Source organism: Variovorax sp. 01T432 (assembly GCF_056398605.1).
In genome coordinates, this window is record NZ_JBFTPS010000038.1 from 1 (window position 1) to 54,596 (window position 54,596).

General features: G+C 66.3%; 55 protein-coding genes and 1 tRNA gene (1 of these 56 running past the window's edge). 15 read left to right on the forward strand and 41 right to left on the reverse strand.

Annotated elements, in window-relative coordinates:
• Positions 1-170 precede the first annotated feature (170 nt).
• The 22 genes from AC1DNF_RS24385 to serA all read right to left on the reverse strand — a co-directional run bounded on the left by AC1DNF_RS24385 (position 171) and on the right by serA (position 21,755).
• Complete coding sequence (locus AC1DNF_RS24385) at positions 171-656, reverse strand: BON domain-containing protein (RefSeq protein WP_478151224.1); 486 nt, start codon at positions 654-656, stop codon at positions 171-173.
• A 52-nt stretch (positions 657-708) separates the two neighbouring features.
• The gene (locus AC1DNF_RS24390; RefSeq protein ID WP_478151225.1) at positions 709-906 is read right to left on the reverse strand and encodes a CsbD family protein; all 198 of its coding nucleotides are present in this window, start codon (positions 904-906) and stop codon (positions 709-711) included.
• Positions 907-1,030: 124 nt separating this feature from the next.
• Positions 1,031-1,855, reverse strand: a complete 825-nt coding sequence (locus AC1DNF_RS24395; protein ID WP_478151284.1) for a DUF429 domain-containing protein — start codon at positions 1,853-1,855, stop codon at positions 1,031-1,033.
• A gap of 27 nt (positions 1,856-1,882) precedes the next feature.
• Positions 1,883-2,305, reverse strand: a complete 423-nt coding sequence (locus AC1DNF_RS24400; protein ID WP_478151226.1) for a BLUF domain-containing protein — start codon at positions 2,303-2,305, stop codon at positions 1,883-1,885.
• A 5-nt stretch (positions 2,306-2,310) separates the two neighbouring features.
• Positions 2,311-3,042, reverse strand: a complete 732-nt coding sequence (gene folE, locus AC1DNF_RS24405) for a GTP cyclohydrolase I (RefSeq protein WP_478151227.1) — start codon at positions 3,040-3,042, stop codon at positions 2,311-2,313.
• Positions 3,043-3,115: 73 nt separating this feature from the next.
• Positions 3,116-3,871, reverse strand: coding sequence for an endonuclease/exonuclease/phosphatase family protein (locus tag AC1DNF_RS24410; protein WP_478151228.1), 756 nt, complete (start codon positions 3,869-3,871; stop codon positions 3,116-3,118).
• The gene (gene nudB / locus AC1DNF_RS24415; RefSeq protein ID WP_478151229.1) at positions 3,868-4,335 is read right to left on the reverse strand and encodes a dihydroneopterin triphosphate diphosphatase; all 468 of its coding nucleotides are present in this window, start codon (positions 4,333-4,335) and stop codon (positions 3,868-3,870) included. Before nudB ends, AC1DNF_RS24410 begins: the two co-directional genes overlap by 4 nt.
• 20 nt (positions 4,336-4,355) lie before the next feature.
• Positions 4,356-6,161, reverse strand: coding sequence for an aspartate--tRNA ligase (aspS, locus tag AC1DNF_RS24420; protein ID WP_478151230.1), 1,806 nt, complete (start codon positions 6,159-6,161; stop codon positions 4,356-4,358).
• A gap of 34 nt (positions 6,162-6,195) precedes the next feature.
• Positions 6,196-6,816 carry a DUF502 domain-containing protein gene (locus tag AC1DNF_RS24425; protein ID WP_478151231.1) on the reverse strand — a complete coding sequence of 207 codons (621 nt, stop codon included), beginning with the start codon at positions 6,814-6,816 and terminating at the stop codon, positions 6,196-6,198.
• Between the two features lie 9 nt (positions 6,817-6,825).
• Entirely contained in the window at positions 6,826-7,191 is a 366-nt protein-coding gene (locus AC1DNF_RS24430; protein WP_478151232.1) for an FmdB family zinc ribbon protein, read from the reverse strand.
• Positions 7,192-7,244: 53 nt separating this feature from the next.
• Positions 7,245-8,096 carry an ABC transporter permease subunit gene (locus AC1DNF_RS24435; RefSeq protein ID WP_478151233.1) on the reverse strand — a complete coding sequence of 284 codons (852 nt, stop codon included), beginning with the start codon at positions 8,094-8,096 and terminating at the stop codon, positions 7,245-7,247.
• Positions 8,093-9,046 (reverse strand): ABC transporter permease, encoded by a 954-nt coding sequence (locus tag AC1DNF_RS24440; RefSeq protein ID WP_478151234.1) that lies wholly within the window; start codon positions 9,044-9,046, stop codon positions 8,093-8,095. Before AC1DNF_RS24440 ends, AC1DNF_RS24435 begins: the two co-directional genes overlap by 4 nt.
• A 10-nt stretch (positions 9,047-9,056) precedes the next feature.
• Positions 9,057-10,157, reverse strand: a complete 1,101-nt coding sequence (locus tag AC1DNF_RS24445) for an ABC transporter ATP-binding protein (RefSeq protein WP_478151235.1) — start codon at positions 10,155-10,157, stop codon at positions 9,057-9,059.
• A 10-nt stretch (positions 10,158-10,167) separates the two neighbouring features.
• Positions 10,168-11,295: a polyamine ABC transporter substrate-binding protein gene (locus tag AC1DNF_RS24450; RefSeq protein ID WP_478151236.1), complete on the reverse strand. Its 1,128-nt coding sequence runs from the start codon at positions 11,293-11,295 to the stop codon at positions 10,168-10,170.
• Positions 11,296-11,330: 35 nt separating this feature from the next.
• Positions 11,331-12,896, reverse strand: a complete 1,566-nt coding sequence (ubiB, locus tag AC1DNF_RS24455) for a ubiquinone biosynthesis regulatory protein kinase UbiB (protein ID WP_478151237.1) — start codon at positions 12,894-12,896, stop codon at positions 11,331-11,333.
• Positions 12,893-13,465 carry a hypothetical protein gene (locus tag AC1DNF_RS24460; protein WP_478151238.1) on the reverse strand — a complete coding sequence of 191 codons (573 nt, stop codon included), beginning with the start codon at positions 13,463-13,465 and terminating at the stop codon, positions 12,893-12,895. Before AC1DNF_RS24460 ends, ubiB begins: the two co-directional genes overlap by 4 nt.
• A 113-nt stretch (positions 13,466-13,578) precedes the next feature.
• Positions 13,579-14,637, reverse strand: coding sequence for a Tim44 domain-containing protein (locus AC1DNF_RS24465; RefSeq protein ID WP_478151239.1), 1,059 nt, complete (start codon positions 14,635-14,637; stop codon positions 13,579-13,581).
• Positions 14,638-14,665: 28 nt separating this feature from the next.
• Positions 14,666-15,397 carry a bifunctional demethylmenaquinone methyltransferase/2-methoxy-6-polyprenyl-1,4-benzoquinol methylase UbiE gene (gene ubiE / locus AC1DNF_RS24470; protein ID WP_478151240.1) on the reverse strand — a complete coding sequence of 244 codons (732 nt, stop codon included), beginning with the start codon at positions 15,395-15,397 and terminating at the stop codon, positions 14,666-14,668.
• A gap of 69 nt (positions 15,398-15,466) precedes the next feature.
• Complete coding sequence (locus tag AC1DNF_RS24475) at positions 15,467-15,889, reverse strand: gamma-butyrobetaine hydroxylase family protein (protein ID WP_478151241.1); 423 nt, start codon at positions 15,887-15,889, stop codon at positions 15,467-15,469.
• Complete coding sequence (locus AC1DNF_RS24480; protein WP_478151285.1) at positions 15,889-16,326, reverse strand: HIT family protein; 438 nt, start codon at positions 16,324-16,326, stop codon at positions 15,889-15,891. The genes AC1DNF_RS24475 and AC1DNF_RS24480 overlap by 1 nt, the downstream gene beginning before the upstream one ends.
• A 5-nt stretch (positions 16,327-16,331) precedes the next feature.
• Positions 16,332-20,219 (reverse strand): DUF3683 domain-containing protein, encoded by a 3,888-nt coding sequence (locus AC1DNF_RS24485; RefSeq protein ID WP_478151242.1) that lies wholly within the window; start codon positions 20,217-20,219, stop codon positions 16,332-16,334.
• A gap of 306 nt (positions 20,220-20,525) precedes the next feature.
• A complete protein-coding gene (gene serA / locus AC1DNF_RS24490; RefSeq protein ID WP_478151243.1) occupies positions 20,526-21,755 on the reverse strand; it encodes a phosphoglycerate dehydrogenase in 1,230 nt (409 codons plus the stop codon).
• Between the two features lie 160 nt (positions 21,756-21,915).
• Between serA and ugpB the strand changes: the two genes are divergently transcribed.
• The 6 genes from ugpB (at position 21,916) to AC1DNF_RS24520 (ending at position 29,539) form a co-directional block, all read left to right on the forward strand.
• The gene (gene ugpB / locus AC1DNF_RS24495; RefSeq protein ID WP_478151244.1) at positions 21,916-23,229 is read left to right on the forward strand and encodes a sn-glycerol-3-phosphate ABC transporter substrate-binding protein UgpB; all 1,314 of its coding nucleotides are present in this window, start codon (positions 21,916-21,918) and stop codon (positions 23,227-23,229) included.
• A gap of 87 nt (positions 23,230-23,316) precedes the next feature.
• Positions 23,317-24,198 (forward strand): sn-glycerol-3-phosphate ABC transporter permease UgpA, encoded by an 882-nt coding sequence (gene ugpA, locus AC1DNF_RS24500; protein WP_478151245.1) that lies wholly within the window; start codon positions 23,317-23,319, stop codon positions 24,196-24,198.
• Between the two features lie 48 nt (positions 24,199-24,246).
• On the forward strand, positions 24,247-25,095 hold the full coding sequence (gene ugpE / locus AC1DNF_RS24505; RefSeq protein WP_478151246.1) for a sn-glycerol-3-phosphate ABC transporter permease UgpE: 849 nt from the start codon (positions 24,247-24,249) through the stop codon (positions 25,093-25,095).
• Between the two features lie 120 nt (positions 25,096-25,215).
• On the forward strand, positions 25,216-26,226 hold the full coding sequence (gene ugpC / locus AC1DNF_RS24510; RefSeq protein ID WP_478151247.1) for a sn-glycerol-3-phosphate ABC transporter ATP-binding protein UgpC: 1,011 nt from the start codon (positions 25,216-25,218) through the stop codon (positions 26,224-26,226).
• A gap of 11 nt (positions 26,227-26,237) precedes the next feature.
• On the forward strand, positions 26,238-26,987 hold the full coding sequence (gene ugpQ / locus AC1DNF_RS24515; RefSeq protein WP_478151248.1) for a glycerophosphodiester phosphodiesterase: 750 nt from the start codon (positions 26,238-26,240) through the stop codon (positions 26,985-26,987).
• 65 nt (positions 26,988-27,052) lie between these two features.
• Complete coding sequence (locus tag AC1DNF_RS24520) at positions 27,053-29,539, forward strand: DUF3772 domain-containing protein (protein WP_478151249.1); 2,487 nt, start codon at positions 27,053-27,055, stop codon at positions 29,537-29,539.
• Here the strand turns inward: AC1DNF_RS24520 and AC1DNF_RS24525 are convergent.
• A complete protein-coding gene (locus AC1DNF_RS24525; RefSeq protein WP_478151250.1) occupies positions 29,536-29,814 on the reverse strand; it encodes a hypothetical protein in 279 nt (92 codons plus the stop codon). The genes AC1DNF_RS24520 and AC1DNF_RS24525 overlap by 4 nt on opposite strands.
• Positions 29,815-29,899: 85 nt before the next feature.
• Between AC1DNF_RS24525 and hemA the strand changes: the two genes are divergently transcribed.
• The 7 genes from hemA (at position 29,900) to paeA (ending at position 36,517) form a co-directional block, all read left to right on the forward strand.
• Complete coding sequence (gene hemA / locus AC1DNF_RS24530; protein WP_478151251.1) at positions 29,900-31,171, forward strand: glutamyl-tRNA reductase; 1,272 nt, start codon at positions 29,900-29,902, stop codon at positions 31,169-31,171.
• Positions 31,172-31,266: 95 nt separating this feature from the next.
• A complete protein-coding gene (prfA, locus tag AC1DNF_RS24535) occupies positions 31,267-32,355 on the forward strand; it encodes a peptide chain release factor 1 (RefSeq protein WP_478151252.1) in 1,089 nt (362 codons plus the stop codon).
• Entirely contained in the window at positions 32,355-33,206 is an 852-nt protein-coding gene (gene prmC, locus AC1DNF_RS24540) for a peptide chain release factor N(5)-glutamine methyltransferase (RefSeq protein WP_478151253.1), read from the forward strand. The genes prfA and prmC overlap by 1 nt, the downstream gene beginning before the upstream one ends.
• Positions 33,207-33,238: 32 nt before the next feature.
• On the forward strand, positions 33,239-33,565 hold the full coding sequence (grxD, locus tag AC1DNF_RS24545) for a Grx4 family monothiol glutaredoxin (RefSeq protein WP_478151254.1): 327 nt from the start codon (positions 33,239-33,241) through the stop codon (positions 33,563-33,565).
• Between the two features lie 10 nt (positions 33,566-33,575).
• Entirely contained in the window at positions 33,576-34,073 is a 498-nt protein-coding gene (locus AC1DNF_RS24550) for a cupin domain-containing protein (RefSeq protein ID WP_478151255.1), read from the forward strand.
• Positions 34,074-34,180: 107 nt separating this feature from the next.
• The gene (locus AC1DNF_RS24555; RefSeq protein WP_478151256.1) at positions 34,181-35,176 is read left to right on the forward strand and encodes an AAA family ATPase; all 996 of its coding nucleotides are present in this window, start codon (positions 34,181-34,183) and stop codon (positions 35,174-35,176) included.
• A 48-nt stretch (positions 35,177-35,224) separates the two neighbouring features.
• Positions 35,225-36,517: a polyamine export protein PaeA gene (gene paeA, locus AC1DNF_RS24560; RefSeq protein WP_478151257.1), complete on the forward strand. Its 1,293-nt coding sequence runs from the start codon at positions 35,225-35,227 to the stop codon at positions 36,515-36,517.
• Between the two features lie 16 nt (positions 36,518-36,533).
• Here the strand turns inward: paeA and AC1DNF_RS24565 are convergent, their stop codons facing one another.
• From AC1DNF_RS24565 to AC1DNF_RS24605, 9 genes are read right to left on the reverse strand one after another with little or no spacing between them, the layout of a single operon-like run.
• Positions 36,534-37,586 (reverse strand): acyl-CoA dehydrogenase family protein, encoded by a 1,053-nt coding sequence (locus AC1DNF_RS24565; RefSeq protein WP_478151258.1) that lies wholly within the window; start codon positions 37,584-37,586, stop codon positions 36,534-36,536.
• Positions 37,583-38,743, reverse strand: coding sequence for an acyl-CoA dehydrogenase family protein (locus AC1DNF_RS24570; RefSeq protein ID WP_478151259.1), 1,161 nt, complete (start codon positions 38,741-38,743; stop codon positions 37,583-37,585). The genes AC1DNF_RS24565 and AC1DNF_RS24570 overlap by 4 nt, the downstream gene beginning before the upstream one ends.
• Positions 38,743-40,287 carry a class I adenylate-forming enzyme family protein gene (locus AC1DNF_RS24575; RefSeq protein WP_478151260.1) on the reverse strand — a complete coding sequence of 515 codons (1,545 nt, stop codon included), beginning with the start codon at positions 40,285-40,287 and terminating at the stop codon, positions 38,743-38,745. Before AC1DNF_RS24575 ends, AC1DNF_RS24570 begins: the two co-directional genes overlap by 1 nt.
• A gap of 7 nt (positions 40,288-40,294) precedes the next feature.
• On the reverse strand, positions 40,295-40,717 hold the full coding sequence (locus AC1DNF_RS24580) for a Zn-ribbon domain-containing OB-fold protein (RefSeq protein WP_478151261.1): 423 nt from the start codon (positions 40,715-40,717) through the stop codon (positions 40,295-40,297).
• A gap of 5 nt (positions 40,718-40,722) precedes the next feature.
• On the reverse strand, positions 40,723-41,889 hold the full coding sequence (locus AC1DNF_RS24585) for a thiolase family protein (RefSeq protein WP_478151262.1): 1,167 nt from the start codon (positions 41,887-41,889) through the stop codon (positions 40,723-40,725).
• A 3-nt stretch (positions 41,890-41,892) separates the two neighbouring features.
• Positions 41,893-42,687, reverse strand: a complete 795-nt coding sequence (locus tag AC1DNF_RS24590) for an enoyl-CoA hydratase/isomerase family protein (RefSeq protein ID WP_478151263.1) — start codon at positions 42,685-42,687, stop codon at positions 41,893-41,895.
• A 19-nt stretch (positions 42,688-42,706) separates the two neighbouring features.
• Complete coding sequence (locus AC1DNF_RS24595; RefSeq protein ID WP_478151264.1) at positions 42,707-43,483, reverse strand: ABC transporter ATP-binding protein; 777 nt, start codon at positions 43,481-43,483, stop codon at positions 42,707-42,709.
• Positions 43,483-44,328, reverse strand: coding sequence for an ABC transporter permease (locus tag AC1DNF_RS24600; protein ID WP_478151265.1), 846 nt, complete (start codon positions 44,326-44,328; stop codon positions 43,483-43,485). Before AC1DNF_RS24600 ends, AC1DNF_RS24595 begins: the two co-directional genes overlap by 1 nt.
• Positions 44,325-45,326 carry an ABC transporter substrate-binding protein gene (locus AC1DNF_RS24605; protein WP_478151266.1) on the reverse strand — a complete coding sequence of 334 codons (1,002 nt, stop codon included), beginning with the start codon at positions 45,324-45,326 and terminating at the stop codon, positions 44,325-44,327. Before AC1DNF_RS24605 ends, AC1DNF_RS24600 begins: the two co-directional genes overlap by 4 nt.
• Before the next feature lie 215 nt (positions 45,327-45,541).
• Between AC1DNF_RS24605 and AC1DNF_RS24610 the strand changes: the two genes are divergently transcribed.
• Both AC1DNF_RS24610 and AC1DNF_RS24615 read left to right on the forward strand, forming a co-directional pair.
• Positions 45,542-46,459, forward strand: coding sequence for a LysR family transcriptional regulator (locus tag AC1DNF_RS24610; protein ID WP_478151267.1), 918 nt, complete (start codon positions 45,542-45,544; stop codon positions 46,457-46,459).
• A 26-nt stretch (positions 46,460-46,485) separates the two neighbouring features.
• Positions 46,486-47,046, forward strand: coding sequence for a TIGR02444 family protein (locus AC1DNF_RS24615; RefSeq protein WP_478151268.1), 561 nt, complete (start codon positions 46,486-46,488; stop codon positions 47,044-47,046).
• Positions 47,047-47,075: 29 nt separating this feature from the next.
• Here AC1DNF_RS24615 and AC1DNF_RS24620 read toward each other — a convergent pair whose 3' ends face one another.
• The 9 genes from AC1DNF_RS24620 to AC1DNF_RS24660 all read right to left on the reverse strand — a co-directional run.
• On the reverse strand, positions 47,076-47,225 hold the full coding sequence (locus AC1DNF_RS24620; protein ID WP_478151286.1) for an HHHH-motif protein: 150 nt from the start codon (positions 47,223-47,225) through the stop codon (positions 47,076-47,078).
• Between the two features lie 226 nt (positions 47,226-47,451).
• The gene (locus AC1DNF_RS24625; protein ID WP_478151269.1) at positions 47,452-48,963 is read right to left on the reverse strand and encodes an aryl-sulfate sulfotransferase; all 1,512 of its coding nucleotides are present in this window, start codon (positions 48,961-48,963) and stop codon (positions 47,452-47,454) included.
• 551 nt (positions 48,964-49,514) lie between these two features.
• Positions 49,515-49,602: transfer RNA gene (locus AC1DNF_RS24630), tRNA-Ser, on the reverse strand.
• Between the two features lie 42 nt (positions 49,603-49,644).
• A complete protein-coding gene (locus tag AC1DNF_RS24635; protein WP_478151270.1) occupies positions 49,645-50,325 on the reverse strand; it encodes a TetR/AcrR family transcriptional regulator in 681 nt (226 codons plus the stop codon).
• 11 nt (positions 50,326-50,336) lie between these two features.
• Entirely contained in the window at positions 50,337-51,512 is a 1,176-nt protein-coding gene (gene hemW / locus AC1DNF_RS24640; RefSeq protein ID WP_478151287.1) for a radical SAM family heme chaperone HemW, read from the reverse strand.
• 77 nt (positions 51,513-51,589) lie between these two features.
• Positions 51,590-52,189 carry an RdgB/HAM1 family non-canonical purine NTP pyrophosphatase gene (gene rdgB, locus AC1DNF_RS24645; RefSeq protein ID WP_478151271.1) on the reverse strand — a complete coding sequence of 200 codons (600 nt, stop codon included), beginning with the start codon at positions 52,187-52,189 and terminating at the stop codon, positions 51,590-51,592.
• A gap of 25 nt (positions 52,190-52,214) precedes the next feature.
• The gene (rph, locus tag AC1DNF_RS24650; protein ID WP_478151272.1) at positions 52,215-52,943 is read right to left on the reverse strand and encodes a ribonuclease PH; all 729 of its coding nucleotides are present in this window, start codon (positions 52,941-52,943) and stop codon (positions 52,215-52,217) included.
• A gap of 42 nt (positions 52,944-52,985) precedes the next feature.
• Positions 52,986-53,891 carry a PP2C family protein-serine/threonine phosphatase gene (locus AC1DNF_RS24655; protein WP_478151273.1) on the reverse strand — a complete coding sequence of 302 codons (906 nt, stop codon included), beginning with the start codon at positions 53,889-53,891 and terminating at the stop codon, positions 52,986-52,988.
• Positions 53,888-54,596: the 3' portion of a serine/threonine protein kinase gene (locus tag AC1DNF_RS24660; protein ID WP_478151274.1), read on the reverse strand. Its footprint extends 299 nt past the window's final position; the window shows 709 of its 1,008 coding nt (coding positions 300-1,008); its start codon lies beyond the right edge, outside the window; the stop codon is at positions 53,888-53,890. The genes AC1DNF_RS24655 and AC1DNF_RS24660 overlap by 4 nt, the downstream gene beginning before the upstream one ends.

Below are 54,596 nucleotides of genomic sequence, written 5' to 3' on the forward strand. Positions count from 1 at the left end.
GTCGATCAAGGCCAGCAACGCTATGAAGAGCAGCAGCGCGAGCGATCTATCGCCGCACTCAAGCGCCGCGCCGCCGCGCTTGGCTTCCAGATCACTCAGACGCCGGTTGTCGCATGAATGCCCGCGTCTTCAGTTTTGTTTCTTGAGAGAGGCCCGCAAACGGACCGGGCTTACATTGCCTTCACTTGGAGATGGTTCTGGACCGCGCTGACGCCGTCCACAGCCTTCGCGATTTCCTCCGCCCGCATCTTTGCCGCCGCCGTCGGGGCGGGTCCGTTCAGACTCACGATACCGCCCTTGGTGTCGACGTCGATCTTGATCGCGCTCAGGTCAGGATCCTTCGCCAAGCCCGCTGACACCTTGGCTGTGATGGCTGCATCATCGACCGCGCCGGCAACCTTCGCGCCCGCGTCCTTCACCGATTCCTTGGCATCCGAAGACTCGACCTTGGCCTTGGCATCGCTTGCCATCTGTTCGGTTTTCGCCTTCGCATCAGACCCGGCCTTTTCGGTCTTCTGGATCGCGGAATCCAACTTCTGCCCGGCGGTCTCGCTGTCCGACTTGCCGCTGCAGCCCGCCAGCGCCAGAGCGCCGCCAGCCACCAGCAGCGCAAGCCACTGACGCGTCGCCCCAGAGCCTTGAGTGAGATGAGTCATGTGAAATCTCCAGTACGTTCAAACGGCGGGCGTCGCGGAACGCCCTCGGGGATCACAGCTTGTCTGCGCCGCGCTTGATGGCGTCCTTGGCCTTTTCCTTGGCGTCGCCATAGGTGCTCTGCACCTTACCTGCGGCCTGGTCCACCACGCCCTCGGTTTCCAGCTTTTCGCTGCCGGTCAGCTTGCCGGTGGCTTCCTTGATCTTGCCTTTGGCCTGGTCGACGCGGCCTGTCACTTGATCCTTGTTCATATCGCTTCCTTCGCACGTTGCATGGATGAATAGGTGGTCCGGTCGAACCACTCAAGTCAATCTAACGGGGGGAGCCATCCCCGCAACACGAAGTCGCCTTGACCTGTTGTAGGACGTCGGGAAGTCAGGCGCTGACGATCCAGCCTTCCAAGTCGTCGACTTGCGCGGGAAGGCCATAGCCCGGGCCGGCACTCGATCGACGCTCCATCCCCCAGGCGGCTTGCATGAGACAGAGGGCCGCGTCGATCCTGTCGCCCTTGGCATCGGCGAGCAACTGATCGCGCTCCGCATTCCCGAGCGCGAGCCGCAGACCCAGGCGGGCGGAACCGCGTTCAAGCGCGGCGAGAAGATCGGCGCGCGCGACCCATCGCTGCGTCGTCTGGGAGGCGGGGTCGTCGCTCTTGTAGCTGCGCCGGCCGATCTGCTCGCGGGCGAGGAGGCCCGGATAGGCCTCCAGCGCGACGCGGGCCGTGCCGTGTGCTGGCGTGTGGAGACCGGGCAGCGCCGCGCCAGCCGCGAGGAGACCTTGCACGCCGGCGTGCAGCATGAAGGCGACCGGAGGGTTGACCCATTTCATCGAAGGGCTGGATCCCGCCGGCCCGTCCGTCGCCCTATGCGCGAACTTCCCGCCCGCAGGGCGCGCATCGCAGAAGGCAGCGAAGGTCTCGCGTATCTCGCTGCGCGAAAGGTTCGCATAGTGCCTCATGAGCGGCGCCCATTGCAGGGGCCAGCCCAGATGGGCGATCAGCTCGCGGGGCAGGCCGAACGGAAAGTCGAAGCCGCCCACCCACGCCGGTGCCGAACGCAGCCAGGTGCCCCACGCGTCGAGCGACGTGAAGCATTCGAGGCCGGAAAGTCGGACGCGCCCCTTCTGCAGCGTGCCGAGGGCGACCACGATGGGCTTTCGCGCCGTCGGCGCGCTCGAGAAATCACAGCCGAAAAGAAGCATCGGCACGCAAGGCGCGGCGCGCCCGCTTCAGTGACGGCCGACGATGGCCGCGGTGGCCATCAATTCTTCCAGCAGCGCGAGCGAAACCTTGCCCGACACCTTGTACGGATCGAGTTCCGGCTTTTCCGAATACTTGAGCAAGGTCGATACATGGAGCTTCGACAGATTGACCTGCCCCATCGTCCAGCCGCCGAAGCGGCGCTCGTTGATTTCTTCGTAGTGAAGCAGCACCACGTCCTTGTGGCGTGCATCGCGCTGGATGTGGCCATAGAGCTCGCTGATCGCTGTCCGACCGCCTTCGATGGCCTGCAGGAAGATTCCGCCGCCATAGCAAAGGATGCCAGTGACGCCGCAGGCCGTGTTATGCGAGCGCGACTGCGCGAGGATCGCGTCGATTGCGCCCTGGCTGGTGTCGACGGCGCGGCTTGCATAGAGAAGGCGTACGAGCATGGCGTTCAGTTCTTGCGGGGAAGAAGCGAAAGGAATTCGCGGCGCAGGTTGGAATCTTTCAAGAATACCCCTCGCATCACGGAATTGATCATCTTGCTGTCCATCTCCTTGACGCCCCGCCATTGCATGCAGAAGTGCTCGGCCTCGACCACGAGGGCCAGGCCGTCGGGCTGCGTGCGCTCCTGGATCAGATCGGCAAGCTGCACCACGGCTTCTTCCTGGATCTGCGGGCGGCTCATCACCCACTCGGCCAGCCGCGCATACTTCGACAGGCCGATCACATTGGTCTGCTCGTTGGGCATGACGCCGATCCACAGCTTGCCGATGATCGGGCAGAAGTGATGGGAGCAAGCGCTGCGCACCGTGATCGGGCCGACGATCATGAGTTCGTTCAGATGCTCGGCGTTCGGAAACTCGGTCAGCGAAGGCTGCGGCACATAGCGGCCCTTGAACACCTCCTGCAGGTACATCTTCGCAACGCGGCGAGCAGTGTTGCCGGTGTTGTGATCGTTGTCGAGATCGATGACCAGGCTCTCGAGCACGTGCTTCATCTTGCCCTCGACTTCATCGAGCAGGCGCTCGAGTTCACCGGGTTCGATGAACTCGGCGATGTTGTCGTTGGCGTTGAAGCGCTTGCGAGCGGCAAGGAGGCGCTCGCGGATCTTCACGGAGACGGGTGTGCCCTCGTCCTCCACCCCATCATCGGAGCGCGGTGCGGTATCGATTTTCCTTAGCATGCGGGCATCCTAACAGCGAACGGGATTCAGAGAATCACCTCCGGAAGGCTGACCCTGCTTGCGGGTCGAGCTACTATTTTGATAGCACAAAGTCTGTGACCAACGGCAGATGATCTGACATGCGGGCCCAGATCGGCCCACGTGGCACCGAGCACGCGACTGGCTCGGCCCAGCGTCCGTAGATGAAGTCGAGTTGCGCCACTGGCAGGCGTGAAGGGTAAGTCAGCGTGCGCGGCCCGCGCAGGTCGCTGCTGTCGCGCAAGCCCATCGCGTTCATCGCGTAGCGCATGCGCGCGCCCCAGTCGTTGAAGTCACCGGCCACGACCACGGCCTCGCCCGGCGGGATTTCGCGTTCGATGAACTCGCGCAGCATCGCTACCTGGCGCACGCGGCTGCCCTTGATCAAGCCAAGATGCACCACGATAGCGTGCAGCGGACGACCTTCGACGTCGATCGCGACGTGCAGCAGGCCGCGTTGTTCGAAGCGGTGGTCGGAGATGTCCTGGTGGGTCTTGCGCAGCACCGGCCAGCGCGTGAGCAGCGCGTTGCCGTGCTCTCCATGCCGGGTGACGGCATTGGTTTCGTAGACCGCCGTGTAGCCCTCGGGTGCGAGAAAGTCGGCCTGCGGTATCTCGGGCCAGCGCTGGAAGCGCGCGGCGGCCTGTCGATTCATCTTGCGCACTTCCTGCAGGCACACGATGTCGGCGTCGAGTTGCTCGATGGCATGGCCGAGGTTGTGGATCTCGAGCCGACGTGTCGGCCCGATCCCTTGCACACCCTTGTGGATGTTGTAGGTCGCCACCCGGAAGGTGTTCACCGGCGAAGTCATTGCGCAAATTGTGGCAGGAGCAGGATCGCTTCCGCATTCGAAGGGGAAAAACACGCGTCGGCCGCCTCGCGGTAGGGCAACCATTGCCAGGCCGTATGTTCGCGCGGATTCAATCGGGGCGTGAGGCGTTCCGGCACGCACAGGCCGAACAGGTGCTCGGTATTGTGGGTCACGCCCGGCGCGTAACGCCCGCGCCAGCGCGGGTAGATCTCGTAGACGTTCCGCAATCGCCAGTCGCGCAACTGCGGCGCGAGTGGGCTGCCCCCCCCGCAATCGATGCCGGTTTCCTCCGCGACTTCTCGCGCGGCGGTGAGTGCCAGCGGCTCGCTGTCCAGGTCCTTGCTCCCGGTCACCGACTGCCAGAAATCCACCGCGTCGGCGCGGCGGATCAAGAGCACATCGAGTGCCGGCGTGTGGATCACGACCAGCACCGACTCGGGAATCTTCCAGGGCCGCTCACTCATGCCGGCGACCCCCTGCCCTCTCAGACCGCCTGAGGCGTGTTGCGCAGCTTGATGTGCAGCTCGCGCAGTTGCTTCTCGTCGACCGGGCTGGGCGCCTGCGTCAGCAGATCCTGGGCGCGCTGGGTCTTGGGGAAAGCGATCACGTCGCGGATCGATTCCGCACCGGTGATGAGCATCACCAGCCGGTCAAGGCCGATGGCAATGCCGCCATGCGGGGGAGCACCGTACTGCAGCGCATCCAGCAGGAAGCCGAACTTGTTCTGCGCATCCTCGGCATTGATCTTCAGCGCGCGGAACACCTTGCTCTGCACTTCCTCACGATGGATCCGCACCGAGCCACCGCCCATCTCGATGCCGTTGAGCACCATGTCGTAGGCCTTGGCGATGCACTTCTCGGGCGCCGTGTCCATGAGGTCTTCATGCCCGTCCTTGGGGGCGGTGAACGGATGGTGCACCGCGGACCAACGCTGGCCTTCCTCGTCGAACTCGAACATCGGGAAGTCGACCACCCACAGCGGCGCCCAGCGGTCCTCGAACAGGCCGCTCTTGCGACCGAAGGCGCTGTGGCCGATCTTCACGCGCAGCGCTCCGATGGCGTCGTTGACGACTTTTTCCTTGTCGGCGCCGAAGAACAGGATGTCGCCATTCCGTGCGCCGGTGCGCGCGATGATTTCGGCCAGCGAGGCGTCGTTGAGATTCTTGACGATCGGGCTCTGAAGCCCTTCACGGCCCTGCGCCGCGTCATTGACCTTGATGTAGGCAAGGCCCTTGGCGCCGTAGATCTTGACGAACTCGGTATAGGCGTCGATATCGCCGCGCGACAATCCACCCTCCGCGCCGCCGCCCGGCACGCGCAGCGCCACGACGCGCCCGCCGGGCGTGCTGGCCGCCTGGGCGAAGACCTTGAACTCGACGTTGCGCATCACGTCCGTCAATTCGGTGAACTCGAGCTTCACACGCAAGTCGGGCTTGTCGGAGCCGTACTTGAACATCGCATCGCCATAGGTCATGACCGGGAATGGCGGCAGTTCGACCTCGGCCGCGGCGCGGAACACCTTGCGGATCATGCCTTCGAACATCTCGCGGATCTCTTCCTCGCCCATGAACGAGGTTTCGATGTCGATCTGGGTGAACTCCGGCTGGCGGTCGGCGCGCAGGTCTTCGTCGCGGAAGCACTTGACGATCTGGTAGTAGCGGTCATACCCGGCCACCATCAGCAACTGCTTGAAGAGTTGCGGCGACTGCGGCAGCGCGAAGAAGCTGCCGTCGTGCACGCGGCTCGGGACCAGGTAGTCGCGCGCGCCTTCGGGCGTGGACTTGCCCAGCATCGGGGTTTCGATGTCGATGAAGCCGTTGGCGTCGAGGAACTTGCGCGCCTCCATGGTCACCTTGTAGCGCAGCATCATGTTGCGCTGCATCGCCGGACGACGCAGATCCAGCACGCGGTGCGTGAGACGGGTGGTCTCAGACAGGTTGTCGTCGTCCAGCAGGAAGGGCGGCGTCACGGACGGGTTCAGAACCTTCATCTCGTGGCACAGCACCTCGATCTTGCCGCTCTTGAGGTTCTCGTTGATCGTGCCTTCAGGGCGTGCGCGCACCAGCCCTGTGACCTGCACGCAGAACTCGTTGCGCAGGACCTCGGCCGTCGCGAAGGTCGCCGCGCGATCGGGGTCGCACACCACCTGCACGTAGCCTTCGCGGTCGCGCAGGTCGATGAAGATCACCCCACCGTGATCGCGGCGGCGGTTGACCCAGCCGCACAGGGTAACGGTTTCGCCGAGGAGGGCTTCGGTCACGAGACCGCAGTAGTGAGAACGCATGGCCATAAGTGGATTCCGGGCGCCGGGTTGGCGCATTTTTCTATCTGTTCGCTATCGTTGCGGGGCCGCCAGGAACGACCACCCCCATCGAGACGATGTACTTGAGCGCGTCGTCCACGCTCATTTCAAGTTCGATGCAGTCGCTGCGCTTGAGCATCATGAAGTAACCGCCCGTTGGATTGGGCGTGGTGGGGACGTAGACACCGAGATACTCGCCGCCGCCCAGGTGCTCCACCATGTCGCTGCTGGGCGTGCCGGTAACGAAGGCAATGGTCCAGGCGCCTTCGCGCGGCCATTGGATCAGCACCGCGGTGCGGAATGCATTGCCGTTCTCGGAGAAGAGGGTGTCGGAAACCTGCTTGACGCTGGAGTAGATCGAGCGGACCACGGGAATGCGGCGCACCACCGCGTCGCCCCAGCCCAACAGGCGCTTGCCGACGAAGTTGCTGGCCACGGCGCCGACCACGAGCAGGATCGCCAGCGTGAGCAGCACGCCCAGGCCGCGCACCCGGTGGTCGTACAGCCATTTCTGCCACTCTTCAGGCAGCAGCCAGAGCGTCTGGTCGAGCGTGCCGATGATCCAGTTCAGCACGCCCAGCGTGATGACCAGCGGAACGATGACCAGCAAGCCGGACAGCAGCCATTTGCGCAGCGCGAGCATGGCCTGGCCTCAGTCGCTCTTCGTGGAGGTGGACGGCGCCGAGGCAGCGGCAGCGGTGGGGGCCGCGGCAGGGGCAGCAGAAGGAGAGGCAGCAGGCGTGGTCCCGCTGGCGCCATCGGCCGGCTTGGCCGACGCGCCGTCCGCGCTTTCGGCGCTCTTCTCGGCAGGCTTGTCGCCGCCCTTCTTGCCTCCGCCCTCGCGAAAATCCGTGACATACCAGCCGGATCCCTTGAGCTGGAAGCCGGCGGCGGTGAGCTGCTTGCTGAACGTGCTCTCGCCGCAAGCCGGACACACCGTGAGGGGAGCGTCGGACATTTTCTGCAGCGCGTCCTTGGCAAAGCCGCAGGCGCTGCACTTGTAGGCGTAGATGGGCATGGGGTCGAGGGGGGCGAAATGGAGCAGCCGGCGGCCGCTCGCAAAGCCCTCGATTATAAGCGCGGCGCCCCTCTGAGCGCGGCCTGCCCCTCCCTGTAGCGCCTCCGCTCCCGTGCAGCGATCATGTAGCTCGACACGATGACGAAGACCGTCACCATGCCGATCACGACCGTGGCCAGCGCATTGACGGTCGGATCCAGACCCAGCCGGGCGCGCGAGAAGATCACCAGCGGCAGCGTGGTCGAGCCCGGACCGGAAAGAAAGGCGGACATCACCACGTCGTCGAGCGACAGCGTGAAAGTCAGGAGCCATGCGGCGAGCAGGGACTCGGCAATCATCGGCAATGTCACGAGGAAGAAGACCTGCAAGGGCCGCGCGCCGAGATCCTGGGCCGCCTCCTCGAACTGCGGGTTGAGGTCGCGCAGCCGCGCGCCGATCACCACCGTGGCGTAAGCGAGGCCGACCAGCAGGTGGCCCAACCAGATCGTCACGAGGCCACGCTCCGGAAAGCCGAAGGCGCGCTGGACAGAAACCAGCATCAGGAGCAGCGAAAGCCCCACGATCACCTCCGGCATCACCAGCGGCGCGCTGACCATGCCGGAGAACATCGTGCGGCCCCGGAAGCGGGGAAAGCGCTCCAGCGCGAAGGCCGCGAGCGTACCCAGGACGATGGCGCCGGTCGCGGTGGCGGCGGCAATCCGCAGCGAGAGAAAGAGACCGTCCCGGATTTCCCCGTCCATCGCCAGCTTGCGGTACCAGCGCAAGCTGAAGCCGGCCCAGACGTTCGGCACCGGAGAGTCGGTGAAGCTGAAGACGATCAGCGCGAGGATGGGCAGGTAGAGAAACGCGAAACCCAGCGCCAGCCAGATCCGGCTGGTCCAGCGCCCCGCCGCCGTGACGATCATGGGCGCGCCGCCTTTGCCTGGTTGCGGTTGAAGATGGCGAGCGGCACGATGATGAGCAGCACCATCACCACCGCCACGCTGGAAGCCATGGGCCAGTCGTTGTTGGCGAAGAACTCGTCCCACAGCACGCGCCCGATCATCAGCGTTTCCGGGCCGCCCAGCAGCTCCGGAATCACATATTCACCCACGCAGGGAATGAAGACCAGCATGGCGCCGGCGATGATCCCGCTCCTCGACAGCGGCACGGTGATGCGCCAGAAAGCCTGCCAGGGGGTCGCGCCGAGATCCTGCGCGGCCTCGAGCAGCCGCAAGTCCATCTTGGACAGCGTGCCGTAGAGGGGCAGCACCATGAAGGGAAGATAGGTGTAGACCATGCCCAGCATGAGCGAGAAGGGCGTGTACATGAACTGTCCCGGCGCCGATATGAGGCCCAGCGGCAGCAGCAGCTGGTCGACGTGGATATGCGCCAGGAACCGGCCGACCCACCCGGTATCGGCGTCCAGCAGGCCCTTCCAGGCGTAGACGCGCAACAGGAAGCTGGTCCAGAAAGGCAGCATCACCCCCATCAGCAGCAGCGGCTGCAATCCGGCCGAAGCACGCGCCATGAAGTAGGCGAACGGGTAGCCGATCAGCAGGCAGATCCCGGCGGTGGCGCCCGCGTAGATCAGCGAATGCCCGTAGGTGACCCAGTACAAGTCGTCCTGGAAAAGAGTCACGTAGTTCTGGAGCTTCAGCGTCAATGCGACCTGCTGGTTCGCGAAGCTCAGGAGCTCGCTGAGCTTGGCGCCATCCATCTCGGCGAAGCTGATGCGCAGGACGATGAGGAAGGGCAGCAGAAAGAAGACCAGCAGCCACAAGGCGGGCGCGCCGATCACCAAGGCTCGACCCTTGGCGAGGGCAGTCCGGCCAGAAGCCCGCGGGGAACCGCCCGTGCGACGAAAAGAAGCCATGGCGAAGCTCCTATTGCGTCAACACGACCTGCGAGCTCGGCAACCAATGCGCCCAGACCGTATCGCCTTGCGCGGGAACGCCCGCGCGATCCCGCGTTTCGTTCTCGACATTGACCTTGAGCGTGGCGCCACTGATCAACTCGAGGTGATAGACGGTGTAGACGCCGAAATAGGACATGGCCCTGACGACGCCCATCGCCTTGTTGTGATCCTGGTCGGGCTCGTGGGCGCCCAGATGGATCTTCTCGGGGCGCACCGCGACCGTGACGGTCTGCCCCCTGTAACCGGTGATGCCGTGTCCGACCCGGTGCCGAACGTCCGCGCACTGGATATCGACATGGTCGGCCTCGTCGGTCTCGATGACGCCGTCCATCAGGTTGACGTTGCCGATGAAATCGGCAACGAAACGCGTGGCGGGCGTTTCATAGACGTCGACCGGGCTGCCGACCTGCAGGAAGCGCCCTTCGCTCATCACCGCCATGCGGGAGGCCATGGTCATTGCCTCCTCCTGGTCGTGCGTCACCATCACGCAGGTGACACCGACCTGCTGGATGATGTTGACCAGCTCGATCTGCGTGGCCTCGCGCAGCTTCTTGTCCAGGGCGCCCAGCGGTTCGTCGAGCAGCAGCAACTGCGGGCGCTTGGCCAGGCTGCGCGCCAGGGCCACGCGCTGCTGCTGGCCGCCCGACAGCTGGTGCGGCTTGCGGCCGGCGAACGCGCCGAGCTGCACCAGCCGCAGCATTTCCTCGACCCGCGACGCGATCTCGGACTTGGGCAGCTTGTCACGGCGCAGACCGAACGCGATGTTGTCCCAGACCGTCAGGTGCGGGAAGAGCGCATACGACTGGAACATCATGTTGACCGGGCGCTCATAGGGCGGCCGGTCCGCGAGATCGACGCCATCGAGAACGACGCGCCCGGCCGAAGGCGTCTCGAAGCCCGCCAGGATGCGCAGCAGCGTGCTCTTGCCGCATCCCGAAGACCCGAGCAGCGCGAAGATCTCCCCTCGCGCGACGTTCAAACTGACCTCGTCCACGGCACGAAAGTCCCCAAAGTCCTTGGTGACGCCTTCGATCCGCAGGAACGAGCTTTCCTCCTTGGGAGAATTCATGCGAAGCCTGTCAGCGATTGGCCTTGAAGTTGGTGAAAGTGCGGGTCACCAGGCGCAAGGTGGCCTGGTCCGGCGTGTCGGGGGGAATCATCGTGGCCAGCGCCGCCTCGTCGGGAAACACGGCCTTGTTCTTGGCCAGCGCGGGCGTGACGAACTTCATCGCCGCCTTGTTGGGGTTGGCGTAGAACACCTTGTTCGTCAGGGACGCGTGGACCTCGGGGCGCAGGATGTAGTTGATCCACTTGTATGCGTTCTCGGGGTGCTTGGCATCCTTGGGAATGGCCATCGTGTCGAAGAACAGCAGGCCGCCCATCTTGGGCAGCAGCACCTCGAGGTTCTGCGGCGTCTTGGCCTTCGCCGACTTGTCCTTGGCGATCATGATGTCGCCCGACCAGCCGATCACGGCGCACAGCTGGCCCTTGGCCATCTGGTCGATGTAATCGGAGCCCGAGCCCGAGAAGCGTGTCACGTAGGGCCGAACGGCCTTGAGCATGTCGCCCGCGGCCTTGTAGTCCGCGGGATCCTTGCTGCGTGGATCCTTGCCGAGGTACTTCAGGGCGATCGGCAGGATCTCCGAGGCCGTGTCCAGGAAGGACACGCCGCAGGCCTTCAGCTTGGAGGCATATTCGGGCTTGAACACCAGGTCCCAGGCGTTGTCGGGAAGCGGCGCCCCGCCCAGGGCCTTCCTGACCTTGTCGGCGTTGATGCCCACGGTCGTATAGCCCCAGAGCCAGTCGACGATGTAGTCGTTGCCCGGGTCCATCTTGGCCAGCTGAGCCTGGATCGCCGGATCGAGGTTGGCAAGGTTGGGGATCTTGGACTTGTCCAGCTTCTGCAGCAGGCCGGCCTGGATCTGCATCTTGGCGAAGTGGGACCCGGGCACGACGATGTCGTAGCCGCTCATGCCGGCGACCAGCTTGGCATGCAGCGCCTCGTTGCTGTCGAAGAGGTCGTAGCGGACCTTGATGCCCGTTTCCTTCTCGAAGTTCGCGACAGTGTCGTCGGCGATGTAGTCGCCCCAGTTATTGATGTTGAGGACCTTCTCTTCCTCGGCATGGACTGCCGGGGCGGTCAGCACGGCAACGGTCACCCCCAGAGCGCACAGGATCTGGGCGGGACGCATCAACATCGATTTCATGGATGGGACCTCCGGAAGAAAATGAGAGCAGTCATCTAGAACAAGCGCACGCGCAGCAGCAGCTGCATGGCGAGCAAACCCAATACAAAACCCATGCCACCGTAGATGATGATCTGCAGCAGGCGGTTAGTGCGCTTTTGAGCGGCCAGCAGCTCGATCAGTTCGCGACGGTGGTCGGCGGGCCGATTCTCGAGGAAATCGTGCAGCAGGCGCGGCAATTGCGGCAGCAGCTTGGCATAGCGCGGGGCCTCGGCCCGCAACTGCTCGAAGAGCTTGTGCGGCCCGATCTGGTCGGTCATCCACTTCTCGAGGAAGGGCTTCGCCGTGTGCCAGAGGTCGAGTTCGGGGTCGAGCTGCCGCCCCAGGCCTTCGATGTTCAGCAGCGTCTTCTGCAGCAGCACCAGTTGCGGCTGGATCTCCACGTGGAAGCGGCGCGAGGTCTGGAACAGGCGCATCAGCACCATGCCGAGCGAGATTTCCTTGAGCGGGCGGTCGAAGTAGGGCTCGCAGACAGTCCGGATGGCAGCCTCCAGTTCGTCGATGCGCGTGCCCTCCGGCACCCAGCCACTCTCGAGATGCAGCTCCGCCACGCGCTTGTAGTCGCGCCGGAAGAAGGCCACGAAGTTCTGCGCCAGGTATTCCTTGTCGGACTCGGTCAGCGTGCCGATGATGCCGAAGTCCAGCAGGATGTAGCGCCCGAAAGTCGCCGGCTCAAGGCTCACCTGGATGTTGCCCGGGTGCATGTCCGCGTGAAAGAAGCCGTCGCGGAACACCTGCGTGAAGAAGATGGTGACCCCGTCGCGCGCCAGCTTGGGAATGTCGGCGCCGGCCGCGCGAAGGCGGTCGAGCTGCGCGATGGGCACGCCCTTCATGCGCTCCATCACGATGACTTCCGGGTGGCAGAAGTCCCAGAACATCTCCGGGATCATCACGAGCTCGAGCTTGTCCATGTTGCGGCGCAACTGGGCGGCGTTGGCGGCCTCGCGCACCAGGTCGAGCTCGTCGTGCAGGTACTTGTCGAATTCGGCAATGACTTCGCGCGGCTTCAGGCGCTTGCCGTCGGCCGACAGCCCCTCCACCCAGCCGGCCATCATGGCCATGAGCGCGAGATCCTTTTCGATCACCTCGCGCATGCCCGGCCGCAGGACCTTCACCGCGGCCTCGCGCACGTGGCCCTTGCCGTCGCGAATGGTCGCGAAGTGCACCTGTGCGATCGAGGCGCTGGCGACGGGCGTCTCGTCGAACTGGACGAAGATGTCGGCCAGCGGCCGCCGAAAGGCGCGCTCGATCGTCGCGATCGCGATCTTGGAATCGAAGGGAGGCACCCGGTCCTGCAGCCAGGCGAGCTCGTCCGCCAGGTCCGGCGGCAGCAGGTCGCGCCGGGTCGACATCACCTGGCCGAATTTCACGAAAATCGGTCCCAGCCGCTCCAAGGCCTCGCGAAGGCGCTGCCCGCGCGGCGCATCGAGGTTGCGGCCGACCGAGACGATGCGGGCCACCACGCGCAGCCAAGGCTTCTGGAAGCTCGTAAGAACCAGCTCGTCGAGGCCGTAGCGCAGCGCGACCCAGACGATGAAGATGCCACGATAGAAGCGCCTCATTCGGCGTCCGCGGCCTTGCCTGCCCGGCCGCCCAGGCCGGACTTGCCGGTGCGTTCGCCGACGAACTGCCGCAGCGCCGTCACCATGCGCCGGGCGCCCGTGGCGATGGTGTGCGCGGGAACGTCACCGATGGCACGGGCGAGGTCGTCCTCCACATCCCACCGCACGTGGTCGACGAGCCAGTTGACCTCCGCGGCCAGTTGCACGTCTCCTTCGATGCGGACGGCGGGCTTTTCGCCTCGAAACGCGGCGAGCGCGAGGCCGACAGGCGAGTCTTCAGTGACTGCCAGTGTGAGCTCGGAGACCGCGCCATCGGGCGCCAGGTCGAGCAGGCCGGCCGGCGTGGCAACCAGCTTCATCGTCACGAAGCGCCATTCGAAGTGCACCACGCGGCCCTGAAGGCGCACCAGCCGCTGCTGGGCCTCGGGCTCCTGCTGCAGCACGTGGTTCAGAAAGAGCACTGCCCGGTGCTGGATCTCGTGGACCGCCCAGGGCGGCGGCTGAAGACGGCTGCCGACGCGATTGACGAGGTCGTCGAGAAAAGAAAATGGGGACGATGGTGTGACCATGTCCCCATTATTCCTGAGCCGGCGGCCGCCCGGCTTTTCGGCGCGCTCCGCCTCGTGCCATCCCACCCCCAGCGGCAAGCGCGACGCGCCTTCAGGCGCGCCTCCGAACCGCCTTATTGAAGCGCCTGGACACCAGCCACGAGCCACCCGCTCGAGCCGCTGGTCGGCTTGGTCATGTTCCAGACCTCACGGAATGGGCTCGGGCCCGAGGACACGTCTTCGCGGATCATCCCGGAGAACTCGACGCTCGCCATGTAGGCGTCCGGCAATTCCTCGATGCCCAGCAGCTTGGCGTCCAGCATCACGACCTCGGTCTTGTTGGTCTGGCCGCCGGTGTGGTTCTCGCGCTCGGCGAGCTGCTGGCGGATTTCGCCGAGCATGGCATCGGTCATCATCGAACGCAGGGTGCCCATGTCGGCACGGTCCCAGGCGTCCTGGAGCGTCACGAAGTTGCGCTTGGCGGCAGTGAGGAAGCCGTCGGCGTCGAATCCGGCGGGGATGCCCCACGCCTGCGACCCGGCCAGCGCGGAGCCGATCATGCTGCCGCCGGCAGCGGCGGCACCCGCCATCGACGAGCCCCCGTTGCGATCGGCGAGCAGTTCGGGCTGCCGCGGCTCCGGCGTGGCGTCGAAGACCGCGGCGTTGCGCTCCCACGGACGGGCCGAGGCGTCGTTGCCGACGTTGTTCGGGCTGTACTGTGCCGGCGCGACGGCGTTCGCGGGATTGCCCGCGCCCTGGAACGCGAGGCCGCCGTTGCTGGAAACGCCATTGGCGCGCGAACGCGCCGAGAAGATGCGCCACACCACGATCGCGCCCAATACGAGCAGACCGATTAGTAGCATGTTGCCCATGGCGGCCCCAAGGCCGAGCGAATGCGCAAGCCATGCGAGGCCCAGACCCGCGGCCAGACCGCCGAGCATGGCACCCCATGGGCGCTTGGGCGCCGCCGCGGGAGCGGGAGCGGGCGTCGCCGGCTTGGCGGCCGCGTTGTTCACGCTCTGCGCGGGAGTGCCCGGCGTGGCGGCGGGCGAGGCCGGCGGCGTCGCCTGACGCTGCGTGACATTGCTCGACTGCTTGCCGAACGACCGTCCGCCTCCCAAGCGTGCAGCGTCGGCGTTGATGCTCACAACGGCCAGCGCGGCAACCAGCAAAACGGACCAGATCTTCTTCATGACGTCTCCTCTACGGCAACAAACAACTTCAGCACTTGATTCCAACATGCAGGGCAACCACGCCGCCCGTCATGTTGTGATAGTCCACATGCCCGAAACCGCCCTCCTTCATGAGGGTCTTGAGTTCCTCCTGCGCGGGGTGCATCCGGATCGACTCGGCCAGGTAGCGGTAGCTCGCGTCGTCGCCCGCCACGACCTTGCCCAGGCGCGGCAGCACGCTGAACGAATACCAGTCGTAGACCTTCTGCAGCGGCTTGGCCACCTTGGAGAACTCCAGCACCAGCAGCTTGCCGCGCGGCTTGAGCACACGGTTCATCTCCTTGAGCGCGAGGTCCTTGTGCGTCATGTTGCGCAGGCCGAAGGCCACCGTGACGACATCGAAGTGATCGTCCGGGAAGGGAAGCTTCTCCGCGTCGCACACCACGGTCGGCAAGACGACGCCGGCATCCAGCAGCCGGTCGCGGCCGGTGCGAAGCATGGCCTCGTTGATATCGGTATGGACGACTTCGCCCGTCGCGCCCACCTTCTTTGCGAAGGCCAGCGCCAGATCGCCGGTGCCGCCCGCGATGTCCAGGACCTTCGAGCCCTCGCCCACGTTGGCCACCATGACGGTGTAGGCCTTCCATGCGCGATGCAGGCCCATCGACATGAGGTCATTCATGAGGTCGTAGCGGGTCGCGACCGAATCGAATACGCCGCGTACGCGCCGCGCCTTGTCGGCCTCTTCGACCGATTCAAAACCGAAATGGGTGGTGCTCATGCACCCGATGTTAGGCCGGAAGCGTTCACATCAAGCCGACGACCCCGCGATGGCACCGGGCATTGGCCCTCAATGGCTGCCGCAGGCGTGCCCGCCCTTGCCGCCTTTTTCCGGCATCGGCGCGTCGCGATCCGCGCCTGCCGCGGCCAGGCGCCGCTCGTATTCGGCCCACAGCTCCTGCTGCCGCGAGCCCAGCTCGTAGAGGAAGTCCCACGAGAAGATGCCGGTGTCGTGGCCGTCGCTGAAAGTCGGCTGCACGGCATAGTTGCCGACCGGCTGCAAGTCCAGCAGGCCGACCTCGCGCTTGCCGGTCTGCAATATCTCCTGGCCCGGTCCGTGCCCCTGCACCTCCGCCGAGGGCGAGTAGATGCGCATCAGCTCAAACGGGATGCGGAAGGTCACGCCATCGGAGAAGCCTACCTCCAGCACGCGCGACTGGCCGTGCACGGTGATCGATTGAGGCGTCGGTGCGCCAGCTTGCAAACCTGCCATCAGAAACTCCTTGTCGCCAATCGCTGGATCATCTCGCGTTCCAGCGCCGGCAGTTGGACTTCGACCGTCCTCTCGCGTTCCAGGTCGCGCTCGCGCCGGGCCGGGGCCCAGACAGACCCGGGGAAGCAGGTGTCCCAGTCGAAGCGCGCGATCACATGCCAGTGCAGGTGCGCGACCATGTTGCCGAGGGCGGCGAGGTTGATCTTGACCGGTGCCAGCGCGTCGCGCAGGCACTGCTCGACCACGGCCACGGCCTCCATGCAGAGCGCGCGGTCTTCAGGGGCCAGGTCGGACCACTCGGCCACGTGGTCCTTCCACACGACCCGATAGAAAGCCGGAAAGCCCGTCTCGGCCCCGTGGATCACGCGGAACTTCGCCGCCTCGAAGACCAGGCGCCCGCCCGCTTCGTCGCACAGCACACAGCCGGGCACGCGCACGGCCGTCACACCAGCACGCGTTCGATGCCGCCCTGATTGGCCGCGGCCACGTAGGCGGGCATCCAGTCCGCGCCGAGGATCCTGTTCGCCATCTCGACCACGATGTAGTCGGCTTCGAGCAGCCCGTTGTTCATGTCGTCGCCGTAGCGGCTCAGCCCCTGCAGGCAGCTCGGGCAGCTGGTAAGGATCTTGACGTTTTCCGTGGGCGCGAGCTTGCCGCCGTCGCGCAGTGCGGCCTCGCCCTTCCTGAGTTCCTCTTCCTTGCGAAAGCGGATCTGCGTCGAGATGTCCGGGCGGGTGACGCCCAGCGTGCCGGATTCGCCGCAGCACCGGTCATTCTTGAGCACGTTGTCGCCGACCAGCGCCTTGACGGTCTTCATCGGGTCCTGCAGCTTCATCGGCGAGTGGCAGGGGTCGTGGTAGAGGTAGCCGCCACCGCCGGCATCGCCCAGTGTGATGCCCTTCTCCAGCAGGTACTCGTGGATGTCGATGATTCGGCAGCCGGGGAAGATCTTGTCGAACTGGTAGCCCTGCAGCTGGTCGTAGCAGGTGCCACAGCTGACCACCACTGTCTTGATGTCGAGGTAGTTCAGCGTGTTGGCGACGCGGTGGAAGAGCACGCGGTTGTCGGTGATCATCTTCTCCGCCTTGTCGAACTGGCCGCTGCCGCGCTGCGGGTAGCCGCAGCAGAGGTAGCCGGGCGGCAGCACCGTCTGCACGCCGGCATGCCACAGCATCGCCTGGGTGGCGAGGCCCACTTGCGAGAACAGGCGCTCCGAGCCGCAGCCGGGGAAGTAGAACACCGCCTCGGTGTCCGAGGTGGTCGTCCTCGGGTCGCGGATGATCGGCACGTAGTCGGCATCCTCGATGTCGAGCAGCGCGCGCGCGGTCTTCTTGGGCAATCCACCGGGCATCTTCTTGTTGATGAAGTGGATCACCTGCTCCTTGACCGGCGCCGGCCCGAGCGTGGCCGGCGGTGCCGCGGTCTGCTTTCTTGCGAGCCCGCGCAGCAGGTCGTTGGCGAGGCGCTGGGCCTTGAAGCCGATGCCCACCATGCCGGCGCGCATCATCTTGATGGTGTTCGGATGGGTCGCGTTGAGGAAGAACATCGCCGCCGCATTGCCGGGGCGGAAGGACTTCTGCCCCATCTTGCGCAGCAGATTGCGCATGTTCATCGACACATCGCCGAAGTCGATGTTCACCGGGCATGGCGACAGGCATTTGTGGCAGACCGTGCAGTGGTCGGCCACGTCCTCGAATTCTTCCCAGTGCTTGATGCTGATGCCGCGCCGGGTCTGCTCCTCGTACAGGAAGGCCTCGACCAGCAGCGAAGTCGCGAGGATCTTGTTGCGCGGCGAATAGAGCAGGTTGGCCCGCGGCACGTGCGTTGCGCACACCGGCTTGCACTTGCCGCAGCGCAGGCAGTCCTTCACGCTGTCGGCGATGGCGCCGATGTCGCTCTGCTGCATGATGATCGACTCGTGCCCCATGAGGCCGAAGCTCGGCGTGTAGGCATTGGTCAGGTCGGCCTGCAGCGAGCGTCCGTCCTGCGCGGAATGCTCATGGCCGCGCAGCAGCTTGCCCTTGTTGAAGCGGCCCTCGGGGTCGACCCTCTTCTTGTAGTCGGTGAAGGGCTGCAACTCCGCGTCGGTCAGGAACTCGAGCTTGGTGATGCCGATGCCATGTTCGCCCGAGATCACGCCGTCCAGACCGCGCGCCAGCACCATGATGCGGGCGACCGCCGCATGCGCGGTCTGCAGCATGTCGTAGTTGTCGCTGTTGACGGGGATGTTGGTGTGGACATTGCCGTCGCCCGCATGCATGTGCAGCGCGATCCAGACCCGCCCCTTGAGGACCCGTTGATGGATCGCGGTGCACTCGGCCAGGATCGGCGCGAACTCGCCGCCGGTGAAGATCGCCTGCAGCGGCGCGCGGATCTGCGTCTTCCAGCTCGCGCGCAGGGTGTGGTCCTGCAATTGCGGGAACAGCGCGTCCACGTCGTCGAGCCAGCCCTGCCACAGCGCGCGCACCTCGCCCACCAGGGCGGCCGCCTGCGCGACGCGGTCTTCCAGCAGCTCGGCCGAGGGGATCTCGTTGGCGTCGTCGCTCTTGCCCAGGGGCAGGTTGCCGCGCGCGAAGAAGGTCGCGAGCTCGTCGGCCAGCGCGATCTTGTTCTGCAGCGACAACTCGATGTTGATGCGTTCGATGCCGTCGGTGTACTCGGCCATGCGCGGCAGCGGGATGACCACGTCCTCGTTGATCTTGAAGGCGTTGGTGTGCCGGCTGATCGCAGCCGTGCGCTTGCGGTCGAGCCAGAACTTCTTGCGCGCGTCGGGGCTGATGGCGACGAAGCCCTCGCCGCTGCGCGAGTTGGCGATGCGCACCACCTCGGAGGTCACGCGCGCCACGGCGTCGGCGTCGTCGCCGGCGATGTCGCCGAACAGCACCATCTTCGGCAGGCCGCCGTGCTTCTTGGACTTGGTGGCATAGCCGACGGCCTTGAGGTAGCGGTCGTCCAGGTGTTCCAGGCCCGCGAGCAGCACGCCGGAGCGCTTCTGCTCGGCGAACATGAAGTCCTTGATCTCGACGATGCTGGGCACCGCGTCCTTGGCGTTGCCGAAGAACTCGAGGCAGACGGTGCGCGTGTGCGCCGGCATGCGGTGCACGACCCAGCGCGCGCTGGTAATGAGGCCGTCGCAGCCTTCCTTCTGGATGCCGGGCAGGCCGGAGAGGAACTTGTCGGTCACGTCCTTGCCGAGGCCTTCCTTGCGGAAGGTCCTGCCCGGGATCTCCAGGCGTTCGTTGCGCAGCCTGGTCCGGCCGTCGGCGGCGAAGTATTGAAGCTCGAATACCGCGCTCTCGGCGTCGTGGATCTTGCCCAGGTTGTGGCCGATGCGGGTGACTTCGAGCCATTCGGCCTGCGGCGTGACCATGCGCCACGAGGCCAGGTTGTCGAGGGCGGTGCCCCAGAGCACGGCCTTCTTGCCGCCCGCGTTCATCGCGACGTTGCCGCCGATGCACGATGCTTCGGCGGAGGTGGGATCGACGGCGAAGACGAAGCCCGCGCGCTCGGCGGCGTCGGCCACGCGCTGGGTGACGACGCCGGCTTCGGTCCAGACGGTCGGCACGGGCGTGTCGAGCCCCGGCAGCGAGACCATCTCAACCTCGGTCATCGCCTCGAGCTTTTCGGTGTTGATGACGGCGCTGTTCCAGGTCAGCGGAATCGCGCCGCCGGTGTAGCCGGTGCCGCCGCCGCGCGGGATGATGGTCAGCCCGAGTTCGATGCAGCCCTTGACCAGCCCGGCCATCTCGGCCTCGGTGTCGGGCGTGAGCACGACGAAGGGATACTCGACGCGCCAGTCGGTGGCATCGGTCACGTGCGAGACGCGCGAGAGGCCGTCGAACTTGATGTTGTCCTTGGCCGTGAGCCGGCCCAGTGCGCGCGTGGTCTTGCGGCGCAGGGCGGCGACGTCGCGGAACATCGTGTCGAAGGCGAGCACGGCCTGCGCGACGAGGGCGGTCAGTTCGCCGACGAGGACGTCGCGCTGCCGGTCGCTGTCGGGCGTGCGGCGCTTCTGCACTTCGCCCAGGCGGTGGTTGAGGGCTTCGACCAGTTGGCCGCGCCGCCGAGGGTTGTCGAGCAGATCGTCGACAAGATAGGGATTGCGCTGCACGACCCAGATGTCGCCCAGCACCTCGTAGAGCATGCGCGCGGATCGGCCGGTGCGGCGTTCGGCGCGCAGCGTCTGCAGCAGCTCCCAGCCGCGTTCGCCCAGCAGGCGGATCACGATCTCTCGATCGGAGAAGCTGGTGTAGTTATAGGGAATCTCACGCAATCGCGCGGGCTCTGCGGCCTGCGACAACAACGCCGTCAACACGGTCGGGGCATTCATCGGGGATTGGGCCTCGGTAGGGCACTGCGCGCCCATGAACCAGGGGGGTGGATTTTAAGTCAGCACCGAGGGTCGTGTCGGCCATGGGCGCGTTGGGCGGCACGGCTGGCGTTGGGTACGGGGCATTTGGGCACGGGGCATTCGGGTACGGGGGCGCGGCGGGGGGCGGTGTGCCCTTGGCCGGACGCCTCGTTGTTGCGCGGCGGTTGATCCGTTGGAGGCGCCCTCGATGCTTGCACGCCCCTGAGCCCGCATCGCATGCCGGGCGGCTTCCATGGGGCAACGCGCGGCTCCAGGCGAAGCAAACTAGAACAGCACGCGACTGCGAATGGTCCCATGCACCTTCGCCAGCTTCTCCAGCGCCACATCGGACGAGGCCGCATCGATGTCCGTCACCACGTACCCCACCTTCTCGTTCGTCTGCAGGAATTGCGAGGCGATGTTGATGTGGTTGTCTGAAAAGATCCTGTTGATCTCGGACAGCACCCCCGGCACGTTGCGATGGATGTGCAGGATGCGGTGTTTGCCCGCATGCGCCGGCAGCGCGACCTCGGGGAAATTGACCGACGAGGTCGACGTTCCGTTGTCGCTGTACTTCACCAGCTTCTCGGCCACTTCGAGCCCGATGTTGGCCTGCGCCTCCATGGTCGAGCCGCCGATGTGCGGCGTGAGGATCACGTTGTCCAGCCCGCGCAGCGGCGACTGGAACTCGTCCTTGTTGCTGCGGGGTTCGACCGGAAACACATCGATCGCCGCACCGAGCAGCTTCTTCTGCTTCAAGGCCTCGGCCAGCGCCTCGATCACGACCACCGTTCCGCGCGAGGCGTTGATCAGGATCGCGCCGGGCTTCATGGCGGCGATCTCGGCGGCGCCGATCATCCATTGCGTGGCCTGCGTCTCGGGCACGTGCAGGGTCACGATGTCGCTTTGCGCCAGCAGCTCGGGCAGCAGCTTGACCTGGCGCGCATTGCCCAGCGGCAGCTTGGTGACCACGTCGAAGAAGGCCACTTGCATGCCCAGCGCCTCGGCCAGCACCGAAAGCTGCGCGCCAATGGAGCCATAGCCCACGATACCCAGCGTCTTGCCCCGGATCTCGAAGGCGCTCTCGGCCGACTTGAGCCAGCCGCCGCGGTGCGCGACCGCGCTCTTCTCGGGCACGCCGCGCAGCAGCAGAATGGCCTCGGCCAGCACCAGCTCGGCGACCGAGCGGGTATTGGAATAAGGCGCATTGAAGACGGCCACGCCGTGCTCGCGCGCCGCATCCAGGTCGACCTGGTTGGTACCGATGCAGAAACACCCCACCGCCACCAGCTTGTGCGCTACCGCGAACACCTCGGCCGTGAGCTGCGTGCGCGAGCGGATGCCCAGGAAGTGCACATCGGCGATGCGCGCCTTGAGCTCTTCGTCGCTCAGCGCACCGGACACCGACTCGATGTTGGTGTAGCCCGCGGCCTTCAATACTTCGAGCGCCGAAGGGTGGATGCCCTCGAGCAGGAGGAACTTGATCTTGCTTTTATCGAGGGAGGTCTTGCTCATAGGCCCGCATTGTGCAGCGCAACAGACAGCCCTGCAGCGCGGAGCCCAAAAAGGGTTTCCCCGCTTGGTACAGTGGCGGCCCTCGCGAAAATATGTGACGCTGCCGTGTCATATAGACCGCCTAGCATCCGCGCTTTTGTTTTCCCCCTCAGGAGTCTTCATGCGATTCAAGACCTTCGCCCTGGCTGCGGCCTCGGCACTGGCCGCCACTTTGACCATGCCGGTCCAGGCCCAAACCGAAATCCAATGGTGGCACTCGATGGATGGCGGCCTGAACGACTGGGTCAACGATCTGGCCAAGAACTTCAACGCGAGCCAGAAAGAGTACAAGGTCGTCCCCACGTACAAGGGCGAATACGACCAGTCGCTGGCCGCAGGCATCGCCGCCTTTCGCGCCGGCAACGCGCCCGACATCCTGCAGGTCTTCGAGGTCGGCACGGCCACGATGATGTACTCCAAGGGCGTGGTCAAGCCCGTGGCAGAGCTGATGAAGGAAGCCAATGTGCCCTTCGATCCGAAGGCCTACATCCCCGCGGTCGCGGGCTACTACACGGCACCGAACGGCCAGATGATGTCCTTCCCGTTCAACAGCTCGACGACCGTCTTCTATTACAACAAGGATGCGTTCAAGGCCGCGGGCCTGGACCCCGAGAAGGCGCCCGTCACCTGGCCCGACGTCGTCTCCTTCGCCGCCAAGCTCAAGGCTTCGGGCAACGCCTGCCCCTTCACCACTTCGTGGATGACCTGGGCGCAGCTGGAGAGCTTCTCGACCTGGCACAACGTCTCCTACGCCAGCAAGAACAACGGTTTCGACGGCCTGGACGCCCGGCTGGAATTCAACTCGCCGCTGCACGTGCGCCACTTCGAGAACCTGGCCAACATGTCCAAGCAGGGCCTGTTCGTCTACAAGGGCCGTTCCAGCAAGGCCACCTCGTCCTTCACCTCCGGTGAATGCGCGATGTTCATCGGCTCGTCGGGCAGCTACGCGTCGATCAAGAAGGACGCCAAGTTCCAGTTCGCGGAATCCACCCTGCCCTACTACCCGGACGTGCCCGGCGCGCCGCAGAACACCATCGTCGGCGGCGCCAGTCTGTGGGTGATGACGGGCAAGAACGCCGACCACTACAAGGGCGTGGCCAAGTTCTTCCAGTACCTGTCGGATCCCAAGGTCCAGTCCGAGAGCCACATGCGCACGGGCTACCTGCCCATCACGACCGCGGCCTACGAGTTGACGCAGAAGTCGGGCTTCTACCAGGAAAATCCTGGCACGGACGTCGCGGTGAACCAGATGATCCGCAAGACCACCGTCAAGTCGCGCGGCGTGCGCCTGGGCAACTTCCCGCAGATCCGCGCCATCCTCGACGAGGAGACGGAACAGATCTGGAGCGGCAAGAAGACGGCCAAGGAAGCCCTCGACAGCGGCGTGAAGCGCGGCAACGAATTGCTGGCGAAGTTCCAGGCCGCGAACAAGTAAGCTGTCAGCCCGACTGACCGATCAACGCGGATTTTTCGCCCCGCGGCGCCTGGCGCCGCGGGGCGTCTGCGCAACTCGAATCCCGCAATGGAAAAACGCGTCCTCTTCCGCTCGTCCTGGCTGCCCTGGGTCCTGATCGGCCCTCAGCTCATCATCGTCGGCGTCTTCTTCTTCTGGCCCGCCATCCAGGCGCTGATCCAGTCGGTGCAACAGCAGGACGCCTTCGGCTCCTCCATCACCTGGGTCGGCCTGGACAATTTCCGCACCCTGTTCGCGGACGAGACCTATATGGCCTCGTTCAAGACCACGCTGATCTTCTCCGTGCTGGTGGCGGCATTCGGCCTGGGCATCTCGCTGCTGCTGGCCATCTTCGCCGATCGGGTGATCGGCGGCGCCACCTTCTACAAGACCATCCTGATCCTGCCCTATGCGGTGGCGCCGGTGGTCACGGGTGTGCTGTTCACCTTCATGTTCTCCTCCTCGCTCGGGGTGATCGCCTACTGGCTGCGCCGGATGGGGATCGACTGGAACTACCTGCTCAATTCCAACGATGCGATGGCGCTCGTGGTGATGGCCGCCATCTGGAAGCAGATTTCCTACAACTTCCTCTTCTTCCTCGCGGGCCTGCAGTCGATTCCCAAGTCCCTGATCGAGGCGGCCGCAATCGACGGCGCGCGCCCGCTGCGCCGCTTCTGGACCATCCAGCTGCCGCTGCTGTCGCCCACCACCTTCTTCCTGTTCGTGATCAACATGGTGTATGCCTTCTTCGACACCTTCGCGATCATCGATGCCATCACCCAGGGCGGGCCGGGCAAGGACACCTCCACGCTGGTCTACCGCGTCTACTTCGACGGCTTCCGGGGCATGGACTTCGGCAGCGCGGCCGCGCAGTCCGTGGTGCTGATGGCGATCGTCATCTCGCTGACCATCGTGCAGTTCCGCTACGTCGAGAAGAAGGTCCACTACTGATGCAAGTCCTTCACGTGCAAACCCTTCTCGCGCAACGGGAGCTGCCGCGTGGTTGAACGTCGCCCACTCCTCAACCTGCTGGCGCACGCCGTGATGATCATCGGCGTGCTCCTGATCGCCTTCCCGATCTACCTCGCCTTCGTGGCCTCCACCCACACGGCGCAGGAAATCATCCAGGTGCCGATGCCGCTGCGGCCGGGCAGCAACTTCTGGGCGAGCTACCAGGCGGCGCTGACCGGCGGCGGCCGCACCAGCGGCGGCGGCTCGGTGTCGCGAATGATCTGGGTCAGCTTCGTCGTGACCTTCATCATCACCTTCGGCAAGATCTTCATCTCGCTGCTGTCGGCTTTCGCGATCGTGTATTTCAGGTTCCCGTTTCGCAACCTGTGCTTCTGGCTCATCTTCGTCACCCTGATGCTGCCGGTGGAGGTGCGCATCGGGCCGACCTACCAGGTCGTCGCCAGCCTCGGGATGATCAACACCTATGCCGGTCTCTCCATTCCGCTGATCGCCTCGGCCACGGCCACCTTCCTGTTCCGCCAGTTCTTCATGACGGTGCCCGATGAACTCGTCGAGGCGGCGCGCGTGGACGGCGCGGGGCCGATGCGCTTCTTCTTCGACATCCTGCTGCCGCTGTCGACCACCAGCATCGCGGCGCTGTTCGTGATCCAGTTCATCTACGGCTGGAACCAGTACCTCTGGCCCCTCATCGCCGCGACCAGCGAGGACATGTACCCCATCGTCGTCGGCCTCAAGCAGATGATCGGCAACGGCGAAGCGGCGGTCGACTGGAACGTGGTCATGGCGACGGCGATCATGGCCATGCTGCCTCCGGCCTTGGTCGTGGTGCTGATGCAGAAGTGGTTCGTCAAGGGCCTTGTCGACACCGAAAAATGAAGCATCCCCGAGGCTTGCCCACTTCGCGGGGCTGTCCGCCCCCTTCCGGGGGCAACACCGGCGAACCGGCCTGGCCGGTTGCGCGATGTTCCCGGACTCGATCCTCCTTTTGAGAAATCCATGGCTGCAATCTCTCTACGCAACGTCATCAAGCGCTACGGCAAGGGGCCGAAGGCGAACCAGGTCATTCACGGCGTCAGCGCCGAGGTCAACACCGGCGAATTCGTCGTCATCGTCGGGCCTTCGGGCTGCGGCAAGTCGACCTTGCTGCGCATGGTGGCCGGACTCGAGGAAATCAGCGCCGGTGAAATCCTCATCCGCGACCGCCTGGTCAACAACCTCGAGCCCTCCGAGCGGGACATCGCGATGGTGTTCCAGAACTACGCGCTCTACCCGCACATGACGGTGTTCGCCAACATGGCCTACGGCCTGAAGATCGCCAAGGTGCCCGTGGCCGAGATCAAGACGCGGGTCGACAAGGCCGCCAAGATCCTGGAGCTCGGCCACCTGCTCGAACGCAAGCCGCGCGAGCTCTCCGGCGGCCAGCGCCAGCGCGTGGCCATGGGCCGCGCGATCGTGCGGGAACCGCAGGTATTTCTGTTCGACGAGCCGCTGTCGAATCTCGACGCCAAGCTGCGCGCGCAAACCCGCATCGAGATCCAGAAGCTGCACCGCGAACTCGGCATCACCTCGCTGTTCGTCACGCACGACCAGGTCGAGGCGATGACGCTCGCGCAGCGCATCATCGTGATGAACGCCGGCGTGATGGACCAGTTCGCGCCACCGGAAGAGGTCTACTCGCGTCCGGCGACCACCTTTGTCGCGAGCTTCATCGGCTCGCCGCCCATGAACCTGCTCCGGCATGCGCCGGGCGTGCGGCCAGGGACCATCCTCGGCATCCGCCCCGAGCACCTGGTGCTCGACGCGAATGGCTGGTCGGTGCAGGTCGAGCACGTCGAACTGCTGGGTGCCGAGCGGCTGATCTACGGCCGCATCGGCGATGAGCAGCTGATCATGCGGGTCGACGAGGGCCTGACGCCACCGACCGCCGGGGACACCGTCAAGATCGCGGCGCGCCAGGACAAGCTGCATTGGTTCGACGCCGGCTCGGGCAAGCGCACCGAGCACTGAGGAGGCAAGCCATGGCATTCGCATCCGATTGGCCCTATCCCCGCTGGATCGCCCATCGCGGAGCAGGCAAGCTCGCGCCCGAGAACACCCTTGCGGCCTTCCGGCTGGGCGCCGAGTACGGCTATCGCATGTTCGAGTGCGACGCCAAGCTCAGTGCAGACGGCGTGCCCTTCCTGCTGCACGACAGCACACTGGAGCGCACCAGCAACGGCCGCGGCATCGCGGGCGATCGCCCATGGACGGATCTGGCCCGGCTCGATGCTGGCGGCTGGCATTCGCGCCGCTACGCGGGCGAACCCATCCCCACGCTCGAAGGGCTCGCCCGCTTCTGCATCGCCAACGGTTATTCGCTCAACATTGAGATCAAGCCCACACCGGGCGTCGAGCGCAAGACCGGCGAAGACGTGGCGCAACTCGCGGCGCGCCTGTGGGCCGATGCGTCCCTGCCGCCCCCCTTGCTGACCTCCTTCGCGCCTGAATCGCTCGAAGGCGCGCAGGCGGCAAGGCCCGAGCTGCCGCGCGGCCTGCTGCTCGACACGCTATGGGGCGGCTGGCTCGACACCGCGCGCCGGCTCGGATGCGTTGCGATCGTCTGCAACCATGCGCTGTGGGACGCCATGACCGTGGCGCAGGTGCACGGCGCGGGACTGCGCGCGTTGAGCTACACGGTCAACGACGAATGGGCGGTGCAGCGCCTGATCGATCTCGGCACCGACGGCATCATCACGGACCGCGTCGACAGGTTCAGTCCGGCCGCCTGATTCGCGCGGCGGGCGTGTCGGAGACATCCCGCGCGAGCCGGCCCGGCGGCCTTCTATGATGGGCCATGCGCCGGACCCTTCGACTCGCGGCCCTGTTGCTGGCCGCTGCACTCTGCGTTACCGCCTTCTCCGATACCCCACCCGCTCCCGCACCGGAGCCCACGGTGGCGGAGCTGCGGGCCAAGCTCGACAAGATTCCCGCCACCGTCGAAAGCAATGCGGACGTGCGCGACTTGCTCGCGCAGATCAATGCCATCGGCGCCGCGACAGACAAGTTCATCGCCTCGCGAACCAGTCAACTCAACGACCTCAATGCGCGCCTGGGCGAATTGGGCAACGCCCCGGCCGGCGGCGCCACCGCGGAATCCGCGGCCATTACACGGCAGCGGGCCGCGTTGACCAAGGAGCGCAATGCGCTCGACGCCGACATCCGGCTGGCGCGCCTGGTCACGGTCGACGCGCAGCAACGCGGCAACGATCTCCTCGACAAGCGCCGCGCACTGTTCGAAGCCCAATTGACCGAGCGCTCCCCCTCGCCGCTGGGGGCGGAGTTCTGGAGCGACATCCGCGAAGCCTGGCCTGACGACGCGGAGCGCCTGCGGGCGCTGGGGTCCGAACTGGAGCAGGGCGTGGCGACGGCCCGGCAACCGGAACATGTCGCGCCGGTGCTCATCAGCCTCATCGTGGCGCTTCTGCTCGCCTCGCTGGGCAACTGGGCTGCCGAGGGCGCCCTGGCGCGACTCGCCGCGCGGGTATTGCCGCCCGGGCGGCTGCGCCGCTCCTTGCTGGTGATCGCCATCGTGGCGACCAACGTGCTGCTGGTCGCGCTTGCGGCGCGGGGTCTGTTCGGAACCCTGGACGCCAACGAGGTCTGGGGGGCACAGAGCCGCAAGCTGGCGCAGGCGCTGGTGCAGTACAGCATCTTCATCGCCTTCGTGGTCGGTCTTGGCCGCGCGCTGCTGTCCAACAGGCGCCCCTCGTGGCGCTTGCCGCCGATCTCCGGCGCGATGGCCGAGCGCCTGGCGCCGTTCCCGTGGCTGACCGCTTTGGTGGCGACGGTGGTCTGGGCGCCCGCACAGGTGAACACCGTCGTGGAGGCCAGTTTCGCGGCGGTGGTCGCCGCTCATGTGGCCACCGCGCTGGCGCTGACGGCGCTGATCGGCGCGATGCTGTTGCGGCTGCGCGCGCCTCGCGCCAGCAAAAGCACCGACACCGCGCCCGCGGCGGCCGAGGTCGGGACCGCGGGGGACAAGAAGGAGGCTTCCACGGAGGCCCCGGGCACGGCTGGCCCGCAAGCGGTCGAACGGCCGCTCTGGGTCGGGCTGCTGGCGGGCGCGGTCGCGCTGCTGCTGGTCGTGATCTTGGTGCTGGTCGCCATCGGTTACCTCGCGATGGCCAGCTTCCTCGCCAGCCAGCTCACCTGGACGGGCATCGTTGCGGCGGCCTTCTACCTGCTGTTCAAGTTCGCCGACGACCTCTTCATGGCCGTGCTGTCCTCGCGCAGCAGCTTCGGCCAGCGGCTGCAGCAGAGCTTCGGCCTGGCGTCGAGCACACTGGACCAGGCGGCCGTGGTGCTCTCCGGCCTCACCCGCGTCGCCCTCTTCTTCTACATGCTGATCGCGCTGGCCACGCCCCTGGGAACGAGCCCGGGCGAAGTGTTCCAGCGCAGCGGCAAGTTGGGCACCGGATTGAAGATCGGCGAATTCGCGCTCGTGCCGGGGGCGATCTTCACCGCGGTTGCGGTCTTTGCGCTGGGCTTCGTCATCCTGCGTGTTCTCAAGCGCTGGCTGGAGATGCGCTACCTGCCGCAGACCTCGCTCGAGCCGGGCATGCAGAGCTCGCTGACGACGCTGCTCGGCTACGTTGGCGGCGTGCTGGTGGTCGCGATTGCGCTGTCGGCACTGGGCATCGGCATCGAGCGCATCGCGTGGGTGGCGAGCGCGCTGTCGGTGGGCATCGGCTTCGGGCTGCAGGCGATCGTGCAGAACTTCATCTCCGGCCTCATCCTGCTGGCGGAGCGGCCGGTCAAGGTCGGCGACTGGGTGGTGCTGGGCACGGCCGAGGGCGACGTGCGGCGCATCAACGTGCGTGCCACCGAAATCCAGCTGGGCGACCGCTCGACGCTGATCGTGCCCAATTCGGAGTTCATCACGAAGACCGTGCGCAACATGACGCTCTCCAACGCCGAGGGCCGCGTGCTGATCCGCCTGCCGATGCCGCTCACCACCGACGCGAAACGCGTGCGCGACCTGATGCTGACGGCCTGCACCGCTCACCCCAGCGTGCTGCCCGTGCCGGCGCCCTCGGTGACCCTGGACGGCATCGAGAACGCATTCCTGATCTTCCAGGCGATCGCCTACGTGTCCAGCCCGCGCCTGGCCGCCGGCGTCCGCAGCGATCTGCTTTTCACCATGCTGGAAGAGCTGCAGGCGGCGGATCTGCCGCTCGCCGCTTACGCGCCGGCGCCGATGCCCGGGCCGCTTTCACCGTCGACGACGACGCCCGCGGCGACCGAATCCAGCCTCGGCCCGGTCGTGCCGCGGCCAGCCTAGCGCCGCCAGCCGCCCGCCATCAGCCATTGGCTGGTGCCGCAGGCGAAGGCCAGCGCGGCATAGGTGGCCATCTTTCCGTCATGCCCGAAGATGAGCAGCCCGGCCATCAAGACCGCCACGCCGACTATGGAATTGATAGCAGCCTGGGCCCACCACGTCGGCGTCCTGGGGCTTCGACGCATCATGAGGCCGCCCAGCGCAGCGCACACGACACCCACCGCGAGTGCGGGCACGATGAAGTTGAGCAGGTGGTTGAAGAGAGCCAGGGGAGCCATGGAAAAAGGTCGCAATCGATGGGATAGAGACGGCTATCACCTTTGGCCGGACCCATTTCAGTTGCTGATTTTATAATCGCCCGTTATGTCAGTCTGGGCTCTTGGCTTGAACCACACGACCGCGCCGCTCGATCTGCGCGGTCGTTTTGCGTTCGCCATCGACCAGATCGCCCCGACACTGCACAGTCTGCAGCACTCCTTCGGCTCCAACCGGCACCCCGATGTCGAGGTCGCGATCATCTCGACCTGCAACCGCACCGAGATCTATTGCGCCGCCGATCAGCTCGCACTGGACCATACGGTCGAGTGGCTGGCCGGAAGCGGCGGCGTCGCCCCGGCGCTGCTGCGTTCGCATGCCTACACCCTGCACGATGACCAGGCCGCGCGCCACGCCTTTCGGGTGGCCAGCGGGCTCGATTCCATGGTGCTCGGTGAAGCCCAGATCCTCGGCCAGATGAAGGACGCCGTGCGCGCCGCCGAAACGGCGGGCGCACTGGGCAGCACGCTCAACCAGTTGTTCCAGCGCTCCTTTGCCGTCGCCAAGGAAGTGCGCACCGCCACCGAGATCGGCGCCCACTCCATCAGCATGGCCGCCGCCGCCGTCCGGCTCGCGGCACAGCTGTTCGAGGATCTCAAGGAGACGCGTGTGCTCTTCGTCGGCGCGGGCGAGATGATCGACCTCGCCGTCACCCACTTCGCGGCCAGGCAGCCGAAGTCGATCGTCATCGCCAACCGAACGCTCGAACGCGGCGAGAAGCTGGCCTCGCGCTTCGGCGGCGAGGCCATGCGGCTGGCCGAACTGCCGGGCCGCCTGGCCGAGTTCGACATCGTCGTGAGTTGCACGGCCAGCACCCTGCCGCTGATCGGCCTGGGCGCCGTCGAGCGCGCATTGAAGCTGCGCAAGCACCGCCCGATGTTCATGGTCGACCTCGCGGTGCCGCGCGACATCGAGCCGGAAGTCAAGGCGCTCGAAGACATCTATCTCTACACGGTCGACGACCTCGCCCAGGTTGTGCAGCAGGGGCATGCCAGCCGCCAGGCGGCCGTGGCGCAGGCCGAGGTCATCATCGACGCCGGCGTGCAGAGCTTCATGCACTGGCTGGACCAGCGCGGCACCGTGCCGCTGATCCGGCAGCTCAACGCGCAGACCGACGAATGGCGCGCCGCCGAACTCGCGCGCGCGCGCAAGATGCTCGCGAAAGGCGAGCCGGTGGAAGCGGTGCTGGAAGCCCTCTCGCGCGGGCTCACGCAGAAGATGCTGCACGGCGCCATGGCCGAACTGCACGCGGGCGATGCCAGCGCGCGCGCGCACACGGCACAGACCATCTCGCGGCTGTTCCTGCGCAAGGAACGTTAGCGACGCCCGTCGCAGCGGCTGCGTTTCGTCGCGGTCCACGTCCTTCGCCGTTCCTCCGCGCGGCCGAGACCCTCCTGTTTTACCTCCGCTCCCCCGTGAAACCCTTCCTGCGTCACCAACTCGAGCGCTACGCGCAACGCCTCGGCGAACTCGACTTCCTGCTTTCGAGGGAGGACATCATGTCGGACATGGCGCAATACCGCACGATCTCGCGCGAGCATGCCGAGATCACGCAGATCGCCGGCCGCTACACGCGCTATCTCCAGCGCGAGGCCGACCTGGCAGGTGCGCGCGAGATGCTGGACGAGCCCGAGATGGCCGAGATGGCGCGGGAGGAAATCGCCAGCGCCGAAGCGGAGCTGATTCAGCTCGAGGACGAACTGCAACGCCTGCTGCTTCCCAAGGACCCGGACGACAAGCGCAATGCATTTCTCGAAATTCGCGCCGGCACGGGAGGCGACGAATCCGCCCTGTTCGCCGGCGACCTGTTGCGCATGTACACCCGCTATGCCGAGCGCGCCGGCTGGCGCTGCGAATTCGTGAGCGAAAGCACGAGCGAACTCGGCGGCTACAAGGAAGTGGTGGTGCGCATCGTGGGCGACGAGGTCTTCGGCAAGCTGCGTTTTGAATCCGGGGGCCACCGCGTGCAGCGCGTACCCACCACCGAAACCCAGGGACGCATCCACACCAGCGCCTGCACGGTCGCGGTGCTGGCCGAGCCCGACGAGGCACAGGCCGTGCAGATCAACCCCGCCGACCTGCGCATCGACACCTACCGCGCGAGCGGCGCCGGCGGCCAGCACATCAACAAGACCGACTCGGCGGTCCGCATCACACACATTCCCACGGGCATCGTCGCCGAATGCCAGGACGACCGCAGCCAGCACCGGAACAAGGCCAAGGCCCTGCAGGTGCTGTCGGCGCGCATCCAGGAAAAGGACCGCAGCGAGCGCGCGGCCAAGGACGCCGCGCTGCGCAAGGGCCTGGTCGGCAGCGGCGACCGCAGCGACCGCATCCGCACCTACAACTTTCCGCAGGGCCGCCTCACGGATCACCGCATCAACCTGACCCTCTACAAGCTGCAGGCGATCATGGAAGGTGACCTGGGCGACGTGCTGGCCGCCTTGCAGTCCGCCCACGAGGCCGAGCAATTGGCCGAGCTGGAATCCAGCCTGCCCGCGTGATGCCGCAGGACGCCCCGACGCCTTCGACCGCGGCCCGGATGCTGGCCGCCGCCGCCGCGCTCGGCGTCGACAGGCTCGATGCCCAATTGCTGCTGCTGCACGCGCTGGCCCGCCCGGCCAGCGAGCGCGCGTGGTTGCTGGCGCACGATACCGACATCCTTCCCGACCGGACATGGCCCGCCTTCTCGGCGTCCTGCCGGCGTCGGCTGGCGGGCGAGCCGGTGGCCTACCTGGTCGGCGAGAAGGAATTCCGCGGGTTGCGCCTGCATGTCGATGCGCGCGTTCTCGTTCCCCGGCCGGACACTGAGACGCTGGTCGACTGGGCGCTGGAATGCCTGGACAACCGCGCGGCGCCCGTGGTGCTCGACCTCGGCACCGGCAGCGGCGCGATCGCGCTGGCCCTCCAGCATGCGCGCCCGGACGCCCGGGTCACGGCCGTCGACGCCAGCGCCGATGCCCTGCTCGTCGCGCGCGAGAACGCCGCGAGGCTGGGCCTGCCCGTGCGTTTTGCCCACGCTGACTGGCTGGACGGCGCGGCCGTCGGCCATGACCTGATCGTCTCGAACCCGCCCTACGTGGCCATCGGCGACGCCCATCTGGCCGCCCTCCGCCACGAGCCCCTGGGCGCGCTCGTCGCCGGTGCCGACGGTCTGGACGACATCCGCCGCATCGTGCAGGCCGCGCCCGGCCACCTCAAGGACGGCGGCTGGCTGCTGCTGGAACACGGCTACGACCAGAGCGAGGCCGTCCGGGGCCTGCTCGCCGCGCGAGGCTTCGCCGACGTCCAAAGCCGCAACGATCTGGCCGGCATCGCACGCTGCTCCGGCGGAAACTGGCGCACGGTGAAATAATCCGCCCAAAGTTCCATTTCAAGGAGTCCCCCATGTCCGACGCCCAGCAACGCATCGACGACCTCGTCAAGAGCAACGACCTCGTGCTCTTCATGAAGGGCAACGCCAGCTTTCCCATGTGCGGCTTCTCGGGCCGCGCCATCCAGATCCTCAAGGCCGTGGGCGTCGACACGCGCACGCTCAAGACCGTCAACGTGCTCGACGACGGCGAGATCCGCCAGGGCATCAAGGAATACAGCAACTGGCCGACCATCCCGCAGCTCTACGTGAAGGGCGAATTCGTCGGCGGCTCCGACATCCTTATGGAGATGTACGAGTCGGGCGAGCTGCAGCACATGCTCAACGGCAGCCCGGCCTGATCCCACGGCCATGAGCCACGATCACGCGCACCCGCACGGCGACGATGCCGCCGCCTGGAAGCACGACGGCGTGCGCGTGATCCCCGCCGGGCAGCTCGACACCCAAACGGCCCAGACGCCGGGCATGAACCGGGCTGCGGCCATCAACTTCGCCCGCGTGGGCGCCCAGAAGCTCTGGGCCGGCACCGTGACCATCCACGCCAATGCCAAGACCGGCGCCCATCATCACGGCCATCTCGAATCGGTGATCTATGTCGTGCGGGGCCACGCCCGCATGCGCTGGGGCGAACGCCTGGAGTTCACGGCCGAAGCCGGCCCCGGCGACTTCATCTATGTGCCGCCCTACGTCCCGCACCAGGAAATCAACGCCAGCCCGACCGAGACGCTCGAATGCGTGCTGTGCCGCAGCGACGGCCAGGCCGTGGCCATCAATCTGGATATCGAACCGGTCGAGAAGCCCGAGTCGGTGCTGTGGGTCGACCCCACCCATCCGCACGGCGGAGTGTGACGTCCTCGCGACAGATCGGCAAAACAGCGAAAACCGCGCAAAGCTGGACAGCAAGGACTTCGGGCACGGCTTATGCTGTATCCAGGTGTTCGAAGTTGGAGGTTTCCATGGATTCCCGCAGTCTCGTTCCAGCGACCCCGTCATTCCAGTTGCCGGTCGCCAATTTGCGCAGCGTCTTCCAGACGCAGGACGTCGAGCGGAAGCTTGCCAAGCTCCCGGACCGCGATCATGAACACCTGCGAACCACCTACGTGCGCATGCTCGAGCGCGGACCCGACCGCTTCCAGGTCAAGCCCAGCGGTGTCCCCGAGATGGCCGCGCTCTACGCCCAGCTCCCCAATTTCACCGAGGTGCTCGACGACGTGCGCCGCCATGTCGCGCTGGCACAGGACAGCCGCGACGGCCTCGAGGTCACGCCGATGCTGCTGCTCGGCGCACCCGGCATCGGCAAGACCCACTTCGCGAAGAAACTGGCCGAGCTGCTGGGCACCGGCATGTCTTTGGTGCCGATGAGTTCGATGACCGCGGGCTGGCTACTCTCGGGTTCGTCCTCGCAATGGAAGGGATCGAAGCCGGGCAAGGTCTTCGAGGCGCTGGTGGACGGCCAGTACGCCAACCCGGTGATGGTGGTCGACGAGATCGACAAGGCCGGCTCGGATGCGCAGTACGACCCGCTCGGCGCGCTCTACAGGCTGTTGGAGCATGACACCGCGCATGCCTTCGTCGACGAGTTCGCCGACGTGCCGATCGACGCCAGCCAGGTGATCTGGATCACGACGGCCAACGATGCGCGCGGCATTCCCGAGCCCATTCTCAACCGCATGAATGTGTTCGAGATCGAGTCGCCATCGCCCGAGGCCGCGCGACAGATCGCCTACCAGCTCTACACCTCCATCCGCAGCGAGCACGACTGGGGGCGCCTGCTGGCCGAGGAGCCGTCCAATGACGTGCTCGACCATCTCGCCACGCTCGCGCCGCGCGAGATGCGCCGCGCGCTGATGACCGGCTTCGGCAATGCGCGGCTGGCCGGCCGCGACGAAGTCCGCATCGACGACCTGCCGCGCCCCCATGCGGGCCGAAGCCGCATCGGGTTCGTGCAGTAGAGGACACGCGACGGGTCATGGCACCATGGGGGTCTTCTTTGACCGCCCATGACCCTGACCCAAAGCCTGCTCGTCATCGTCGTTCTCATCGCGACGAGCGCCTTCTTCTCCCTGGCCGAAATTTCGCTCGCGGCTTCGCGCCGACTGCGCCTGCGGCAGATGGCCGACGATGGCGACCCGCGCGCCGAGCGCGTGATGCGCATCCAGGAGCAGCCGGGTCACTACTTCACCGTGGTTCAGATCGGCCTCAATGCCGTCGCGATCCTCGGTGGTGTCGTCGGCGAGGGCTCGCTCAGCCCTTATTTCTCCGGCCTGTTCGAGATCTGGCTGAGTGTCGAGGCCGCGAAGACCGCCGCCTTTCTTGCCTCCTTCGTCACCATCATCGCGGTGTTCCTGGTCTTCGCCGACCTGTTCCCCAAGCGCCTGGGCATGAGCAATCCGGAGTTGCTCGCGGTGCGCATGGTGGGGCCGATGCAGGTGCTGATCACCACTTTCAAGCCGCTGGTGTGGCTGTTCTCCGTCAGCACCGACCTCCTGTTCAAGCTGTTGCGCATGCCGATGCAGCGCGACGACAAGATCACCTCGGCCGACATCCTTGCCATGACCGAGGCCGGGGCGCGCGCCGGCGTGCTCGCGGTGCGCGAGCAGCAGGTGATCGCCAACGTTTTCGAGCTCGACACGCGCCTGGTCAGCAGCGTGATGACCTCGCGCGACCGCATCGCCTGGTTCCTGCGCGACGACCCCGAGTCGGTGCTGCGCGCGCGCATCGTCGCCGAGCCCTTCTCGGCCTACCCCGTGTGCGACGGCGACATCGACCATGTGCTGGGCTACGTCGATGCGAAGGACATGTTTCAGCGCGTGCTGAGCGGACAGCCGCTTTCCTTCGACCACGGCCTGCCGCTGCACAAGGCGCTGGTGGTCTTCGACCGGCTCTCGCTCACCGAGGTGCTGGAGCAGTTCCAGCAGGCGCACGAGGACTTCGCGATCATCGTCAACGAGTACAGCCTGGTCGTCGGGGTGATCACGCTCAACGACGTCATGAGCACGGTCATGGGCGACCTGGTCGGCGCGCAGGACGAAGAGCAGCAGATCGTCAAGCGCGACGAGAACTCCTGGCTGATCGACGGCGTGACGCCGATCCAGGACGTGCAGCGCGCGCTGGACATCGACGCGCTGCCGCATGCCGAGGAATACGAGACGCTCTCGGGCTTCCTGATGGTGATGCTGCGCCGCGTGCCCAGGCGCACCGATTCGGTGAGTTGGGGCGGCTACACCTTCGAGGTGATGGACGTGGACAACAACCGGGTGGACCAGGTGCTGGCGAGCCGGCCGGCGGCTTGACGGCTGGCCTGCGCGATCAATCCTGGCTCGCCCTCGACTGCAGCGCCGCAAGCGCATCCGGCCCGTGGCGGGCGCCCACCGTCATCGCGCGGCGCAGGCAGAGGCCCGCGTCATGCTCATCGGCAAAGCCGATCGCACCATGGAACTGGACCACTTCCTTCGTCAGGCGAAGCACCGCCGCGGCGGCGCGGTGGACGGCGGCGGCAGCCGCCCAGGCCTCGCGCTCACCGCCGAAGGCGCGCGCCGCCTCGTGCACCAGCGCGCGCGTGGCGGTCGCGTCCACGTGGCAAGTAGTGGCGCGGTGCTGCAGGGCCTGGAAGCTGCCGATGGGCACGCCGAATTGGCGACGCAGACGCAGGTAGTCGAGGGCCAGCCGCAACGCCGCGTCCATCAGGCCGCAGAGGTAGGCCGCATCGCCGAGCCACAGCAGGTGGGTGCCACGCTGCCAGGCCGCGCAACCCGCGGCGCCGGACAGCACGCGAGGCGCGTCGCTCCACGCGGCGCGCTCGATGACGACGTCGACCAGCCGGCTGCCATCCACCGCCGCACGGCCGGCGCGCGTGATGCCGGGACGCTCGAAGTCCACCAGGCGTGCATCGAAGCGTTCGCCATCGCCGATCGCGGCAACCAGCTGACGCGCCGCATCGCCGTCGGGCACCAGCCGCGCCGAGACCACTCCGCCCGGCGCCGCCGCGGCCATCGCCATCGCGACGTGACGCTCGCCCACCATCAGCGCGCGCAATGCTTCCTCAGCCGCCGTGACGCCCTGCCCCGCGGCAAGCAGCCCAGCCACGGCCATGGCCATCGTCAGCGGCGGCGTCATCAACGCACGGCCGGCTTCTTCCGCGACCACGCAGACCGCCGAGGCGCCGAGCGCCAGTCCGCCGGCCGCCTCGGGGACCGCGATCCCCAGCCAGCCGAGTCCGGCAATGTCCTTCCACGATGCGACCTCCCACACGGGAGCGCCCTCGTGCACCCGGCGCGCGCGCGCGGCGCCGCCGTGCGCGGCCGCGAAATCCGCGGCGCTCTCGCCGATCATGCGCAATTGCGCTGCCTGCTCGATGCTCATGCCTTGCTCCCCGCGACGGGCAAGCCAAGCACGCGCGTCGCGATGATGTTGCGCTGCACCTCGCTGCTGCCGCCGTAGATGCCGAGCCGCCGGGCCTGCAGAAACATCTCGGTGTAGTCCAGCATGTCTTCGCCTTGCCGGGTGGCATCGCGCAATGCGGCCTCCCTGCCGGCGACGCGCCCGACCAGGTCGAGCAGCAAGTGCACGGTGTCGGTGGCCAGCAGCTTGAGGTAGGAGCTGTCTGCCGCGACGCCCTGCTGCGCCGCCTCGGCCGCCTCCAGATAGGCGGCAACCAGTGTCTCGACTTCGACCTCCGCCAACGCCACGGCTTCCCGCACGCTCGCGCCGACGCTGCCCTCGGGTGCCGCGCGAAGCATCATCCGCAGGCGCTCCAGGGCACGCAGGGCCTGCGCCGGAGAACCGATGCGCAGCCGCTCTTCGCCGAGCACGGCGGTGGCGACCTGCCAGCCCTCGTCGATCTCGCCGACGACGTTCCCGATCGGCACCACCACATCGTCGAAGAAGACCTCGGCGAACTCCTCGTCGCCGGCGATGGTGCGGATGGGGCGGCGCCGGATGCCGGGCGTCGCCATGTCGATCAGCACGAAGCTGATGCCGTGCTGCGGCTTGCCCGCGCTCGAAGTGCGTACCAGCGCGAACATCCAATCGGCGTGATGGCCCCAGGTGGTCCAGATCTTGTGGCCATTGACGACCAGCGCGTCACCGCGCCGCTCGGCACGGGTGCGCAGGCTGGCGAGGTCGGAACCGGAGCCCGGCTCCGAATAGCCCTGGCACCAGATCGCGTCGCCCGAGAGGATCGGCGGCAGGTGGCGCCGCTGCTGCGCCGCGGTACCCCGCGCGATCAGCAGAGGGCCGATGTGGTTGAGGCCCTGCGTGGGAAAGTCGGGCGTGCCGGCGCGCGCCATCTCCTCCATGAGGATCACCTGATGCACGGGGCTGGCATCCATGCCGCCGTGTTCGCGCGGCCAGTGCGGCGCGATCCAGCCGCGCGCGGACAAGGCCCTGTACCACGGCATGCCCTGCGCGGGCGGCGGCCGGAAGGTCTTGTGGCGCAGCGCGTCGGGCACGTTGGCGGCCAACCAGGCTCGCACCTCGGCACGGAAGGCCGCGTCGGCCGCCGATTCGGGTCTCAGCATCACGAAACCGGCAGGGCCAGTCGCGCCAGCGCCATCTCGCGCAACTCGGCCTTCAGCACCTTGCCCACGCCATTGCGCGGCAGCGCGTCGACGAAGAACACGTGCTTGGGCTTCTTGTAGCTGGCGATGCGCGAGCGGGTGTGTTCCTGGATCGACTCGGCGCTCGGCCGGCGGCCGGGACGCGCCTCGATGAAGGCGGCCACGGCCTCGCCGAATATCTCGTCCGGCACGCCCACGACGGCGGCGTCGGCCACGCCCTCGTGCTCAACCAGCACCTGCTCGACTTCCTTCGTGTAGATGTTGAAGCCGCCGCTGAGCACCATGTCCTTCTTGCGGTCGACGATGTAGAGGTAGCCGTCGGTGTCGAAGCGCCCCATGTCCCCGGTATGCACCCAGCCGTCGATGATGGTCGCCGCGGTGGCCTTGGGGCGGTCGAAGTAGCCCTTCATGGTGGTGAAGCGGCCGGCCTCGCCCGAGCGCACCAGGATCTCGCCGACGTCGTCGACCGAGACCTGCTGGCCCTTGTCATCGACGAGCTTGACCTGCACGCCCGGCGTCACGCGCCCCACGGAAGCGGGATGCGTGAACTGCTCCTCGTGGTCGAGCACGGTCACCGAGCCGACCTCGGTCATCGCGAAGAAGGAATGCAGCCGCGCCTGCGGCAGGTGCTCGATCATCCGGCGCTTGAGTTCGACCGGGAAGGCCTCGCCGGTGACGATGATGTGGCGCAGGCTCGCGCAGCGCGCGGCATGGTGTTCGAGCACCGGCATCAACATGCGCGCCACGGTGGGCACCATGCCGAGGGCGCTGACCTGCTCGCGCTCGATGGTGTCGACCGCGGCCATGGCGTCGAAGCGCTCCATCACGACCAGCTTGGAGCCCAGGCACATGGCGTTCATGAGCCGCGCCAGGCCGGTGCGGTGGGCCAGCGGCGTGGTCACCAGGAAGACGTCGTTGGCGGTGACGCCCCACTCCACCGCATTGACGAAGGCGTTGCCGATGACGAAGTTCGCATGGGTGAGCACCGCGCCCTTGGGCTTGCCGGTGGTGCCGGAGGTGTAGAGGATCATGGCGTCGTCCGGGGACAACGCCACCTCCGGCAAGCACTCGTCCGAGCGCGTGAGCAATGCCGCGAAGGATTCGGCGCCGGCCACCTCGCCGCCCACGGCCACGCGCCGGATGCCCTTGAGCTCCGAAGAAAGCTCGTCGATCGCCGCGGCGCTCTCGGCATGAAACACCAGCAGGCGCGCCCGGCTGTCCCGCGCGAAGTAGAGCAGTTCGCGCGGCGTATTGCGCGTGTTGACCGGGATGACAATCGCGCCGACCGAGAAGGCCGCATACATCAGCTGCACGAACTCGACGCAGTTGGGCAGGTACACGACGATGCGGTCGCCCTGCGCCACGCCCGCGCGCCGCAAGCCGGCGCCCAGCGAACGCGAGCTCGACATCAGGTCGCCATAGCTCAGCACCCGGTCGCCGACGACCACGGCCGGCTTGGCCGGTGTGCGCAGCGCATGCGCCGCCATGAAGTGTTCGAGACGCATGAGGCTCCTAGGCGAGTTCGAAGGCCGGGTAGGGATGCTCGGGCGCCAGTGTGTCGACGGCGAACTTCACGCGCCGGCCGATCGCCATGTCGCCGGGCGCGCAGCGCAGCAGGTTGGCGATGATGCGCACGCCCTCGTCAAGCTCGACCGTGACCACGCACAGCGGGATGCGCCCTTCCACGCCCGGGCCCGCGATGCGCACCACGGTACAGGCGTAGATCGTGCCGTTGCCGGAGACCTCGCGCCACTCCAGCGTACGGCGGCCGGTGAAGCCGCTGACGGGCTTCGGATAGTGCTGGAAGCGCCTGGCCTCGGTGCAATACTGCAGCAAGAGCTTGCCTTCGGCGAGGCCGTCCCAGAAGGGGCGGGTATCGACGTAGACGCCTTGGCGCGGAATGGGACGCGCCGGGAGAGTGGGGGTTTCGCTCATTGTGTTCATGCCTCCAGAACCATGGCCGAACTGGTTCCCCAGTTGCGGCCGTACGGGATGACGCCGATGCCGGTCACCAGCGCGTTGCGGGGATCCTTCACCTGGCGGCTGCCGCCTTCGCCAAACATCTGGCGCACCGCCTCGGCCAGGTTGAGCCCGCCGCTGGCGAGCCCGGGCTGGCCGGCCGAGATCTGGCCGCCGCCGGTGTTGAGCGGCAGCTCGCCGTCGAAGGAGAGATCGGTGCGCAGCGTATAGGCCGAGCCTTCGCCGCGCTCGCAGAAGCCGAAGGCCTCGAACTGCATCATCACCGCGATGGTGAAGTCATCGTAGGGCTGGAACATGCGCACGTCCTTGGGCGCGAGCCCAGCCTTGCGCAGCACTTCCGGCCCAATCCTGGTGAAGCCCGACTGGGTGATATCGGCCAGCGGGTCGGTGCCGTTGAAGTTGGTGACCTCGCCATAGGCGACCGGGTACACCATCTTCTCCAGCCCCAGGCGCCGGGCGTTCTCTTCCGTGGTGACGATGAAGGCGTTGGCGCCGTCGCAGAACATCACGCTGTCGAGCACGCGCAGCGGGTCGCAGATGACGCGGGACTTCAGGTACTCGTCCATCGTGAGTTCCTTCTGGAACTTCTTGTAGCCGTTCGGGTTGTGCAGGGCATGGTCGCGCTGCGTGATCGCGATCTTGCCGAGGGCCTCGGGGTCGAGCCCGTACTGGTGGATGTAGCGGCTCATCAGCAGGCCGAAGGTGGCCGGCGGGCCCTGCACGCCAGGCGGGTCCTGGAACTCGCCGCGGTAGGCGCCGTAGTTGGAGCGCCAGTCGGTGCTCGGCGCGTCGGAAGACATGACGACGGCGAGCTTGCACATGCCGTCGCGAATGGCCGACATGGCGCGCGCCACGCCGCCGGTGGCCGAGCAGCCGCCGATGCCGCCGTAGTTGAGCCAGGTCGGCGTGATGCCCAGCGCCTCGGTCATGTAGACCGCGAAGAAAGGGTTCTGCGCTTCTGACAGCGCGGTGGTCACCGACAGGCCGTCGATCTCGTTCTTGTCCAGCCCGGTGCTGGCCAGCAGTTGGTCGAGCGCCTCGCCGGCCAGGTCGTAGGCGCTGCGGCCGGTCTTGAAGTCGATCTTCGTCTCGGCATAGCCGGCGATCACCATGTCTCTGTTCTTCATCTCTTACTCTCCTCGGAAGCCAGGGGTGCGCTTGTCGCGGAAGGCGCTAAGCCCTTCCTGGCGGTCTCTCGTGAAATACAGCATGAAGGACACGTCGCCCTCCGCCGCCATTCCTTCCGCGAGCGGAAGGTCCATGCCGCGGTCGATGGCCGCCTTGGTGAACATCACCGACAGCGGCGCGTTGCCGCTGATGGTGCGGGCCAGCTCGCGTGCCTTCTCGATGGCCTGGCCTGCCTCGGTCACGTGGTTGACGAGGCGGTACTCGCGCGCCTCGGCGGCGGTGATGCGCCGGCCGGTCCACATGAGCTCCTTGGCCAGCGCCGGGCCGATGAGGCGCGGCAAGGTCTGCGTGCCGCCGCCGCCCGGCATGAGGCCGAGGCGGATCTCGGGCAGGCCGAACCTGGCGTTGGCGCCGGCCACGATCATGTCGCCGACCAGCGCCAGTTCCAGCCCGCCGCCGAGCGCGAAGCCTTCGATGGCGCTGATGATCGGCTTGGTGTAGCCGGGCAAGGCGCGGAACAGCTCGTTGACCTTGCGCGACCGCTTGCGCTTGCGATAGAAATCGAAGTACTCGTTGTCGCCGATGGTGAATTCGCTGGTGTCGATGCCGGTGCAGAAGGCCTTGTCGCTGCCCCGCAGGATGACGGCAGCGATCTCCCGTCGCGATTCCGCCTCGCCCAGCGCTTCGAGGAGTTCCTCGGCGGTGGTCTCGCGCAGCGAGTTCATTTTCTCGGGGCGGTGGATGGTGACTTCCAGCCAGCCCTCCACCTGCTCGACGATGATGTCCTGGTAGCTCATCTGAAGATCCGCTTTCTCTCTAGTGTTGTGTCGTGGGGGAGTGTTCTTCTTCGCCGCCGATGGCGCGTTCGACCTGGCGATGCATCCGTGCCATGCATTGCGCGTCCTGCCGTTGCGCGGCGCTGACCGAGAGTTCGAGGCAGACGCGCGCGGGGGCCGCCAGCACGAGGATGCGGTCGGCGATCTCCAGCGCATCCTCGATGCGGTGCGTCACGAAGACGCAGGTCTTGCGCTGCTCGCGCACGATCTCCGCGAAATCGCGGCGCAGGGTCTGCGAGGTCACGTGGTCGAGCTGGCTGAAGGACTCGTCGAGCAGCACCAGCGCCGGATCCACCGCCAGTGCGCGGGCGAGCGACACCCGCTGGCGCATGCCGCCGGACAGCTCCGACGGGTACTTGTGCCCGGCGTCGCCCAACTTGACGCGCTGCAGCCATTCCTGCGCCCGTCGGCGCGCCTCGGCCTTCGGGCGCTTGAGCAGCAGCAGGCCGAGCTCGACGTTCTCCTGTGCGGTGCGCCAGGGCAGCAGGCGGTCGGTCTGGAAGCTGACGGACAGCTTGCCGCGCAGCGCGGTGAAGTCGCGCGCCGGGTCGACGCCGGCCACCTGCACGGAGCCTTCGTCGGCGCAGGCCGTGCCCATGAGCAGCGACATCACGGTGCTCTTGCCGGCGCCGGTCTGGCCCAGCAAGGCCACCGTCTCACCCTCGCGCACCACCATCGAGAGGTGGTCGATGGCCGTGTGGCTGCCGAAGCGCTTGCTGACGTCGCGCAGTTCGATGATGGGGGTCTGTGTGTTCATCAGCGCACCTTCGCTTCCTTGCGCCAGCCCAGGAAGCGCGTCTCGGCCAGGGCGGCGAGCCACTGGATCACCAGGTTGAGCACCACGAGCAGGAAGGTCCAGGCCAGCACCTGGTCGATGCGGAAGGTCGACTGCGCGAAGCTCATTCGCGACCCGATGCCGAAGGCCGAGGCCACCAGCTCCGCGAAGATCACCATGCGAATGGCGTAGCCGATCACCGACTTGGTGGTGAGGAAGATGTAGGGAACGATGTGCGGCGCGACCAGGTAGCGCAGCATCTGCCAGCGCGTCGGCCGGAAGCTCTCCAGCATGTCGACCCAGTCGGTCGACAGCGCCCGCACGCCTTCGTAGACGTTGAGCGCATAGAAAGGCAGCAGAATGACCGTGAGGATGAAGAAGATGCGCGCCTCGGGGTCCTTGAACCAGAAGACGGCCAGCAGCATCCACGAGAGCGCGGGGATGCCGGTGTCCACCACCACCAGCGCCTTCAGGTAGGGGCCGACCCGCTTCGAGGTTCCCATCAGCAGGCCGACCACGACGCCCGCGACCGCCGAGAACAGGATGGCGACGCACAAGCGGCCCAGGGTAATGGCCACGTGCAGCAAGTCGGTCCTGAGGAGGTCGGCCAGCGCCTTGGCGATGGCCTGCGGCGAGGGCATCACGTAGTCGGGCACGTACCAGCTCGCGACTTCCATCGCGATGCAGATCAGCACGATCACGACGGTCAGCGCCTTCAGGTCGCTGCGGTCGCGCGCCTTGGGCGCGCGGACCATCGCCACCGTGGTGACAGGTGCGCGCGGAGAGATCTTGGCCACGTCCGCGGCCTGGAGTTCGGCCTGTTTCATGCCGCGAAGAACCCGTTGTCGACGACCTTGGCGAGCGCGCCATTGCGCACCAGGAACTCGTTGGCCGAAAGAATGCTGCGGCGCCCCTCCTCGGTCTGCATCGACACGTGCTTGAACTCGAGCCGCTTCGAGGCGATGGCGGTCTTCAGCACGTCCGTCGGGATGCCCGAGTTGGTGCCCGCGATGGCCACGGCTTCTTCCGTCCTGCCGGTGATGCCCGCGATGCACTGACCGAAAGCCTTGTTCAAGCGCGTGACGAGCATCGGGTCGCGCGCGATGGCTTCCTTGCGCACGGCCACGCCGAAGTACGGCAGGTCGAGGTTGATCCGGCGGCGGTATTCCTCGCCCGCGTTGTAGAGCACCCGCATGTCGGGCACCCGCTTGAGGCCGACCGAGACATTGGGCTCCCAGGTGAGGCCCGCGTCGGCGCGGTTCGCCATCACCAAAGTGACGGATGCGGCCGGGTTGTCGACGTTCTGGACCACCGCGTAGCTCTCCAGGTCGATGCCGGCGAGTTCCTTGACGACGGCGCGCATCATCCGGTAGGTGCCCGTCGATTGCGGCGCGGCGAGGGTCTTCCCCTTGATGTCCTGGAGCGTCGCCGGCCCCTTGGCCTGGGTGACGATGTTGATCATGTTGCCCGTGGTGACGGAGCACACGTACTGCAGCGGAACGCCTGCGATGTGGCGGGAGGCGAAGGTGTCCCAGCTGCCGATGCAGACGTCGTAGTTGCCGGCGACGAAATCGTTGTAGTAGGTGCTGACGGCCGTGTAGGCGGTCGGTTTGCCCAGTTGCAGATCGTTCGACTTGTCGATCCCCTTGGCGATCATGTAGTCGGTCAGCAAGGTGGTGAAGCCGGGCGCCAGGTTGGCCCATTTCAGGCCGGTCTGGGCGCTCGCCCCGCCCGACGATGCAAGGCCGACGCCGAGCGCCGAGGCCGGTGCCCAGGCCGATGCGGCCTTCAGCAGCGCGCGGCGCGAAAGTGGATAACTGTTCACTGGTTGTCTCCGTTCTGAGTTCTGATGGCGGGGCGCGAGGCCTTCCGGCACGCGCTCTGTATCTCTCTTTGCGGCGATGTTAGGAACGCGCCAGCGTTCCGAATAGCATCAGATGTGGACCGGGCGTTCCATCCATGGAACGCTCGGCTTCCATGGCGATGGTGTTGTCGACTACCCTCGGCGACTGCTTCGATGCTTGAGACCGACAACATTCCATGGCCGACAAACTCGATCTGAACTCGCTTCAACTTTTCTACGACGTCGTCAACGCGCAGAGCATCACGCGCGCGGCGAGCGAACTGGGAATGCCCAAGTCCACCATCAGCCGCAAGCTCACGCAGCTCGAGCACAAGGTGGGCACCATCCTTCTGAAGAAGGGCCAGCGGCGCTTGACGACGACGGAGATCGGCACGCGCTTCTACGAGCATTGCCGGCGCGTGGTGGACGAGGTCGAGCAAGCCGGTCTCGACACGATGCAGCTGCAGACGGCCATGCGCGGCGCGCTGCGGGTGAGCATCCCGATCGACTTCGGTGTGTCATGGATCGGCAAGGCAATCGCGGAGTTCGTGCTGGCCTATCCGGAGCTCGAACTGGAGGTGGATGTGAACAGCCGGCCGGTGAATCCCCGGGAAGACCCCTACGACCTCACGATCCAGCTCGGACCGCTCAAAGACACCGAGCTGACCTACCGGCGCATCGCCACGATCACGCGCGGCGTCTACGCCAGTCCCGAATACCTCGAACGCCGGGGCGTGCCGCTGTCGGTGGACGAGCTGCACCGGCACGACTGCATCATCACGACGCAGCAGCGGGCGGACGGCATCTGGACCTTGCGCAACCAGGCGACGCACCGGTTCGCGAACGTCGAAGGCAAGGTCGTCGTCAACAACATCTCGATCGCGCGTGAAATGGCCATCGGCCACGTGGGGCTGAGCATGCTGCCCAATGTGATGTGCGCGAACGACCTGCGCTCGGGCCGACTGCGGCGGGTGCTGAGGGACTGGGAGAGTCCCTCCATGCATGCGACCGCGCTGGTGCTCAGCCGCAAGGGCATGCCCAGCAAGATCCGCGCGTTTCTGGACTTCATGGCGGACAGGCTGAGCCTGGACCAGCAGGAATCCCGCGAGCGCTGAGAGCGTATCGCCACCCAGTCGAAGACATGGACGACACTTCTGAAGGCACGGCGCGCGAAGCTCTCTGGAACTTCGCGCTGGAGATCTACGCCCAACCGGGCGTGGCGACGGCTTGCGTGCTGCTGCAGGATCGGCTCGGGGTCGACGTGACCGTGCTCTTCCATGCGATGCATGCGGCGTGCCGCCATCGACGGGTGCTGGACGACCCGAGCCTGGCGGCCGCGGATGCTCTGATTGGGCCCTGGCGCTCGGAGGTGATCGAGCCCTTGCGTGCGATGCGCCGGCGCATCAAGCATGGCATCGCACGGGTTCCGCCGCAGTTGGCGGACGAAACACGGGAACTGGTTCGACGCGCCGAACTGAGCGCCGAGCGTGCCGCGATGGCTGTCCTGGGGCAATCGCTCGGAACCACAGACGCACCCATGCCACCCTTGACGCCGGACGACCTGCTGTCACGCATCTGTCGAAGCTATGCCTTGCGCAGCAAACGCGCCGCGGCCCTTGGCGACCCGGAGGTTCAAGAGGCCATGAGGGTCATCCAGCGGGTGTTCAGCGCTTCGATGCGAGCCGGCCAGGCTCAGCCATGAAAAAGCCCGCTTGCAGCGGGCTTCCTGGATCAGCGCACCCAGTGGCAGATGCGGTGGTGATGGTGGTCGAAATGACAGACCTTGTGCGCGCGATGCCGCGGAGCGGCCGAGGCGATGGTGGGCGCCAGAGTGGCCAGGCCGGCGAAGGCGACGACGGTCGAGAGAATGAGGTGCTTGATCTTCATGGTGTTCCTGCGAGGTTCGATGGAATTCGGATGCGACGACGGATCGCCACATATGTTGAACGGTCGGCAACCCCGCAGGGATGACAGGCCGGCGTTTTAAGTTTGGCTTAAGCGCCGGGCGTCAAGCTTCGCTCCGACAGTTGACCGACGCTGGTAGAGGTTGCTTCGGCACCCGCCCGTTCCGGGCGGTCCCTCGATGTCGGCGACTGTCGCGACGCCACTATCCGTTGAAACGCATCGATTCGAATGGAATCGGCTGGGCGTTCCAGCTTGTGTTGCATCCCGATGTCGCATATTCGAAATCGAAGCTCACGTTCTGGCCGGCATCCAACCCCACAAGGCGGGCGTGCGTCCCATTGTCGGCGACCGCGTAGCTGACCAGCACGGACGTGCCAACGGGAGCCTCGTAAGCGCTGGAACAGACACTCGAAAAAATGCTCTGGCCGTAGTCGAAGCGCCGGGACTCCACCGCGGTCCGGCTCGCGGGATCGATCGCATAGGCCGACACGGCGCTGTAGCTGCGAGTCTCGCCGGAGGGCGCTCCCGCGGGCTGATTGACCGACCCCAGGCCGTCGTTGAAGAGTTGAAGCAATCCATCGTGGGTGATCGAGACCGCGTGCTGGCCGACCGGATACAGCCCGCCGTCCGCCAGATTCAGGCTCCTGGCCGCAAGCGAAGGAAAGCTGTGCCAGTACTTCGTCGGATCGCCCAGGATCCATGCCAGGCTGCCGCTGGCGTAATCGATCTTGACCACGAAGTTCTCGCGGCTGGAGACGATGAGCGTGTCATCGCTCGGGTCGTAGGCCGCGGCGTTCATGTGGAACCAGTCCACACCCGGTCGCACGAAGGACGTGGGGTCATCGCCCTGGCTTTGCATGAAGCGCGACAGGATGTCGCCGAGGTCCCAACGCGTCAGTATTGTCGCGGTGTCCGGGTCGATTTCGACCAGCGTGCTCTCGATGGCCGGCACGCCGCCACGGGTGGCATCCATCTCCGCGAGCAGGCCGACCTTGCCGGGATCGATGTTGTGGTGGAAGTCGGTGAGGTCGCTGGCACCCAGGAACGTCTCCTTCGAGGTACCGTCGAGTTCAAGGCGCTCAAGCCGAGGCGGCGTGTTGTCGCCGATGATGAAGCTGTTGTCATGGAACAGCGACGAGGTCGATGCGATCTTCCCGGGTGCGACCCAGCGTATCTGGCCGTCGGTGTCGACGACGACCGGACTGCCCAGGGCGGACTTCATGTAGAAGTAGTCGAAGGCAAGAGAGTCGCCCGCCGCGCGCGCCTTCAGGATGTTCGGCCGGTCATAGATGCCGTTCGGATCGGCGTAGGCGGGCGTGTCGATCTCGACGCGCAGTTCCTGCTGCAGACCGTCCGGAAGCTGCAGGTCGATGTCGACCTCGTTGGCGTAGTCGGCATACAGGCCGAAGACCGGAACCGTGACCGAGTCGCCCCCGGCGGCGGCATAGCCGCGCCGCACCAGGTAGGCCATCGCATAGTTGACATCGACCGGGCGCGAGATGCTGCCCGGCTTGGATTCGACGCGGTAGTGCACAGAGGCCAGATCCTCGCCATCGGGCAAGTGCAGGTCTATGAATGCGATGAAAGGCGAAAACCCGCTTCGCACCCCGGCGACGACGGAAGGCGGCAGCTCGACGCCCTGGGAAACGGATCCCCCGCTATTGCCGCCCCCGCCGCAGCCGGCGAGCGCCAGTACGGCGACGGCGCATGACATCAGGCGTGGGCGCCCTGCGGTCACCCAGCGTGCAAGTGAGGACACGGCACACCCCCTGTTCTTGTTGGTCCGCGACAAGCAGGAGCGATGATGCGCGCGCCGACAACGGGGTGCAAGCCGAGGCGGCACAACAATGCGGCGACCGCGCTGCGCGGCATCCATTGCATTGTGGAGAAGGCGGTGGGCGAGGGGCGTCCGGGAGGCTGCGAAGCGCCAGGGGCAGGCTTCACGGCGGATGGTGTCTCCGCCCCCGATCTCGCGCGCGTGCAGCCGGCTGCCTAAGAAGGCGAACCGGGGACGGGTGTTCCGCCCTGCTTCGGCTTCGATACGGGCGGCGGCGCCTCGCCGGAACTCGGTGGGCGGCCCCGTTGGCAGATCATGCGGCCCGTTTGCCGGTCCCAGTGGCAGGACCTGGACTTGGCGAGTGTGTCCGCAGAGGCGAGCTCAGGCGCGAAGACAGCCAGGCAAGCGAAAGCGACGAGAGCAAATTGCTTGAGGTAGTTCACGACGGCAGCTTACACCCCTGACGCGGAGGCGCTGAATGTCTTTTGTGGCGGAGAGTGTGAGATTCGAACTCACGGACGGTTGCCCGTCGGCAGTTTTCAAGACTGCTGGTTTAAACCACTCACCCAACTCTCCGAGTCTTCCGCCTTCGCGTTGCGCGCCGACAGGTCCGGGATTTTAGTCGGATGCGGGCGCCCAGCCGCGCATCACCAGTTCGACGATGCCCTCGGCCCACACCCTGCGCTCCTCCGGACCCGCGAGGGGCTTCGAAATGAAGAAGCGAACGCCGCCGAATGCGAGCGTCGAAAGCTGGACCGCCGCCAGTTCGGGCGAAGGAACATGCAGCTTCCCGGTGCGATGCGCTTCCGCCAGATACTCGACCACGGGCGCGAGCACGTAACTGTTCTCGGCATAGAGCGACTTCGCGAGTTCGGGAAAGCGCACCGCCTCGGCGATCACCAGGCGCAACAGCGCGAGCGTCTTGGGCTCGGTCGCCCCCAGGTACATGCGCTCGACCAGGTCGGTGAGTGTCTGCCTTTCGTCGACACCACGCTCCACCAGCGTGGCCTGCATGGTGTCGCGGGCATTGCCAACCGCGCGGTGCACCACTTCGCGGAACAGCGCCTCCTTGTTGTCGAACTGCCGGTAGATTGTGATCTTGGCGACGCCCGCTTCGCGTGCGATGGCCTCGATGCTGGTAGCGGCGTAGCCCTTGTCGAGGAACGATTCGAGTGCGACCGCGAGAAAGGACTCGCGCAACGCCACTGCTTGCTGCGGGCTCGGCCGCCCCCGCGACCTGCGCTTGGTCTCGGGCATTTCGGGGCCGTCCGAGGCAGGGGGAGTATGGGGTTCGTCCATGACCAGCTCGCTCAGGCGTCCGGCAGAAAAATGGCCTGGAGGTCGTTCAGAAAATCAAAGCCGCGCGTGGTCGGCCACACGCGGGCAAGATCGCGCGCGATCAAGCCCTTGCCCTCGGCTTCTTCGAGCCCGCGTTGAATCGCGGTCACGGCCAGGCCGGTGCGTTCGCTGAATTGCGACAGCTGGAAGCCGTCCTTCAATCGCAAGGCATTGAGCATGAACTCGAATGGCAAGGCAGCGATGGCGACCTCATCGCTTTGTGAGACCGCATTGGCGGCGATCGCATTGTCCATGTACAGGCGCGGCTCCCGGAATCGCACCTGCCGCACCACCCGGTGCGCAAAGCTCAGCTTGCTGTGGGCGCCGGCGCCGATGCCAAGGTAATCGCCGAACTGCCAATAGTTCAGATTGTGCGCGCAGCCATGGCCGGGGCGAGCGTAAGCCGAGATCTCGTAGCGCCCGAGGCCATGCGTGGCGGTGCGCTCGGTGATGCGGTCCAGCATGTCGTAAGCCGCGTCGTCCTCCGGTATCGCGGGTGGAAACTTGGCGAAGTAGGTGTTGGGCTCGATCGTAAGGTGGTAGACCGACAGATGCGGCGGTGCGAGCGACAGGGCCTGATCGAGGTCCGCGTCCAGGCCCTCCGGCGTCTGGCCCGGCAGCGCATACATGAGGTCGAGATTGAAGGTGTCGAAGGCGAGCGCGGCCTCCTCGACGGCGGCGATGGCCTGCGCGCGGTCGTGGACTCGGCCGAGCGCCTGGAGGTGGTCGTCGTTGAAGCTCTGCACGCCCACCGAAAGCCGCGTGACGCCCGCGGCGCGGTAAGCGCGGAAGCGGTTGCGCTCGAAGGTGCCCGGATTGGCCTCCAGCGTGATCTCGCAGTCGGGTGCCAGCCTGAGGCGGGCACGGAGGTCGCCGATCAGCCGGTCGATGGACGCCGGCGAGAACAGGCTGGGTGTGCCGCCGCCGATGAAGATGGTGTGGACCGTGCGGCCCCAGATCAAGGGCAGCGCCGCGTCGAGGTCGGCAACCAGCGCATCGAGGTAGCGCTGCTCGGGCAGCGCATCCGCGCTGTCGCGCCACTCGTGCGAATTGAAGTCGCAATAGGGGCACTTGCGCAGGCACCACGGCAGGTGAACGTAGAGCGACAAGGGCGGCAGCGCCGCGAGCTGCAGCGGGCCCGGCCGCATGAGGTGCAAGACGTCGTTGGCGTTGGCGGCGCCGCCGGCATTCTCGCCGGCGTCCTTCAGGATCGGGATGACAAGGCTCACAACCAGCGCTCGCGCATCAAGGCCAGCATCTGGCGCGCCGCCTGGCCGCGATGGCTGTTGGCATTCTTCACTTCGGTGGGCAACTGCGCGAAGGTCTTGCCGAACTGCGGCAGGAACATCACGGGGTCGAAGCCGAATCCGTTGTCCCCCAGTGGTTCGCGCGTGATCTCGCCTGCGGCGCGGCCGACGGCGATCAGGGGCTCGGGATCGTCCGCGCTGCGCAGCGCCACCAGGGTGCTGACAAGCGCGGCGCGGCGGTCGTCGACGGACGCCATCTGCTCGAGCAGCGCACGCACGTTGTTCGAATCCCCCTTCTCGTAGCCGAATTGGGTGGCGTAGAACGCGGTGTCGACCCCCGGCAGGCCGCCGAAGGCCTCGACGCACAGGCCAGCATCGTCTGCGATGGCGGGCAGGCCCGTGGCCGCCGAGGCATGGCGGGCCTTGGCCAGCGCGTTCTCGACAAAGGTGCGGTGAGGCTCCTCGGCCTCGCCGACCCCGAGTTCGGATTGGCGCAGCAGCGCAACGCCGAGCGACGCGAACAAGGCCTGCAGTTCGGCGAGCTTGCCTGCGTTGTTGGAGGCCAGGACGAGTTTCATCGGCGGAATCTGGGCGCGTTGGCGATCAAGCCGAGAGTGCCTTTGTCTGCAGCGCGGTCAATTCGGTAATTCCCTTCTCGGCCAGCGCGAGCAGGAGGTTCATTTCCTCGCGCGAGAAGGCCGCGCCCTCGGCGGTGCCCTGCACTTCGACAAAATGGCCGGCGCCCGTCATCACGACATTCATGTCCGTGTCGCAGGCGGAATCCTCGATGTATTCGAGGTCGAGCAAGGGCGTGCCCTGGACGATGCCCACGGAGATCGCGGCCACATGGCTGCGAATGGGCGACACGGGGATCTTGCCCTCCGCCAGCAGCTTGCTGACAGCGTCCTGCGCCGCGACGAAGGCGCCGGTGATCGCGGCGGTGCGGGTGCCGCCATCTGCCTGAAGCACGTCGCAGTCGAGATGGATGGTGCGTTCGCCCAGCGCGGCAAGGTCGAACACGGCGCGCATCGAACGGCCGATGAGGCGCTGGATTTCCTGGGTGCGGCCGCTTTGCTTGCCGCGTGCCGCCTCCCGGTCGCTGCGCGTGTGGGTGGCGCGCGGGAGCATGCCGTACTCGGCCGTGACCCATCCCTCGCCGCTGCCGCGCTTATGCGGCGGGACCTTTTCCTCGACCGACGCCGTGCACAGCACGCGGGTCTGCCCGAACTCGATCAGCACCGAGCCCTCGGCGTGGATGGTGAATCCGCGGGTGATGCGCACGGGGCGCAACTGGTCGACGGCGCGGCCGCCGCTTCTTACAAAGGCTGTCATGGCAAAAAAGGGCAGAGAAGGGGAAATGGGGGGACTGGCGGCCTACGCCTTGCGCGCGGCGGAGCGTCGTATCGCCTCGTTGATCTCGGCGATGGAGCGCTCGATGGCGTCCTCGTCAAGATCGTCGAGTTCGCTATCGGATGGCATTCCAGCCTGGATGGTCGAGGCGAAAACGCCATCGCTGATGCTGTCGGTGGAAACACCGCGCCCCTCGCCCGTTGCGTCGGGGGTCTCCCACTCGAGGGCGATCAGGGTGACGTTGTCGCTGTGGGAGCCGCCGTTGCGCAGGGCCATTTCCGCGAGATCGGGCGCCGCGTCGGATACCGGCTTGCCCGAGGAGAGGGTATGGACAATCACGGCGTCGTCCAGCACACCCCACAGGCCGTCCGAACACAGCATGATGCGGTCCCCGCGCTGCAACTGAAGGGGCGCGGAGACGTCGAACAACGGTGTCGTCGGCGAGCCCAGGCAGGTGAGCAGGAGATTGCGGTTGACGGCTTCGGCGCCGGCGTTGGCGCGCGGCCGTTCCGCATGGGAGTGGTCGCGCGTGCGGGTGAGCAGTGCGCCATCGCGCACCACGTAGAGCCGCGAATCGCCGCAGTGAATCCAAGTGGCCGTCGTGCCCTGCAGCACGGCCGCGACCACGGTCGTCCGCGGCGTATCGAGCATGCCCTTGTTGCCTGCGTACCGCATGATCTGCTGGTGCGCGGCCATCACGGATGCGGTCAGGAAGGCCTTCACGTCCTTGACGATTGGCCGCGCCTCGCGCTGATAGAGCGCCGCAATGGACTGCAAGGCCAGTTGGGCTGCCACTTCGCCTTCGGGATGACCGCCCATGCCGTCCGCGAGCACGAACAAGCCGGACTCGCGGGTGTAGCAATAGCCCATGCGGTCTTCGTTCTTGAGGCGACCGCCCTTTCGGCTGACTTGGAAGACAGAGAATTTCATGCGGGACGCGTCGTGGGTGCGGCCGCCTTGGGCAGCCCCTTCTTCTCGAACGAACGCATGTTGTCGATCGAAAGCCGGACCTTCTCGCCGACCGTGAGCTTGGTGTAGCGACGTTCGCCCTCGCGGCTCAACTCCTTCTGCAGCGCGAACACCGACTGCGGACGAGAAAGAGGGTCAAGGGACATGCACCATTCGACCACCTCGATCAGGTTGTCGGAGTAGATGCCGCGAAGGCGCGAGAGCGACAGTCCGAGCCGGTCCTTCTCGATGCGTTGTGGCGCGTCGTTGGGGGGATAGCCCTGCATGCAGGCATAGATGCAGGCGCCGATGGCGTAGATGTCGGTCCAGGGGCCCATGGAGGAATCCCGGCGGTACATCTCGGGCGCGGCGAAGCCGGGCGTGTACATCGGGCGAATGAAGTTGCCCTCCTTGGACAACACCTCGCGCGCGGCGCCGAAATCGATCATCACGGCGCGATCGTCGTCGGTCACGAAGATGTTGGCGGGCTTGATGTCCAGGTGCAGCATCTTGTGCTGGTGCACGATGCGCAGGCCGCGCAGGATCTCGTCGAACAGCGACCGGATGGTGGACTCGCGGAAGACCTTCTGCTTCTTCAGGTCGCGCGCAGTCACGACGAAATCCTGCAGGGTCGCGCCCTCCAGGTAGTTCATCACCATGTAGACGGTCTCGTTTTCGCGGAAGAAG

What these genes read in the sequence shown, in the direction of transcription:
- AC1DNF_RS24385 (WP_478151224.1), bottom strand. Translation starts at nt 656, where the DNA reads ATGACTCATCTCACTCAAGGCTCTGGGGCGACGCGTCAGTGGCTTGCG.
- AC1DNF_RS24390 (WP_478151225.1), bottom strand. Translation starts at nt 906, where the DNA reads ATGAACAAGGATCAAGTGACAGGCCGCGTCGACCAGGCCAAAGGCAAG.
- AC1DNF_RS24395 (WP_478151284.1), bottom strand. Translation starts at nt 1,855, where the DNA reads ATGCTTCTTTTCGGCTGTGATTTCTCGAGCGCGCCGACGGCGCGAAAG.
- AC1DNF_RS24400 (WP_478151226.1), bottom strand. Translation starts at nt 2,305, where the DNA reads ATGCTCGTACGCCTTCTCTATGCAAGCCGCGCCGTCGACACCAGCCAG.
- folE (WP_478151227.1), bottom strand. Translation starts at nt 3,042, where the DNA reads ATGCTAAGGAAAATCGATACCGCACCGCGCTCCGATGATGGGGTGGAG.
- AC1DNF_RS24410 (WP_478151228.1), bottom strand. Translation starts at nt 3,871, where the DNA reads ATGACTTCGCCGGTGAACACCTTCCGGGTGGCGACCTACAACATCCAC.
- nudB (WP_478151229.1), bottom strand. Translation starts at nt 4,335, where the DNA reads ATGAGTGAGCGGCCCTGGAAGATTCCCGAGTCGGTGCTGGTCGTGATC.
- aspS (WP_478151230.1), bottom strand. Translation starts at nt 6,161, where the DNA reads ATGGCCATGCGTTCTCACTACTGCGGTCTCGTGACCGAAGCCCTCCTC.
- AC1DNF_RS24425 (WP_478151231.1), bottom strand. Translation starts at nt 6,816, where the DNA reads ATGCTCGCGCTGCGCAAATGGCTGCTGTCCGGCTTGCTGGTCATCGTT.
- AC1DNF_RS24430 (WP_478151232.1), bottom strand. Translation starts at nt 7,191, where the DNA reads ATGCCCATCTACGCCTACAAGTGCAGCGCCTGCGGCTTTGCCAAGGAC.
- AC1DNF_RS24435 (WP_478151233.1), bottom strand. Translation starts at nt 8,096, where the DNA reads ATGATCGTCACGGCGGCGGGGCGCTGGACCAGCCGGATCTGGCTGGCG.
- AC1DNF_RS24440 (WP_478151234.1), bottom strand. Translation starts at nt 9,046, where the DNA reads ATGGCTTCTTTTCGTCGCACGGGCGGTTCCCCGCGGGCTTCTGGCCGG.
- AC1DNF_RS24445 (WP_478151235.1), bottom strand. Translation starts at nt 10,157, where the DNA reads ATGAATTCTCCCAAGGAGGAAAGCTCGTTCCTGCGGATCGAAGGCGTC.
- AC1DNF_RS24450 (WP_478151236.1), bottom strand. Translation starts at nt 11,295, where the DNA reads ATGAAATCGATGTTGATGCGTCCCGCCCAGATCCTGTGCGCTCTGGGG.
- ubiB (WP_478151237.1), bottom strand. Translation starts at nt 12,896, where the DNA reads ATGAGGCGCTTCTATCGTGGCATCTTCATCGTCTGGGTCGCGCTGCGC.
- AC1DNF_RS24460 (WP_478151238.1), bottom strand. Translation starts at nt 13,465, where the DNA reads ATGGTCACACCATCGTCCCCATTTTCTTTTCTCGACGACCTCGTCAAT.
- AC1DNF_RS24465 (WP_478151239.1), bottom strand. Translation starts at nt 14,637, where the DNA reads ATGAAGAAGATCTGGTCCGTTTTGCTGGTTGCCGCGCTGGCCGTTGTG.
- ubiE (WP_478151240.1), bottom strand. Translation starts at nt 15,397, where the DNA reads ATGAGCACCACCCATTTCGGTTTTGAATCGGTCGAAGAGGCCGACAAG.
- AC1DNF_RS24475 (WP_478151241.1), bottom strand. Translation starts at nt 15,889, where the DNA reads ATGGCAGGTTTGCAAGCTGGCGCACCGACGCCTCAATCGATCACCGTG.
- AC1DNF_RS24485 (WP_478151242.1), bottom strand. Translation starts at nt 20,219, where the DNA reads ATGAATGCCCCGACCGTGTTGACGGCGTTGTTGTCGCAGGCCGCAGAG.
- serA (WP_478151243.1), bottom strand. Translation starts at nt 21,755, where the DNA reads ATGAGCAAGACCTCCCTCGATAAAAGCAAGATCAAGTTCCTCCTGCTC.
- ugpB (WP_478151244.1), top strand. Translation starts at nt 21,916, where the DNA reads ATGCGATTCAAGACCTTCGCCCTGGCTGCGGCCTCGGCACTGGCCGCC.
- ugpA (WP_478151245.1), top strand. Translation starts at nt 23,317, where the DNA reads ATGGAAAAACGCGTCCTCTTCCGCTCGTCCTGGCTGCCCTGGGTCCTG.
- ugpC (WP_478151247.1), top strand. Translation starts at nt 25,216, where the DNA reads ATGGCTGCAATCTCTCTACGCAACGTCATCAAGCGCTACGGCAAGGGG.
- ugpQ (WP_478151248.1), top strand. Translation starts at nt 26,238, where the DNA reads ATGGCATTCGCATCCGATTGGCCCTATCCCCGCTGGATCGCCCATCGC.
- AC1DNF_RS24520 (WP_478151249.1), top strand. Translation starts at nt 27,053, where the DNA reads ATGCGCCGGACCCTTCGACTCGCGGCCCTGTTGCTGGCCGCTGCACTC.
- AC1DNF_RS24525 (WP_478151250.1), bottom strand. Translation starts at nt 29,814, where the DNA reads ATGGCTCCCCTGGCTCTCTTCAACCACCTGCTCAACTTCATCGTGCCC.
- hemA (WP_478151251.1), top strand. Translation starts at nt 29,900, where the DNA reads ATGTCAGTCTGGGCTCTTGGCTTGAACCACACGACCGCGCCGCTCGAT.
- prmC (WP_478151253.1), top strand. Translation starts at nt 32,355, where the DNA reads ATGCCGCAGGACGCCCCGACGCCTTCGACCGCGGCCCGGATGCTGGCC.
- grxD (WP_478151254.1), top strand. Translation starts at nt 33,239, where the DNA reads ATGTCCGACGCCCAGCAACGCATCGACGACCTCGTCAAGAGCAACGAC.
- AC1DNF_RS24550 (WP_478151255.1), top strand. Translation starts at nt 33,576, where the DNA reads ATGAGCCACGATCACGCGCACCCGCACGGCGACGATGCCGCCGCCTGG.
- AC1DNF_RS24555 (WP_478151256.1), top strand. Translation starts at nt 34,181, where the DNA reads ATGGATTCCCGCAGTCTCGTTCCAGCGACCCCGTCATTCCAGTTGCCG.
- paeA (WP_478151257.1), top strand. Translation starts at nt 35,225, where the DNA reads ATGACCCTGACCCAAAGCCTGCTCGTCATCGTCGTTCTCATCGCGACG.
- AC1DNF_RS24565 (WP_478151258.1), bottom strand. Translation starts at nt 37,586, where the DNA reads ATGAGCATCGAGCAGGCAGCGCAATTGCGCATGATCGGCGAGAGCGCC.
- AC1DNF_RS24570 (WP_478151259.1), bottom strand. Translation starts at nt 38,743, where the DNA reads ATGCTGAGACCCGAATCGGCGGCCGACGCGGCCTTCCGTGCCGAGGTG.
- AC1DNF_RS24575 (WP_478151260.1), bottom strand. Translation starts at nt 40,287, where the DNA reads ATGCGTCTCGAACACTTCATGGCGGCGCATGCGCTGCGCACACCGGCC.
- AC1DNF_RS24580 (WP_478151261.1), bottom strand. Translation starts at nt 40,717, where the DNA reads ATGAGCGAAACCCCCACTCTCCCGGCGCGTCCCATTCCGCGCCAAGGC.
- AC1DNF_RS24585 (WP_478151262.1), bottom strand. Translation starts at nt 41,889, where the DNA reads ATGAAGAACAGAGACATGGTGATCGCCGGCTATGCCGAGACGAAGATC.
- AC1DNF_RS24590 (WP_478151263.1), bottom strand. Translation starts at nt 42,687, where the DNA reads ATGAGCTACCAGGACATCATCGTCGAGCAGGTGGAGGGCTGGCTGGAA.
- AC1DNF_RS24595 (WP_478151264.1), bottom strand. Translation starts at nt 43,483, where the DNA reads ATGAACACACAGACCCCCATCATCGAACTGCGCGACGTCAGCAAGCGC.
- AC1DNF_RS24600 (WP_478151265.1), bottom strand. Translation starts at nt 44,328, where the DNA reads ATGAAACAGGCCGAACTCCAGGCCGCGGACGTGGCCAAGATCTCTCCG.
- AC1DNF_RS24610 (WP_478151267.1), top strand. Translation starts at nt 45,542, where the DNA reads ATGGCCGACAAACTCGATCTGAACTCGCTTCAACTTTTCTACGACGTC.
- AC1DNF_RS24615 (WP_478151268.1), top strand. Translation starts at nt 46,486, where the DNA reads ATGGACGACACTTCTGAAGGCACGGCGCGCGAAGCTCTCTGGAACTTC.
- AC1DNF_RS24625 (WP_478151269.1), bottom strand. Translation starts at nt 48,963, where the DNA reads ATGTCATGCGCCGTCGCCGTACTGGCGCTCGCCGGCTGCGGCGGGGGC.
- AC1DNF_RS24635 (WP_478151270.1), bottom strand. Translation starts at nt 50,325, where the DNA reads ATGGACGAACCCCATACTCCCCCTGCCTCGGACGGCCCCGAAATGCCC.
- hemW (WP_478151287.1), bottom strand. Translation starts at nt 51,512, where the DNA reads ATGCGGCCGGGCCCGCTGCAGCTCGCGGCGCTGCCGCCCTTGTCGCTC.
- rdgB (WP_478151271.1), bottom strand. Translation starts at nt 52,189, where the DNA reads ATGAAACTCGTCCTGGCCTCCAACAACGCAGGCAAGCTCGCCGAACTG.
- rph (WP_478151272.1), bottom strand. Translation starts at nt 52,943, where the DNA reads ATGACAGCCTTTGTAAGAAGCGGCGGCCGCGCCGTCGACCAGTTGCGC.
- AC1DNF_RS24655 (WP_478151273.1), bottom strand. Translation starts at nt 53,891, where the DNA reads ATGAAATTCTCTGTCTTCCAAGTCAGCCGAAAGGGCGGTCGCCTCAAG.